We start from the raw sequence: 55,419 nt of genomic DNA, 5'->3' as shown, positions 1-55,419 counted from the left end.
TTCGCCAGTGATTTCATTGTTTTTCACCGGTGCCTCGATACTCGGCCGAGCGCGCGTGGGCCGTTAGCCCCTCGCCGCGCGCGAGGGCCGATGCGGTGTCGGCGAGCGCGGCGGCGCCGGCCGCCGAGGCCATGATCAGGCTCGAGCGCTTCTGGAAGTCGTAGACGCCGAGCGGCGATGAGAAGCGCGCGGTGCGCGAGGTCGGCAGCACATGATTCGGCCCGGCGCAATAGTCGCCAAGCGCCTCGGCGGTGTAGCGGCCCATGAAGATGGCGCCGGCATGGCGGATCTTCTCGGCGAGGGCCTCGGGCTCGGCGACCGAGAGTTCCAGATGCTCGGGTGCGATACGGTTGGCAACCGCAGCGGCCTCGTCCTGATCGCGGGCGAGGATCAGGGCGCCGCGTGCGCTCAGGGCCTGCGCGATGATCTCGCAGCGTTCCATCTGCGGCAGTAGCCGCTCGATACTCGCGGTGACCCGGTCCAGATACTCGGCATCCCAGGCGATCAGGATCGATTGGGCGTCCTCGTCGTGCTCGGCCTGCGAGAATAGGTCCATCGCGATCCAGTCCGGGTCGGTCTCGCCATCGCAGAGGATCAGGATCTCGGACGGGCCGGCGACCATGTCGATACCGACCTGGCCGAATACCGCGCGCTTGGCGGTGGCGACATAGATGTTGCCGGGGCCGACGATCTTGTCGCAGGCCGGAACCGTCTCGGTGCCGTAGGCGAGCGCGGCGACCGCTTGCGCACCGCCGACGGCGAAGACGCGATCGACCCCGGCGATGGCGGCTGCGGCCAGCACTAGCTCATTGAGTTCGCCACCAGGCGTTGGTACCACCATCACTAGCTCTGGCACGCCGGCAACCTTGGCTGGAAGGGCGTTCATCAGCACGGAGGAGGGATAGGCCGCCTTGCCGCCAGGGACATAGAGTCCGACCCGATCGAGCGGGGTCACCTTCTGGCCGAGTAGGGTGCCATCGGCCTCGACGAACTGCCAGCTCTGCAGGCGCTGATGCTCGGCATAGGCGCGGATGCGCACGGCGGCGGCTTCCAGTGCCTCGCGTTGAGCGCTCGGGATCGCCTGCAATGCCGCGCTCAAACGTTCCTGGTCCAGCTCGAGCGCCGCTGCGTCCTGCGGTTGCCAATGATCGAAACGCGCGGTGTACTCGATCAGCGCGGCGTCACCGCGCTCGCGGATGTCGGCGATGATCGTTTCGACGGTCTGCTTGACGCCCGCATCCGAGACCGACTCCCAGGCGAGCAGGGCGTCGAGGCGGGCGTCGAAATCCGAATCGGAGGTGCGCAAGCGGGCGATGTTGGGGCGAGCGATCTGGGTCATGGCGATGCGAGACGCTGAGGTGCGAAAACGATGAATGGCAATGCAAAAAGTGCAGCCAGGTCGTGGATGAGCCGAACGCGGGATTGGGCGCGAGTCGGTTGCGCCAATCGGCCAGGTGCGCCAGTTAGAAGCCCCAAGCGGTTGAGCCAACCGGACGCGCCAGTCGATTGAGCCAAAATCGGGTGCGCCAGTCGGTTGCGTTAGGCGCTCGCGACAGCGCCGCGCAGCGCCTCGACCAAGCCGGCGATGCGTTCATGCTTCATCTTCCAGGAGGCCTTGTTGACGATCAAGCGCGAGCTGATGTCGCCGATGTGCTCGAGCGGCACCAGCCCATTGGCCTTGAGCGTGTTGCCGCTCTCGACTAGGTCGACGATCAGATCCGAAAGTCCCACCAGCGGCGCAAGTTCCATCGAGCCATAGAGCTTGATGATCTCGACCTGCTGCCCCTTGGCGGCGAAATGTCGTTCAGCGCTGCGGACGTACTTGGTGGCGATGCGCAGCCGTCCGCGCGCTGGCGGTGGCACCAGCGCGGCATCGGGCCGGCCGGCGACCATCAGGCGGCAACGCGCGATGCGCAGATCGAGCGGCTCATAGAGCCCCTCGCCACCATGCTCGAGCAGCACATCCTTGCCGGCCACGCCGAGATCGGCGGCACCGTACTGGACATAGGTGGGCACGTCGCTGGCGCGGATAATCACCAGCTTCACGCGCGGGTCATTGGTGTCCAGGATCAGCTTTCGGCTGGTCTCCGGGTCCTCGGTCGCTCGGAGTCCGGCGGCCTCGAGCAGCGGCAGCGTCTGCTCGAAGATACGCCCCTTGGAGAGCGCGATGGTGAGCCTTTGATCGTCGGACATAGATGCGGTCGCTCTCGGCAGCAGGACAGGTCAGGAGGGTTCAGGAAGGGGCAGGGCGCAGTGCAGCTCGGGTCAAGGCGAATCAATGCACGCGCCGGATCAGGGCACCGAGCGCGGCCAGCTTTTCCTCGATATTGTCGTAGCCGCGATCGATATGGTAGATGCGATCGATCAGTGTATCGCCTTCGGCGACCAGGCCGGCGAGCACCAAGCTGGCCGAGGCGCGCAGGTCGGTGGCCATCACCGGCGCGGCGGTCAGGCGCTCGACGCCGCGACAGATCGCGACATTGCCCTCAATGCGGATATCGGCGCCCATGCGCTGCATCTCCAGCGCGTGCATGAAGCGGTTCTCGAACACCGTCTCCTTCACCATGGCGCTGCCCTCGGCGATGCTGTTGAGGGCACAGAACTGGGCCTGCATATCGGTCGGGAAAGCCGGATGCGGCGCGGTCTGGATGTCCACCGCGCGTGGCCGCCGGCCTTGCATGTCGAGTTCGATCCAGTCCGCGCCGACCGCGACGCGCGCGCCAGCCTCGCGCAGCTTCATCAGCACCGCTTCGAGCAGATCGGCGCGGGTGCCTTGCACGCGCACGCGCCCGCCGGTCATCGCTGCGGCGACCAGGTAGGTGCCGGTCTCGATGCGATCCGGCAGCACCCTGTAGTCGGTGCCGTGGAGGCGCTTGACGCCCTGGATGTGGATGCTGTCGGTGCCAGCGCCCTGGATGCGTGCGCCCATTTGGGTCAAGAACCGCGCCAGGTCTACCACCTCGGGCTCGCGCGCGGCGTTCTCGAGCACGGTTTCGCCCTCGGCGAGGGCGGCGGCCATCATCAGGTTCTCGGTGCCGGTGACGGTGACCATGTCCATCACATAGCGCGCGCCGCGCAGGCGTTTGGCGCGTGCATGCACATAGCCGTTCTCGACCTGGATCTCGGCGCCCATCGCGCGCAGGCCCTCGAGATGCAGATTCACCGGCCGCGCGCCGATCGCGCAGCCACCGGGGAGCGAGACATTGGCCTCGCCAAAGCGGGCCAGCAGAGGGCCGAGCACCAGGATCGAGGCGCGCATGGTCTTGACCAGTTCGTAGGGGGCCTCGACGCTGGTCACTTGACGCGCGTCGGCCTGGATGCCCATGCGCTCGTCCACCGTCAACTGCACGCCGAGGCGCCCGAGCAGTTCCATAGTGGTGGTGATATCACGCAGATGTGGCACGTTCGAGAGCGTGCAGACCCCATCGGCGAGCAGGGTCGCGGCCATGATCGGCAGAGCGGCGTTCTTGGCGCCCGAGGCGCGGACATCGCCCTCGAGATGCGGTCCGCCGGTGATCAAGAGTTTATCCATACTGACGCTTATCCATGCTGATCCGTCTCGATGCCGAGCAAACCGTCGACGTTAGAGAAGATGGCGATGCGCCTCAGGGCATCCGGCCAGTTCGCAAACCTGAGCCCGAAGCCGGCGTGCTGGGCCTGTGCGACCCAGTCGAGCAAGAGCGCAATCGCGGCACTGCTGCTGCGCTCGACACCGCCAAGGTCGATCTCGAGGTGTTGGGGCTGGCTCGCCCTGTCGTGGCGCAAGCCGTGGCGCAAGCGTTTGAACAGCCGCTGGCCCTGTCGCGCGAGGTCGGGCATTGTGCCGAGGTCAAGAGGGCCTTGGAGCCTGAATTGGCCGGCGCCAAGCTCGAGCAGTTCCGCCGCTTGGTTGGCCGCCGTGCCTTGCTCGGCTGTCGCGCTGTTGGCCGCCGCGCCTGAGCCATTGCGAGCAGGCAAGGGCTCAGGCACCACGCGCGGTCTTGGCCCGCAGTTGCTCGATCAGCCCATCGATCCCCGAACTGGCGATGGTGGAGCGAAATTGACTGCGATAGTTCGAGATCATGCTCACCCCGTCGATGACCACGTCATAGACCTTCCAACTGCTGCCGCGCTCGAGCATGGAGTAGTCGATCGGGATGGCGCTCGAGCCGGATTCGCGCACTTCGGTCGGCACTACGACGGTGCCTGAGCGGGTGCCGGGGCGCGCGGCTTCGTAGACGATGTCCTGGCCCGAGTACTTCATGAGCGACTTGGCGTAGGTGCGCACTAGCAGATTGCGGAAGTGCTCGATGAGGGCCCCCTGCTGCTCGGGGCTCGCGTCCCGCCAGGCGCGGCCGACCGCGAGCCGGGTCATCTGCTCGAAGTCGAAGTGCGGGGCCAGGATGCTGTCGACCAGCTCGTTGATCAGTTGCGGCTTGCGCTCTATTTCGGTGCGCCGGTTCTCCAGCGCGCCAATCATCTTGCTGGCCGTCTGCTCGACCAGCTCGGTTGCCGACTGCTCGGCGCCGATGGCGCCGAATGGACTTGCCAGCAGCAGGATGCCGGCGATCAGGAGTGTTCTCATTCGCCACCTTCCTCCGCTTTACTCAAAAGAAATTGTCCGATCATCTGTTCCAGCACCAAGGCCGACTGGGTGAATTCGATGCGATCGCCATCCGTCAGCATGTCGGGGCTGCCGCCGGGGTCGAGGCCGATGTACTGCTCGCCGAGCAGGCCGGCGGTGAAGATGTTGGCGAAGGTATCGCTGGGGATCTGATCGTAGCGCTCGGCGATGCGCAGCGTCACCACCGCTTGATAGGTCTCTTGATCGAAATCGATGGCCTCGACCCGGCCCAGTCTGACACCGGACATGCTCACCGGCGCGCGCACGCGCAAGCTGCCGATGTTGTCGAAGTGGGCCTTGAGGGTATAGCCCTCGCCGGTCGTCGCCGTGCTCAGGTTGCTGACCCGCATGGCCAGGAAAAACAGCGCGACGAAGCCAAGCGCCATGAAGGCACCGACCAGGATCTCGCTCAGACGGATACGCGCCATGGCTTCAGCCTCCAAACATCAATGCGGTGAGAATGAAATCGACCCCCAGCACCGCCAGCGCCGATTGCACCACGGTGCGGGTGGTGGCACGGCTGACACCGGCCGAGGTCGGCGTGGCATCGTAGCCCTCGTAGAGCGCGATCCAGGTGACGACGAGGCCGAAGACCAGACTTTTGATGACGCCGTTGATGACATCCTCTTCAAAGTCGATCTTGTTCTGCATCTGCCCCCAGAAGGCGCCGTCGTCAACACCGAGTAGGCCAACGCCGACGAACCAGCCGCCGAGGACGCCGACCGCGCTGAACATCGCCGCCAGCAGCGGCATCGAGATCAGCCCGCCGAAAAAACGCGGCGTGAGTACACGCTTGATCGGATCGACGGCCATCATCTCCAGACCAGAGAGCTGCTCGGTGGCCTTCATCAGGCCGATCTCGGCGGTCAATGCCGACCCGGCGCGGCCGGCGAACAGGAGCGCCGTGACCACCGGCCCCAGCTCGCGCACCAGTGAGGCGGCGACCATGACCCCCAGACTCTCGGCGGCGCCGAACTGTGACAGCACATAGTGGCCTTGGAGGCTCAACACCATGCCGACGAACAGGCCGGAGACGACGATGATGAGCAGCGAGAGCACGCCGATGCCATAGAGTTGCGCCAGCAGCAGACGCGGGCGGATCAGCATCGACGGCAAGCCGCCCAGGATGCCCGCCAGCAGTAGGTGAGCGCGGCCGAGGCTGGCCAGTATCGAGAGCCCCGCGCGTCCTAGACTCGCTAATACGTCAAGCACGAGGGGCGCTCAATGGATGGCATCCTGGAGCAGATCCTGCTCCAGCGCCGCAGCCGGGTAATGATAGTGCACGGGCCCATCGGGCTCGCCATCCATGAATTGCCGCACCCAGGCCGACTCGCTGGCCGCCACCTGTTGCGGGGTGCCTTGGGCCATGATCTTGCCATTGGCGATGATGTACAGGTAATCGGCAATGCTGGCGGTATCAGCCACATCGTGACTGACGATGATGCTGGTCATGCCGCTGGCATCGTTCAGTTGCCGGATCAGCGAGACCAGCACGCCCTTGGAAATCGGATCCTGGCCGGTGAAGGGCTCGTCGTACATGATCATCATCGGGTCCAGCGCGATCGCCCGCGCTAGCGCGACCCGGCGCGCCATGCCGCCGGAGAGCTGACTCGGCATCAAGGCTGCAGCCCCACGCAATCCAACCGACTCGAGCTTGATCAGCACCAGTTTGCGCAGCACGGATTCCGGCAGCTTGGCGTGCTCGCGGATGGGGAAGGCCACGTTCTCGAACACGCTCAGGTCGGTGAGCAAGGCACCGCTTTGAAACAGCATGCCCATGCGGGTGCGCAGCCGATAGAGATCGGCGCGACTGAGTGACTGGATCGCGTGTCCATCGACCTCGATCTCGCCGGCGTCTGGCTGCAACTGCCCGCTGATCAGTTTCAGCAGGGTGGTCTTGCCGGTCCCGCTTGGGCCCATGATGGCAGTTACCATTCCGCGCCGGATCTCGAGATCGATGCCGTCGAAGATGCAGTGCTCGGCATGATAAAAGCGCAGACCACGCACGCGCACGAGCGCCTCGCCCGGCGTGGCGTCGGTGGCCATGGCCGCTGCCTTTGGCTCGGCTGCGGGCTTGGACAGAGCTGGTTCCATCGATGGTTGATCCCTGTGCGGGCTGCGATCCAAAGCGGGGCATTCTCGCGACCTCCCCGCACAGCGTCAAGGACGAGGCGGCTTTACTGGCTGACGGGTCTCTGCCTGTCTGATCCAGCGCTGGTTCCATGTCTGGCCGAGAAGCCAGCTCCCAGCTGATCTAGATGAGGGCGGATTAGGCTCAGCGCTGGTTCACCGCTGGCTCAGCCCGAGCAGTTCCAGCAGCTCTTGCCAGGCGCTGAGGCTGTTGCTGGTCGGTTGCGCCAGGATAATCAGGCTCGGTGCGTGGCCATGGTGCTGGATCAGTGCGCTCAGCCAGTGCTTAGCGCCCCGGAGGTCTTGGTGGAGCGCGCTCGGCGCTTGCACGGCATAGCGTTCGCGGGCGGCGTTGGGCTCGCCCGCGTTCGAGCCTGAGCCGGAATCCGGGTCCGCGCCTGCATCCGAGCCAGGGCCAAGGTAGCGAAACCAGGCCTCCACTGCGGGCTTGCCGGCCGCAGGCTCGCCGGCGTCGGCCGGGACGCGTGGCGGAGACGCTACCGGCTCGAGCCAGGCTGCGAGCTTTGGTTCGAGCAACTGCCCGAGGATGGCGGCCTGGAGCGGCGGTTCGGCCTGTGTCGAACGAGCAGGAGCGGTCGATCGAGCAGTCGGATGCGCGGTCAACCGTGCGCGCGGCTGCTCGGCGACGAAGCGGAATCCCGCTGGCACCTCATCGCGCCATTGTGCGACCTGCGAGGCATCGCTCAGGCTCCAGACCGAGGATGGCAGCAGGGTGGTACGAAAACAGTTGGCGAAATAGGTCAGCTGCCAATCCTCGGGCAAGTCGTCCGGGTAGAATGTGGCGCGATCGGCCAAATCCCACCAGCCGCGCGCGGTCACCATCGTTGCGTTGCTCATGCGCGTATCATAGGCCGGAGAGTGGGCACGAGGGTACTCGGGGGAGCCAGAAGCACATGACCGACTTCAACACGCGCGCAAGGGCGATCGAACTCGTGATCTTCGATGTCGACGGAGTGATGACCGACGGCAGTCTCTACCTCGGCGATGATGGCCAGGAATACAAGGCGTTCCATTCGCGCGACGGTCATGGCATGACGATGCTGCGCGAGGCCGGTATCGCGATGGCGGTGATCACCGGGCGGCGCTCCGAGGTGGTGCGCATCCGCATGGAGAGCCTCGGCGTGGCGCATGTCTACCAAGGACAGTGCGACAAGGCTCCAGCCTACACGGCGTTGCGCGCCGCCTGCGGGCTTGAGCATGCCCAGATGGCCTATGTCGGCGACGATGTGGTCGATGTGCCGGTGATGCGCCAGGTCGGTCTGGCCGTGGCCGTGGCCGATGCGCATCCGCTGGTCAAGGCGCATTGCCATTGGCAGACGCGCTTGCCTGGCGGACGCGGTGCCGTGCGCGAGGTCTGCGAGGGATTACTGGCCGCGCAAGGCAAGCTCGATGCGCTCTTGCAGCGCTATGCCGCGCGCCCCGATGTTCCTGACCAGGCGTGAACTCAGCCTAGCCGTGCTCTTGCTCGCGCTCGGCAGCGCGGCATTGTGGCTGCAATGGGCAGACGACGCCAGCAAGGCGCCGGGGCGCGATGGTGAGCGCCGTCCAGACTACATCGTCGAAGGGCTCAGCGTGGTGACGCTCGATGCCGAGGGGCTGCCCGATCGGCGTCTCGACGCGGTGCGTCTTCGCCACTACCCTGATGACGACAGCAGCGAGTTGGATGAGCCGGTGCTGAGGCTGTTCGACGCTGCGGCCCTGCGCTGGCACGCCCGCTCGGTGCGAGCATGGATCAATGCGCGCGGTGACGAGGTGCTGCTCGAGCAGGACGTGCGACTGCAGCGAGCGGCAACGGCACAGTCGGCGCCGATCGAGCTTCGCACCAGCGAGCTGTTGGTGTTACCCGAGGTCGACTACGCCGAAACCGCGCGTTATGTCGAGGTTGAACGCGAGCATGACCGGCTGAGCGCAAGCCAGGGTTTGCGGGCCTGGCTTGGTGGCGAGACGCGTATCCAGTTGTTCGGGGCTGTGCGCGCGCGGATGGATGATACGCAGGCGGATGGTGCTCGGATGGATGCTGATCGGATGGGGCGGGGTAACGATGATGATGCTGGTTGAGGTGAACGCGATGAATCAACAGCGCCAACGCGCATCCCGCTTGTTTGCGCTGCTTGAGCTTATGCTGCTCGAGCTTTTGCTGTTCGGGCTGGCGCCGCTCGGCCTGATGCTCTGGGCCGCGACGCCCGCGTGGGCGCTCGAGGACGATCAGTATCAGCCGATGTATATCGAGGCCGATGCCGCCGAGTTTGACGAAAAGCAATTGACCAGCCTGTACATCGGCAACGTCGAGGTCACCCAAGGCAGTCTGCGCATTCAGGCCGACGAGATGCTGGTGCATCACGAGTCTGACCGCCGGATCAAGAAGATCATCGCCATCGGCCAACCGGTCCGCTATCGTCAGCGCTTGGATGATGACCCGGACGAGGTGACCGGGCAGGCCTTGCGGATGGAGTACGAGGCCGAGCGTGAAGAGCTGACCCTGATCGATGAGGCGGTGCTGATCCAAGCGAAAGACCGTTTCGCCAGCGACCGCATCGTCTACAACCGCATCACCGAGCGCGTGACCGCAGGCATGAGCGCCCAAGGCTATGAGCGGGTCAAGATTCGGCTCGAGCCCGAATCCACGCCCGAGCCGGCGCCCGCGCAATGATGCCGACCCTCGAGGCGCGCGCGCTGGCCAAGACCTATCGGCGGCGGGCCGTGGTCAATGGTGTCGACCTCAGTGTCGACGCCGGCGAAGTGGTGGGCCTGCTGGGGCCGAACGGCGCGGGCAAGACCACGAGCTTTTATATGATCGTCGGCCTGGTCAGCGCCGACGCCGGACGCATCCTCCTCGACGGCGAGGACATCACGCATCGGCCCATGCACGCCCGCGCGCAGCGGGGGCTGAGTTATCTGGCCCAGGAACCCTCGGTCTTTCGCAAACTCAAGGCGCGCGATAATCTGATGGCGGTGTTGGAGATGCGCGCCGAGAGCAGTCGCGAGGATCATCGCCAGCGCTGTGACGAGCTGCTCGATGAACTGGGCATCAGCCATGTTGCCGATTCGCTCGCGCTGAGCCTCTCCGGAGGCGAGCGCCGACGCCTCGAGATCGCCCGCGCGCTGGCGCTCGAGCCCAAGATCATGCTGCTCGACGAGCCCTTCGCCGGCGTCGATCCGATCGCGGTGGGCGATATCAAAGGCATCATCGGCCATTTGCGCGATCGGCGCATCGGCGTGCTCATCACCGACCATAACGTCCGCGAGACGCTGGATATTTGCGACCGGGCGTACATCATCAACGCCGGCGAGGTGATTGCCGCCGGCGCTCCCGCCGCGTTGCTGCAGGACCCGCAGGTGCGGGCCGTGTATCTCGGTGAACATTTTCGGCTGTAAAGCACCTTGGCCGTCGAGCAGGCTTTTCGACTAGACTTCAAGGTTCCATCAAGCCTTTCGCACTCGTATCAACGCTCGGCATGAAGCAAAGCATCCAGCTCCGTCTTGGTCAGCAGTTGACCATGACGCCGCAGCTCCAGCAGGCGATCAAGCTGCTGCAGCTCTCCACGCTCGACCTGCAGCGCGAGATCCAGGATGCGCTCGAGTCCAATCTGATGCTGGAGTCGGCAGACGAGGGCGAGACCGAGCGCGAGGGCGCGCCCGCCGAGACCCGCGAGGAGAGCGAACGCCAGCGCCATGAGGCCGATGCTGCGGTTGACGCCGAGGTTCCGGCCGAGTCGAATGCGCTGCCCAATGATCTGCCGCTCGACAGCGATTGGAGCGATACCTACGACAGCGAAGCCAGCGAGCAGTATGCCGGTCCTTCGGCCTCGGCCGGGGTCGGCTCGGGCAATGAGGTCGACCTGTTCGCCCAGCAGTCGCGGCCGCAGACGCTGCACGACCACCTCGAATGGCAGCTCAATCTGGGCCATCTCGGGGCGCGCGACCGACTGATCGCCGAGGCGCTGATCGATGCCATTGATGCCGATGGCTACCTCCGGCTCGATCCCGCCGAGCTTCTGGAGACGCTGGATCTCGAGGATCTCGAACGCGATGAGATCGAAGCGGTCTTGCACGCCGTCCAGGCCCTCGATCCGCCCGGCATCGGCGCCCGCGATCCGCGCGAGTGCCTGTTGCTGCAACTGCGCCAGCTCCCCGCAGAGACCCCGCATCGGGCCGGCGCGCTGATGATCTGCGAGAAACTGTTCGATGCGCTGTCGCGCAACGATCTCGATGAGCTGCGCCGCCATACCAAGCTCTCGGACCTGGAACTTGGACGCGCCCTGGCGCTGATTCGCTCCTTGCAACCAAGGCCCGGGGCCTTGATGAGCGAGCATCGTCCGGACTACGTCATCCCCGATGTGCTGGTGCGCAAGCGCGCCGGCAGTTGGCAGGTCGAACTCAATCCCGACACGCAGCCTAAACTGCGAGTGAACGAGGACTATGTGAAGCTGATTCGACGCGCCGATAATGGCGCCGAGAATACCTGCCTCAAGACGCATCTGCAGGAGGCCCGTTGGTTCATCAAGAGCCTGTTGAGCCGCAACGACACCGTGCTGAGGGTGGCGGCCAAGATCGTCGAGCTGCAGCACGATTTCTTCGAGTACGGCGAAGAGGCGATGCGTCCGCTGATCCTGAGAGACGTTGCGGAGTCGCTTGAACTGCATGAGTCAACCGTCTCGCGCGTGACCACTCAGAAGTATATGCACACCCCACGTGGTACGCTCGAGTTCAAGTACTTCTTTTCCAGCCATGTCGGCACCGCTGCGGGGGGCGAATGCTCGTCCACCGCCATCCGTGCCTTCATCCGCAAACTGGTCGCCGCCGAGGCGGCCAACAAACCACTGAGCGACAGCAAGATCGCCGGCATCCTGTCCGAACAGGGCATCAATGTCGCGCGCCGTACCGTCGCTAAATACCGCGAGGCCATGGGTATCCCACCCTCGAACGAGCGCAAGCGCCTGTAGCGGTCAGCGTCACGTGCCGCTACGGTGCGCTTGCAAACCCAGGAGTGACACTATGCAAATCAACCTGACGGGTCATCATGTCGATATCACCGAGCCGCTGAAGGGCTACGTCGACAGCAAATTCGAGCGCTTGGAACGCCACTTCGATCATGTGATCAAAGTGCATGTGATCCTCAGTGTCGAGAAACTGCGGCAGAAGGCCGAGGCCCGCATCCACATGAATGGGGCCGATGTCTTCGCCGATGCGGTTCACGAGGATATGTACGCAGCCATCGATGGGCTGATCGACAAACTCGATCGCCAGGTCCTGAAGTACAAGGAAAAGCGCCAGAGTCATCGCGGCGCATCGACCAAGACGCAGGCCGAGGGTGAAACCGTCAGCGGCGAGCCTGGCGACGAACTCGACGACGAGCGGGAGCCGCTGCACTAAGCGAGCGCCTGGACGCCGGTGCCGGAGTCCGACGCGCGCTGGTCGGCTCCGGCCTCTTTTTTTATCTGAACGGCAGAGGCGCCTGTCGATGGCGCGCGACTCCGATTCCTTTTGGAGCAACAGTTGATGCTTCCCCTGACGTTAATCACAGAGCCACGTATCCGCTGTCGTGTCGAGGTCACGAGTAAGAAGCGGTTGCTGGAATCCTTGGCCGAACTCTTGGCGCCGGTAGGTCCGCACTGTTCCCCGTCTGCGGTCTTCGACCTGCTCAATGAGCGTGAACGGCTCGGCAGTACGGGGTTGGGCGAGGGGGTCGCGCTACCGCATGCGCGCATCGCCGGTATCGACGATGCCGTGGGCGCCTTCGTCCAGCTCGATCAGGCGGTGGGCTTCGACGCGCCGGATGATCGGCCGGTCGATCTCGCCTTTGGTCTGCTGGTCCCGGAAGCGGCGACCGAGGCCCATCTCAGCCTCTTGGCCGGGTTGGCCGAGCGCTTCAGTGATCCACGCTTGCGCGCGGCCTTGCGCGAGGCGAATGACGCCAGCACCGTGCTGGCCTTGCTGCGGCGCTGAGGTCAGCGCTGAATCCGTTCACGCCGATGCCACCCGTCGATACGCTCCAAGGGTTGGTCGCGCAGCTTGGACCGCGCCTGCGCCTGCGTTGGCTGACCCCCATGCCCACGCAGCCACTGGCGCTGGTCAGCGACGATCTGCCAGGCGGCGCCGCGCAGAGTCTCGTCGGCTCGCTGAACTGCATCCATCCAAACCGCCTGCAGGTGCTGGGGCTCGCCGAGATGCACCATCTCGAGGATCTGAGTCAGGCGTCCGCGCGCGAGACGATTGAGCGCCTGTTTGCCGCGCGCCCGGCGGCGGTAATCTTCGCTCAGGACATCGAGCCTCCGGCGCATTTTCTGGCGCACGCTAAGCGCTCGGGTACGCCGCTCTTGGCGTCGCCGACCTCCGAGGAGGAGATCGTCGATCGGCTCCAGTATTTCCTGACCTATGCCCTGGCCGAGCGCACCACCTTGCACGGGGTCTTCCTCGAGGTGCTGGGCATGGGGGTGCTGTTGGTGGGCGACCCCGGTGTCGGCAAGAGCGAACTCGCGCTCGAGATGGTGGTGCGCGGGGGGCATCGGCTGATCGCGGACGACGCGCCGGAGATGGCGCGCATCGGCCCGGAGACCTTGCAGGGCAGTTGTCCCGAGCTGTTGCGCGATTTCCTCGAGGTGCGCGGACTCGGCGTGCTCAATGTGCGGGCGATGTTTGGCGAGGGGGCGGTTCAGCAAGCCGAGCAGTTGAGCTTGATCGTCAACATGCGCTCCCTCGATGGCGAGGCGCTGGCACGCATGGACCGGCTGCACGGCAGTCTCACCTCGCGCACCATCCTCGGGGTTGCGATCCCCGAGATCACGCTTCCCGTCGCCCCGGGGCGCAATCTTGCTGTCTTGTTGGAGACCGCTGTTCGTCATCAGATCCTGCGCCTGCGCGGGTATGATGCCAGCGCTGATCTGATCGAGCGACAAGCCCGTTCCATTGATGAGGCCACCCCATGCACGACGCCAAACCCATCCGCCGAATAGCGCGTCCGACGCGGTCGCCGCCGGCTTCCGCGAGGGTGTTATGGAGCTGATTATCGTTAGTGGTCTCTCGGGGGCCGGCAAGAGCGTCGCGCTGCGTACGCTCGAGGATATCGGCTATGTCTGCATCGACAATCTGCCGCTGTTTCTGCTGCATGATCTCGCGCTCGGGCTCAAGGAGACCCGCCCCGAGGGCGGCGATGGCCGCGGCGGTACCGCGATTGGCATCGATGCGCGCAGTGGTCCCGAATTGCTTGAGCAGGTTCCTGGCGTGGTCAAGGCACTCGAGGCGAAGGGGATCAGGATTCGGGTCATCTTTCTCGATGCCGATACGCCGACCCTGGTCACGCGTTTCAGTGAGACCCGGCGCAAGCATCCGCTCACCGATGCCGAGCGTCCGCTTGCCGAGGCGATCGAGCTTGAGCGGCGCCTGCTCGAGCCGCTGCGCCGCACGGCGACGACCCAGATCGATACCTCCTACACCAATGTGCATGAGCTGCGCGAGCTGATCCGCGAGAACCTCAATCGCAAGGGTCGAGTGCGGGCGCCGCTGTTGCTGCAGTCGTTCGGGTTCAAGAATGGCATCCCGGCGGCGGTGGATTTCGTCTTCGACGTGCGTTGCCTGCCGAATCCGCATTGGCAGCCCGAGTTGCGACCGCTGACGGGCCTGGACCCGGAGGTGGCGGACTTCCTCGAAGGCTCGCCCGAGGCGATTCGGATGCGCGAGGATCTCATCGATTTCCTCGATCGCTGGGTGCCGAGCTTTGAGAACGATGGCCGGAGTTATTTGACCATCGGCGTCGGCTGCACCGGGGGGCGGCATCGTTCGGTGTTCATGGTGAACGCCTTACAGCGGCACTTCGAAGGGCAAGGCCATCAGGTCTTGGTCCGCCATCGGGAGCTCGGATGAGCGTTGCTGTCTTGCTCATCACGCATAACCGGATCGGTGCGGAATTGCTGGAGACCGCAACCCGCATGTTCGGACGCTGCCCGCTGGCGGCGCTTGCGATTGACGTCCATGAACAGGATGATCCAGACCAGTTGCGCCTCCAGATCCGGCAATGCGCCGAGCGCCTGGATGATGGCGGCGGGCTGCTTGTGTTGACGGATTTGTATGGTTCGACGCCGGCGAATGTGACCGATGCGCTGCGCCGCCGTCGCGATGTGCGCGTGCTGAGCGGGGTCAACCTGCCGATGTTGGTGCGTGTGCTCAACTATGGCGACCTCGAGCTGTCGGCACTTGCCGACAAGGCCTTGAGCGGGGGGCGCGACGGTGTGCTCGGCTGTACCCAGGAATCCAATGATGGTCCGTAGAGAACTCGATATCATCAATCGCCTTGGCCTGCATGCGCGCGCGGCGGCCAAGTTCGTGACCTGCGCGAGCGCGTTTCAAAGCCAAGTCCAGGTCGAACGCCAGGGCCGGCGGGTGAACGGTAAGAGCATCATGGGCGTGATGATGTTGGCCGCCGCCTGCGGCACGCGCATCACGGTCGAGCTGGACGGGCCGGATGCCGAGCAGGCCGCCGATGCGCTGGAGGCCCTGGTGGCCGATTGCTTTGGAGAAGGGGAATGACCACGGCCTTGCTCGGGGTCGGTGTCAGTGGCTCGCGGCCGGTCGCGATCGGCCGTGCCTACCTGTTCGGACGCGAGCCGACCGTGGTCACCGAAGAGATCGAGCGCGATCGGATCGACGCCGAGGTGCGGCGACTCGACGATGCGCTGGAATGCGCACAACAGCATCTCGAGTCGGTGCGCCGCCAGATCCCCGACTCGACGCCGGTGCATATTGCCGAGTTCATCGATGCCCATCTGATGATGCTCACGGACTCGGCCCTGGTGGATGCGACCAAGGCGCTGATTCGCGAGCGCAGCATCAACGCGAGCTGGGCCCTGCAGATTCAGCGCGACACCCTGATCGAGGTGTTCGATGCCATGGGCGATGCCTATTTGCGCACCAGGCGGGATGACGTCGACCATGTGGTGCGCCAGATTCAGATGTTTCTCAGTGGCGAGCCGCCGGCTCAGTCGCTCTCGGCGAGTGACCTCAAGGATCGAGTCATCGTCGCCGATGATCTGACGCCAGCGGACACCATCCTGCTGCGCCATCGCGGGATTGGCGCCTTCGTCATCGAGCACGGCGGGCCGATGTCGCACACCGCGATCCTCGCGCGCAGTCTTGATATCCCGGCCATCATGGGGGTGCATAACGCCACCCATCTATTGCGCCAGGATGAGCTGTTGGTGGTCAATGCCGAGAGTGGCACCGTGCTGGCTGGCGCCGACGAGGGCATCCTTGCCCATTATCGTCAGCGTCTGATCAGTGCCGATCAGCGTCGGCATCGGCTGCGCGAGCTGGTGCGCGAGCCCTCGACGAGCCGCGACGGGGTGCCGGTGGTGTTATTGGCCAACCTGGAGCTGCCTGAGGACGTGGACACGGTCCGCTCCAGCGGTGCCTCCGGGGTCGGTCTCTACCGCACCGAATTCCTCTACATGAATCGCATTGGGTTGCCGGATGAAGAAGAACACCTGGCCACCTATCTCGATGTGGTGCGGGGACTGGATGGCATCCCGCTCACCATTCGCACCCTCGATCTGGGCATGGACAAGCAGGTCGATGGACTCACCGGGGCGGCCACCAACCTCACCAATCCAGCGCTCGGGCTGCGGGCGATCCGGCTCTGCCTGCGTGAACCGTCGCTGTTCGTGCCCCAGCTGCGCGCCATCCTGCGCGCCTCGGCGCATGGCCCGGTGCGCCTGATGCTGCCGATGATCTCGTCGATCGCCGAGGTCGAGACGGTGCTCGGGATGATCGCCGAGACCCGGCGCACCCTGCGTCGCCAAGGCCTGCCGTTCGATCCCTTGATGCCGGTTGGCGCGATGATCGAGGTGCCGGCCGCCGCGCTCTGTGCCGGTGGCATCGCGAAACGGGTTGACTTCCTCTCCATCGGCACCAATGACCTGATCCAGTACACACTGGCCATCGATCGTGTCGACGATACCGTCAACTATCTCTACGAGCCCCTGCATCCAGCCGTGCTGCGGCTGATTCGCATCACCCTGATGCGCGCCGCCGAGTCGCGTACCCGGGTCAGCATGTGCGGTGAGATGGCCGGCGATCCGCACTACACCTCGGTGTTGCTCGGTCTCGGTCTGCGTGAGATGAGCATGCAGCCGGCCTCGCTGCTCGAGGTCAAGGAGATGGTGCGCAACTGCGATGTCGGTCGCGTCAGCACGCGCATGGAGCAGCTCCTCGACCGGCTCGACGATCTGACCCCCGCGCAGATCCTGGAGGCCGTCAACGAGGTCGTGAACGACTAGGCCATCGGGCTCTGCCCGCATCGCGGCTCGCGGCGCGACCCCTTTCCTGGCTACACTGGCAAGCTGACTGCGGCGCTGATGCCGCATTCCTTCAGCGAGGCCGGAGGCCATTTTCGCCATGACCGAGCTTGCCGACACCACCGCCGAGGCGGATCGCATCGACCTGCTGCATCAGGTGCTCGAGAGCGGTTCCGTGCGCAAGGCGACGCGCATGCTCAATGCGTTGCATCCGGCCGAGATCGCGCACGTCCTGCAGTCGCTGCCACCCCCGCAGCGCAGGATCGTCTGGCGCATGGTCGAGGACGCGACCGGGGGCGAGGTGCTCCTGTATCTGAACGATGACGTCCGCGACGAGATCCTGCGCGGCATGGACGCGACCGAGATCCTCGCCGCCGCCGAAGGCCTCGATGTCGACGATCTCGCCGACTTGGTGCAGGATCTTCCGGCCAAGGTCAGCGCCGAGGTCTTGAGTTCGCTCGACGAGCAGCGCCGGGAGCGTCTGGAGACCGCGCTGAGTTACCCGGAAGACAGCGCCGGCGGACTCATGAATCCGGACATGGTCACGGTGCGCCCCGAGGTGACGCTCGACGTGGTGCTGCGCTATCTGCGCCGGCGCAAGGATAGACGGCCGGAACTCGCCGACAATCTGATCGTGGTCAGCCGCCAAGGTCGCTACCTCGGTGTGCTCTATCTCACCGACCTGCTCACCAACGACCCCGATGACTCGGTGGCCGAGGTGATGACCCTCGACGTGCAGCCGATTCCCGCCGACGCCAAGGCGCGCGATGTCGCCAACCGCTTCGAGCAGCTCGACCTGGTCTCGGCGCCGGTGATCGACCCCGAGGGCCGCGTGCTCGGCCGGATTACCGTCGACGACGTGATGGACGTGATCAGGGAAGAGGCCGACCATCAGTTTCTCGGTCACGCCGGCCTCAGCGAAGGCGAAGACATGTTCGCGCCGGTACTGCTCAGCGCGCGTCGGCGCGCGGTCTGGCTCGGCATCAATCTGATGACGGCCTTCCTCGCCGCCTGGGTCATCGGCCAGTTCGAGGCGACCATCGAGAAGGTGGTTGCGCTAGCGGTGCTGATGCCGGTGGTCGCCAGCATGGGCGGCATCGCTGGCACCCAGACCCTCACGCTCGCCATCCGTGGCATCGCGCTCGGGCAGCTCTCGGCGAAGAACATCCGCTGGCTGGTCTCGAAAGAGATGGCGGTTGCCGCGCTCAACGGTCTGCTCTGGGCGTTGGTGGTCGCTGGCGTCGCCTGGCTCTGGTTCGGCAGCAGCGGCATCGCGTTGATCATCGCCGCCGCCATCATCCTCAACGTGCTTGCTGCCGCCCTCTCTGGCGCCTTGTTGCCGCTGTTGCTCGATCGTCTCGGCATCGATCCCGCCCTCGCTGGCGGGGTCATCCTCACTACCGTGACCGATGTCGTCGGCTTCCTCAGCTTCCTTGGCCTAGCGACCTTCTTTCTCCTCTGAGGCGAGCCAAATGAAAGACGAGTGCCCGCCCAGATGAGCTATCGCTCCATCGCTGGAGCCGGTGAAAGATTCTGGCCAATCCGCTACACTGAACGTCTTTTTTCCTGCCTGGCACGATGCTGGCTGAATGCTCGATGCCGCTAACTGGAGGCTCCCCATGGCCGCAGCAGAAGACCTGATCGCCCCGTCCATCCTCTCCGCCGACTTCGCGCGCCTTGGCGAAGAGGTCGATAACGTGCTCGCCGCTGGCGCCGACATCGTCCACTTCGACGTCATGGACAACCATTATGTGCCGAATCTGACCATCGGCCCGCTGATCTGCGAGGCGCTGCGCAAGCACGGTGTCACCGCGCCGATCGACGTGCACCTGATGGTCAAGCCGGTCGACCGGATCATCCCGGACTTCGCCCAGGCCGGGGCCAGCTACATCACCTTCCATCCCGAAGCCAGCGAGCACGTCGACCGCACTCTGCAGCTGATCAAGGCCGAGGGCTGCAAGGCCGGTCTGGTGTTCAATCCGGCCACCTCGCTGGACTATCTGAAGTACGAACTCGACAAGATCGATATGGTACTGCTGATGTCGGTGAATCCGGGCTTTGGCGGCCAGAGCTTCATCCCGTCCGCGCTCGATAAGCTGCGCGAGGCGCGGGCGATGATCGATGCCAGCGGCCGCGATATCCGCCTCGAGATCGATGGCGGGGTGAAGGTCGATAACATCGCCGAGATCAAGGCCGCTGGCGCCGATACCTTCGTCTCCGGCTCGGGCATCTTTGGCAAGGGCCAGGACAGTGATCCGCACCGCTACGACGGGATCATCCGCCAGATGCGCGAGGCGCTGGCTGGGGTGAACCGCTAAGTAAGGGTTCAGAGTCCCGATGCAGTTCCCTTTCCTTCCCGGCATGGTCTTGATCGATCTTGATGGCACGCTGGTCGATAGCGTGCCGGATCTGAGCGATTGCGTCGATACAATGATGGCTCGGCTTGGGCGTCCGGCGCGCGGTGAGGCTGCGGTACGCCAATGGGTCGGCAACGGGGTCGAGCGTTTGGTGGCGCGTGCCCTGATCGGCGCGCTCGATGGCGAGCCGGATGCCGCCGACCTCGAGCGCGCATTGCCGATCTTCCTCGATCTCTATGCCGAGCAGGTCTCGGCGCGCTCAGTGCTCTATCCCGGTGTGCGCGAGGGCTTGGACCTCTTGTGTGGGCGCGGCTATCGCCTGGGCTGCGTGACCAACAAAGCGGCCCGCTTTACCGGGCCGTTGCTCGAGGCCGTCGGTATCCGCAAGGCGTTCGAGCTGGTGATCAGTGGCGATACGCTGCCCGAGAAGAAACCGAGCCCGATGCCGCTGCTGCATGCTGCAGAGCACTTCGGCGTCGAGCCGGCCGCGTCGCTGATGCTGGGTGATTCGGTGAGTGATGTGAAGGCTGCCCGGGCGGCGGGATTCGGTATCATCTGCGTCAGCTATGGCTACAATCATGGCCACGACATCCGCTGCGCCGAGCCCGATGCCGTGATCGATGCCTTCCCCGAGCTTGGCGAGCTGCTGGCCTAAGTTTCGCCTCCCAGCGCTTGCATCCAAGCATCGCATCCCGGCATTGAATCCAAGCTTACGGCACCGATCGCCATGTTGACCGCGACCCATCAAAATCAGGCTCCAGAGCCCAGTGCCTGCCCACTGAGTCTCCAGCACTGCCTCCATCGCAGGCGATGGCGCCGCTCGATCACCGACTTCGAGCCCGCCCTTGGTTTCCGTATCGTCTGGAGTCCGCCCGATGACCCCCGAGAATCTCCACGCCCTCGCCGCGCAGGGCCATAATCGCATCCCGCTGATCTGCGAGGTCCTCGCCGATCTCGATACCCCGCTCAGCTGCTATCTGAAGCTGGCCGACGCCCCCTACAGCTATCTGTTCGAGTCCGTGCAGGGCGGCGAAAAATGGGGCCGCTACTCGATCATCGGCCTGCCTTGCCGAACCGTGCTAAAGGTCTTTGGTCACCGTATCCGGATCGAGCGCGATGGTGCTCTCATCGAGGAGGCTGAGGCCGCCGATCCGCTGGCCTGGATCGAGGCCTTTCAGCAGCGCTTCAAGGTTGCCGAGCATCTCGGCATGCCGCGCTTCGCCGGCGGGCTGGTCGGCTACTTCGGCTACGACACGGTACGCTACATCGAGCTGCGGCTGGATCCTTGCCCGAATCCCGACGCGATGGAAACACCAGACATTTTGCTGATGGTGTCGGAAGAGGTCGTGGTCTTCGACAACCTGCAGGGGCGGATGTACATCATCGTGCATCTGGACCCGGCCGCAGGCGACACCCTGGACGCTGGCCAGTGCCGGATCGATGAGCTGGTGCATCGGATGCAGCGCGGTGCCCCGCGCGATCCAGCCGCCGGTGGTCGTCACATCGACGAGACCGATTTCGTCTCCGGCTTTACCGAGGCTGGCTACAAGCAGGCTGTCGAGCGCATCAAGGACTACATCCTCGAGGGCGATTGCATGCAGGTGGTGCTCTCACAGCGGCTCTCGATCCCCTATCAGGCGCGTCCGCTCGATCTCTACCGCGCGTTGCGCGGGCTCAATCCCTCGCCCTACATGTACTTCTTGAACCTCGGTGAGTTCCAGATCGTCGGCTCCTCTCCCGAGATCCTGACCCGGCTCGAGGATGGCGTGGTCACCGTGCGCCCGATCGCTGGCACCCGTCGCCGTGGCTACACAGAGGACGAGGATCAGGCGCTCGAGCAGGAGCTTCTCGCCGATCCGAAGGAGCTGGCAGAGCATCTGATGCTGATCGATCTGGGCCGCAACGACTGCGGTCGCGTCGCCGAGATCGGTAGCGTCAAGCTGACCGACCGGATGATCGTCGAGCGCTACTCGCATGTGATGCACATCGTCAGCAACGTCACCGGTCAGCTCAAGCAAGGCATGAGTGCGATGGACGTGCTGCGCGCCACCTTCCCGGCTGGCACCGTCTCCGGCGCGCCGAAGATCCGTGCGATGGAGATCATCGACGAACTCGAGCCGATCAAGCGCGGCATCTACTCCGGGGCGGTCGGTTATCTGGCCTTCAACGGCAACATGGACACCGCGATCGCGATCCGCACCGCCGTGATCAAGGATGGCCAGCTGCATATCCAAGCGGGGGCGGGCGTGGTGGCCGATTCGCTGCCGGATCTGGAATGGAAGGAGACCATGAACAAAGGCCGCGCCATCTTTCGCGCCGTGGCCATGGCCGAGGCCGGTATCGAGCGCCAGCCCTGTGTCGCGGGTGCCGCCGCAGCAGCTGAAGAACCAGAGCCGGGACGTCGTGATGGCCTTTAACCGTCGGTTGGACTCCACATGCTACTGATGATCGATAACTATGACTCCTTCACCTACAACCTGGTGCAGTACCTGGGTGAGTTGGGGGTAGAGGTGCGGGTGGTGCGTAACGATGAGCTGTCGGTGGCGGATGCACTGGCGCTGCGACCGGAGCGGATCGTGATCTCGCCGGGGCCCTGTACGCCAAGCCAGGCGGGGATCTCGGTGCAGCTCATTCAGGCTGCGGCCGGCAAGGTGCCGCTGCTTGGAGTCTGCTTGGGGCATCAATCGATCGGCCAGGCCTTCGGCGGCAAGGTGATCAAGGCGCGTGCGGTGATGCACGGCAAGACCTCGCCGATCCATCATGAGAACCTGGGTGTCTTCCAGGGCCTATCGCAGCCGTTCGAGGCCACGCGCTATCACTCATTGGTGGTCGAGGAGGTATCGCTGCCGGCCGAACTCGAGATCACGGCCTGGACCGAGACGGCCGACGGCGAGCGCGATGAGATCATGGGCATGCGTCATCGCGAGCTACCAATCGAAGGCGTGCAGTTTCATCCCGAGTCGATCCTGACCCGGCACGGGCACGATCTGCTGCGTAACTTCTTGGCAACCGACGTGCGGTGAATGGTGGGCCGGTGGTCAGTCCTGACTCAGGCTTAGCGCCCTAAGGTCAGGAAGGGCACCAGCACCAGATAGAGCACGGCGGCAGCGCCCGCGAGGTAGAACAGGGTGCGCAGCGGCTGGCGGATGGCGCGCTGTAGCGTGGTCTCGGCTTGGCCCGCGCGACAGCGGGCAGCGTACTCGGCCGCGAGCCGCACCGAACGCTCTTCTTGATAGCGGTCAATGAACGCGCGGGCCGCTGCCTTCTCGCTGCTATTCAGCAGCCAAAGCCCGGCGATGCCAACGCCGAGAAAGCCGCCGCTGGTCTCGTGGTAGGCGAAACCTTGCTCATCGAGCAGGCGCCGCACATCGGCCGCTTCATCGTCATCGACGCCGTTGAGTCGGAAGATCAGTACGGACATGGTAGCTGTTCTCGCCGGGTCGTCATGGGCTCAGCGTCGTCTGGGTCGTGCCTGGCTCGTTCAGTGCCGAGGCGGCGCGAGAGCGTACTGCTCCGCGCGCAGGCGGATCAACGCCAGCCGGTTTCGAGCCTGGCCGAGGTCGATGCCGTGCTGATCGAGCGCCTCAAGTCGCTTCGCGCCACGTTCGAGTAGTTCGGCCAGCTCGCGACCATCGAATAGCTCGCAAGCGGCCTCAATCTCAGCCTCGGTAGCCGAGAGCAGCGTCGGTGCCAACTCTTCGGGGCCGATACAGCTATCGGGGTGGAGGAGATCGGCCACCAGCGGCTGCTTGATCAGTCGAAAATGGATGGCACGGGCAGTCTCCTCGTCGCTCAGCTCTTGGTGTGCGACGGGATCGGACCCGGTATGACGCCAGAGCGTCTTCATGGTCAGCTCGATGAGTCGCTTGAGTGCCGTGCGTTCCTCGCCATGACTCTCCGGTAAGGCATAGCTCTGCTCATAATGGGATTCGAGCGTCTCTTTGAGGCTCAGTACGGCATCACTGCCGGCGTCAGGGGGCAGGTCGACCGCGCGCTGGATGAGTTCCCGGAAGCGCTCGCCGAAGGCCAGCATGTCCTCATGATCGGCCTTCTGCGCGGCAAGGAGATCCTCGGGCAGCACCTCTTGCGGCGGCCAAGCGAACAGGGGGTTCTCGTGCCGACGTCGCAGATGGCGCTCGCGGCGGCCCGGCCTGTGGGTGAAGGGCAGCTCCATCGGATGCTAGCGAGCTTCGACCAGGGCTTCGTAGAGGGCCGAGTAATCCAGATCCCCAAGTCCCTGCTCAACGGCGCGCTCGAGGATGGTCTCGAGTGCCCCCAGTGGCGCGGTGTCCATGGTCGACTGCTCGGCGACGCCGCAGAACAGGCCCAGATCCTTGCGCAGGTGCTTGAGCGGGAAGTTGGCCTGGCCGTAGTCATGGCTCAGGTACTTCTCGAGCTTCTTATCGAAGGTCGGTGCATAGAGCGCGCTCTGGCGTAGCAGCCCCATGAATTGCTCAACATCGACGCCCTCGTCTCGCACCAGCCCCAGGCTGTAGGAGAAGGTGGTGGTCAGGCCGATGATGAGCTGGTTCATTGCCAGTTTGAGCGCGGCGCCTTGGCCGATCTCGCCGATGCGCTGTGGTTGTTCGGACAGCGCCTCGAAGATCGGCAGACAGCGCTCGTAGAGGCTAAGCTCGCCACCGGCCATGATGATGAGCCGGCCATCGCGCGCCTCGGGCAGGCTGCCGAGCACCGGTGCCTCCAGGTACTGGCCGCCGGCACGCTCGACATCGCGGCTGAGGGTGCGGCTCTCGTTTGGCGCGATGGTACCCATCTGGATGAGGATGCGATCGGCCAGCCCCGGCTGCTCGGATCCGTCCCTAGGCCAAAGCACGGCGCGGATGGCCTCGGCATCGCTGAGCAACAGCAGCGCGGCCTCGCTGTTGGTGAGCGCCTCGGCAACGCTTGCGCAGGGCGTGATGCCGACCGTGGCGAGGGCATTGGCCTTGTCTGGCGAGCGATTCCAGGCACTGACCGCGAAGTGGCGATCTTGCAGCCGGATCGCGATCTCGCTACCGAGCAGTCCGGTGCCGATGACGGCGAGCTTCATGATTGGCCTCTATTTGAGCGGTTGTTTGGCTCGAGTTCTGTAATTCACATGCGGCGCCCCTTGCCGGTATCAACCGCCGCGCAAACGGGCGATGACTGGCGCCGTTCGCGGACGCACACCGCGCCATAGCCAGAAGGATTCCGCCGCCTGCTCGACCAGCATGCCAAGCCCATCCAGCACGCGCGCAGCGCCGCCGGCCTGGCCCCAGCGGCAGAATGGCGTCGGCTCGTCGGCATAGAGCAGGTCGTAGACCCAGCCGCCCTCGGCGAGGCTGTCGTCGGGGATCGCCGGCACCTGGTCGTCGAGCCCGGACGAAGTGGCATTAATGATCAGATCGAAGCGCTGCCCGGCGACGCCGTCGAGACCGCAGCCTGCCACCGCGACCGAGGTTGCTTGGGAGGCCCTTGGACTTTGATCAGGGCGCTCGCCTGACTCGATCGACAACGCGGCTGCGGACTGCGATTTGGGTTCGCGATACTCGTCGCGGCGCGCGCTGTCGGGCGCGGAGGAGGTGGCCGCACTGGCGTCGAGGTGGCCGAACTGAGCGGCGAGCGCTTCGGCCTTGCTCGCGGTGCGGTTGGCGATCAGCAACTCAGTCGGGCCAGCCTCGAGCAACGGGCGCAGCACGCCGCACGCGGCACCGCCGGCGCCGAGCAGCAGCACTCGCTTGCCAGCCAGCGTGAGGCCGTGGTTCTCGGTCAGGTCGCGTAGCAGGCCGATGCCGTCGGTGTTGTCGCCACGCAGCAGGCCGCCATCGCGCACGATCAGGGTGTTGACCGCGCCTGCTGCTTGCGCCTGCTCGCTCAGATCATCGAGCAGCTCAAAGGCGGCGGTCTTGAACGGCACCGTGACATTGAGCCCACGACCACCCTCGGCAACGAAGCGGCGCACATCGCCGGCAAAGTCATCCGGATCGCCGAGGATGCGCCCGTACTCGATCGGTTCGCCGGTCTGCGCGGCAAAGGCGGCGTGGATCACGGGCGATTTGCTGTGTGCGATCGGGTTGCCGATCACGGCATATCGGTCAGTCATCGCTCGTCACCGTTCAGGCGCCCATCCATTGCGCGGCCTGCTTGGCGTAGTAGGTCAAGATGCCATCACCGCCGGCGCGCTTGACACCGATCAGCGCCTCGAGCACCACGTCGCGCTCCTCGAGCCAGCCGTTCTGGGCGGCGGCCTTGAGCATCGCGTACTCGCCACTGACCTGGTAGACGAAGGTCGGCGCACCGAAGCGATCCTTGACCCGACGGACGATGTCCAGATAGGGCATGCCGGGCTTGACCATCACCATGTCGGCACCCTCGGCCAGGTCGAGCCCGACCTCGTGCAGGGCCTCGTCGGAGTTGGCCGGGTCCATCTGATAGGTGTATTTGTTGCCGCCGCCGAGATTGGTCGCAGAGCCGACCGCGTCGCGGAATGGACCATAGAAGCTGGAGGCGTATTTGGCCGAATAGGCCATGATGCGGGTGTGAATGTGGCCGTCGGCTTCGAGCGCCTCGCGCACCGCGCCGATACGCCCGTCCATCATGTCGGACGGCGCGACGATGTCGGCACCAGCTGCGGCATGGGAGACCGCTTGTTTGACCAGCACCTCGACGGTGGCATCGTTCATCACATAGCCAGTCTCGTCGATCAGCCCATCTTGTCCATGGGTGGTGAAGGGGTCGAGGGCGACATCGGTCATCACGCCCAGCTCCGGCACCGCATCCTTGAGCGCACGTACCGCGCGCTGCGCGAGCCCGTCTGGGTTGAAGGCCTCGCGCGCGTCCTCGGACTTGACCGACATCGGCGTGACTGGGAACAGCGCCATCGCCGGGATGCCGAGCTTGGCAATGGCCTGTGCCTCCTCGACCAGCAGGTCGATACTCATGCGCTCGATGCCGGGCATCGAGGGTACGGCCTCGCGTTCGCCTTGGCCTTCGAGCACAAAGACCGGGTAGATGAAGTCGTCGGGCGTCAGCGTCGTCTCGCGCATCAGCCGGCGTGAGAAGTCATCGCGGCGCATCCGGCGCATGCGGGTGGTGGGATAGGGGGCGCGATTGGGGTGCAGGTCGGACATCGGTGGCTTTTCTCTGAGAACGAGGTGGTACAGGCGATTCGGTGTACGCGACGGCCATTTCATCGGCTCACGCATGGGCCGCTAACCATAGCGCACCCGGTCGATCGGCGGCCAGTGTCACGACAGGAAACTTGGGTTGAAGCGCTTGCGGTTCGCTGATGTGGATGTTGAAGTGGCGATCTTGCCCAGCTTCGGTGGTTCGCATGCGCTGGCGGCTGAGTTGCTTGACGGTCATCCCGGGTATGGGATTCATAAAGAGTCGTAGTGGCCGCCTATGGCAAAGAGATAGATGCGAGTGTCGTCAAATTTATACACAAGCCGATCCTTCTGGCTAAGTCGCCTCGACCAAAAACCGGAAAGATGATGCCGAAGGGCTTCGGGTTTCCCCAGGCCTGCGCTGGGATCGCCGCGCAACATTTCTTTCAAAATTGCGCAAAGATGCTTGTGCATTCGTTTGTCGCGCTGCCGTAGATCCTCGTACACCTCCCATGTTCTCCCCTCAAAGACCAGTGATCTCATCTAACTGCTCTTTGGTTGGGGCATATCCGGTACCGGCGTTATGGGTAGCACTGGAATGGGCGATCTGGCGCATAAGGCTAGTATTTTGGAGCACGTACAAAGTTTCTTGGTCACGCTCCCAATCCTCGGCACTTATCACTACAAAATCCGAGCCGGTGCGCCGTGTCACGCGAAGCGGCACGTGTTGACTAACCACATGTTCAACAAAGCTTTTTAGGCTGTCTCTAAATTTGTTTACGGTTGTGGTTTCCATTGTCGGGCACCTCATTACTGTACGGTAATTCCGTACATTTTAAGAGAAAAGCCCTAACAATGCCATGCGTTCGGACCCTTCACTCGCTATGCTCGCTCTGGGCCGATGATGGCTGGCGTTAGCGAGAAAATCGGCGGGACCGGACCGTCACGCTCGTTCGCCGCCGTCACCCAAACGTCACCCAAACGTCACTCTGATCGGAGCTACAACCGGGCTGAAACTGCCGCCAAAGCCGCCGGGGCTCGGCATCTAGAGCAGGTCCGGCGATCACGAACGGCTGTAGGTCTATCGGCGTCGATAGGCCCCCCCAGGGATGAAACAACCAGCATGATGCTGACTCGCTGGCTTCAGAAGCGCTAACCGCGTAGATACGCGACACCACCGCCAGGAATCGAAGGTCGCGACCCCGATCGACTCTACAGGCATGACTGAGATCAATGATGAATCGGCTCGAAGGGGTCAAACGTCCGCCTATCGACGCGATTGCGTAGATGCGCGCTAAACTCTGGAGTGGCCACCTCCCGCGCCTTCTACGAATCGCACGAGACACCTATGCTATCGGTCCGCGCTGCGGCTCACCGCCTCCGACACCACGGTACCCCGTCGCTCCTGCCCTCCGAAACCCAACCCTGCTGAGTCATGACCTCTTTCGACCGCTTAACCGACGAGGATGGTGATGAGGACGAAGAGGAAGATGGAACTGCACCAATGGCCCAAGCGATTGAGCTTGAGAGTATTCTCACGTTGTGTGAGGCTCGGGGTCTGCGGCGTCTCATGCTCGAGTGGCACTATCGCTCCCGTGATCCTTCCTTGATCACTGTCTCGAATGCCGAGTTCTATGAAAATCGTCTCATACTGCCGCCGACGCCAACTCAGCACGATGACAACGTTGGTCTACAGTTGACTCGCGTTCCAGGCGTCTATAGCAGCAAGAGCCGGGGTGGCGGGCGGCCCGGGACTAACCGCATCGAAGCTGAGGCCATCGTCACGGCACTTTCCAGGCATGCGAGGCATAATGCTGAACTCTCTGTAGGCGTTGTCACCTTTTCCAAGTCACAAAGTGACATGGTCACGGAACTACTGGAGCTTAGGCGCCGTGACGACTCGCTCCTCGATGCTCTGCTACGTGAGGGGCGAAACGAAGATGTCTTCGTAAAAAACATCGAGAATGTCCAGGGGGACGAACGTGACGTCATCATGATCAGCGTCGGTTACGGTCCTCATGAGCCTAATGGGCGGCTTTCCAGCATGAACTTTGGTCCGGTCAATACGGACGGTGGTGAACGGAGGCTGAATGTCTTGTTCAGCCGGGCTCGAATCCGCTGCCAGGTGTTTTCATCATTTGCACCGGAAGAGATAGATTTGTCAAGAACGACAAAGGAAGGTCCGCGTGTACTTAAACGTTTCCTGAAATTTGCCGAGACAGGTGAGCTTGAACAAGCTTTGCCAACGGGTGCTGATCCCGATAGTCCGTTTGAAGAAGATGTTGCCGCTGTAATCCAAATGTTGGGCTATCCATGTGATGCGCAAGTAGGCAGCGCAGGATTCCGTATTGACTTGGGTGTTCGCAATCCTGATCGTCTCGGGCAATATATATTGGCGGTTGAGTGTGATGGAGCAACTTATCACCGCGCGTTGTGGGCACGTGAACGCGACCGACTCCGGCAGCAAGTCCTGGAAGGTTTGGGCTGGCGTTTTTACCGTATCTGGAGTACGGATTGGTTTTATCGGCGTGACCAAGAAATCGAGCGACTTAAGAAAGCCTTGCAAGATGCCCAGCTTGCTGCGGATTCATGGTCTATCGAGGGGGCTAATCAGTCGGCCTTTGGGCAATTTGGGCAAAAGGATATCTTCGAAGGTCTACCGGACAATGGTGAGACTCATCAGTCTAAACTGGCTGCGGTAGACGATTCATCTTCAGCCGAACAGAATCTGACGGTGCCAATACTGCCCCAGGCGGTCCCCTACCAACGAGTGATTCCCCAGATCGGAGCACAGGTTGAGCCCCATGAAATAGCGATCGAAATCTTGGCCGAGCATGCTGTAAAAGTAGTGGAGGGCGAGGGGCCAATTCATGTCGCAGAGGTTGCCCGTCGTATTGCCGTTGGTTGCGGTAAGACACGCACGGGCACTCGGATTCAAGATGCGACTCGGACCGCACTTATCCATGCACAAAAGCAGGGTCGCCTCTACGAGAACGAAGAATTTTGGTTCACTTCATCGCAGCGTGATGACCCACCTGTACGTGATCGCTCCCAAGAAGGTTTGCCGACAAATAAGGCAATCTATCTCTCGAATATTGAGATCCAAGCAGCAGGAGCGATCGTCCAACGCGAGAATGGTCGCGTTAATCCGGAAGAGCAAATTCAAGCGGTAGCCCGTTTGTTGGGGTTCCAGCGTACTGGTCCTGATTTGCGAGAGAAGATTCAGCAGGCACTAAGGGAATGACCAAAGTACTCAGTTTTCCGTCCTGTAGGCTGCTGTTCAAGCATTTGGCCAGTAGTCTTCGTCGAGGATGTCGGCGATGTTGTAGGCACAGTTCTCTGGGAAAGGCGACTTGAGAAAGCCAGTTTCCTCCATCGCTGCTCGGGTTGCGTTGCGATAACTGCGCGGCAGTAGCTCTGGCAGGCGCTGTCGCAGGCTGGGGCTGTCTTCCAGTAATAGGGCGAGTTGGCGCCGCTGCTCATTGATGGTCAGACGCCAGCTGGTGCTGCGACGCTCGGGTTGATACTCCCATTTGAGCAGGTGCGCCAGCAATACAGCGAGACGGTTGATCAGCTCGCGTCGTTCGCGTGCACTCATGCTCTCCAACTCCTCGATCAAGTGCGTGATATCCAGCTGCGCGAAGCGGCCGGAGCGCAGCAGGTCCGATTGCTCTTCGATCCACTGATGGAAGTCGGTTTCATAACTGCTCATCAAGGGTGCCTATGGATGATCGCTGACAGTGACGGGGGCAGGCTGATGATTCGCTGATGTTAGCAGTCCGCTGATGCGGAGACCCAAACTGGCTGTTTTGCTTTGGCTGTGGTGCGATAGGCTCCCGGCAATGATGGAGAAGACTCGATGCGCTTACCCTCCGACCAACCGCCTTGCGCCGATTGCTTCGATGTCGACCACGACGGGTTCGAGCAGGCCGTGATCGAGGCCTCGCGCGCACGACCGATTCTGGTCGATTTTTGGGCCGAGTGGTGCGCGCCCTGCCATCAGCTGGCGCCGCATCTCTTCCGCGTGATCGATGAGCTTCAGGGCGCGGTCGGGCTCGCCAAGGTCGAGGTCGATGAAGGTGAGAACATGAAGCTCGCCGGCCACTACCGGCTGCGCGGTTTTCCGACCGTGCTCCTGTTCCAGCAGGGCGAGGAGTACGGGCGCTTCAGCGGCTCGCGCTCGAGCGTGCAGATCCGCGCCTGGCTCGATGAGCATCTCGAGCCGCCTTCAGCGCGGCGTGCGGAAACCTGATCACCGCTCAAGCCACCTTCCGCGCCTCGGCGCGAGCGTCCATGATCATGCCTCGATTCAGCGCCGAGATCACCGCCTTGAGCGAGGCACTGACAGTATCGCGATCGATCGCCACGCCGGCGACCGGCTGGCCATCGATCGCGAGCTGCACATAGGCCGCAGCCTCGGCATCGGTGCCGGCGCCGATCGCATGCTCGCGGTAGTCGCGCACGTCGATGGTCTGGCCAAAGGCCTGGCTCCAAGCATCGGCGAAGGCGGCGATCACGCCATCACCTTCGCCGCAGATGCGTTGCTCCTGTGCATGCTGCACAGTCTGTTCATCCGGCACATTTTGAGCCTCTCGCGCAGTCTGCGTGCTGTGCCTGTCTTTCACATCTTGACCATTCACCGCTTCAACATCTCGCCAAACGCTGACGATGGTCGCCTCGATCTGATCATGGCCATTGCGGCTGATGCGATAGCCGGCAAGGCGGTTCGGCGCTTGATCCTGGATGAACTGCGCCTCGAATAGTTGCCGGATGCGTGCCGAGTCGATGATGCCACCTTGTTCTTCGCTCGCGCGCTGAACCACCGGCGCCAGCTCCAGCTGGGCCCAACGCGGCAGTTGCAGCCCATAGTCACGTTCGAGGACGAAGGCGATGCCACCCTTGCCGGACTGGCTGTTGACGCGGATGACGGCCTCGTAGCTGCGCCCGAGATCCTGCGGGTCGATCGGTAGATAGGCCACCTGCCAGGGCAGGTCGCGATGTTGCGCCGCGCGCTGATGATGCAGCGATTTGTTGATCGCGTCCTGATGGCTGCCGGAGAAGGCCGTGTAGACCAGCTCGCCGATCCAAGGATGGCGCGGATGGCAAGCAATACCGGTGCAGGTCTCAACGGTCTCGATGATCCGGTCCGGATCACTAAGATCGAGGCGCGGGTCGATGCCCTGACTGTAGAGGTTCATCGCCAGCGTGACCAGATCGCAGTTGCCGGTGCGCTCACCATTGCCAAGCAGGGTGCCCTCGATGCGATCGGCGCCCGCCAGCAGGCCCAACTCCGCCGCTGCCGCCGCGCCGCCGCGATCGTTGTGCGTGTGCAAGGAGACGACCACGCAGTCGCGCCGTTCGATGTGGCGGCAGAACCACTCGACCTGATCGGCAAACACGTTCGGGCTGGCTGATTCGACCGTCGCCGGCAGATTCAGGATGCAGGGGCGTTCTGACGTCGGCTGCCAGGCCTCCACCACCGCATTGCAGACCTCGACGGCGTAGTCCGGTTCGGTCTGTGAGAAGCTTTCAGGCGAATACTGAAAGGTCCAGTCGGTGCCCGGATACTTGGCCGCCTCATCGCGGACCCATTCGGCGCCCTGGACCGCGATGGCCTTGATCCGGTCGCGATCGGCGCCGAACACCCATTCCCGCTGCACCGGCGAGGTCGAGTTGTAGACGTGGACGATGGCCCGATGCGCCCCATCCAAGGCTGCGAAGGTGCGCTCGATCAGATCAGCGCGCGCCTGCACTAGCACCTGGATGGTCACATCCGCCGGGATTTGCCGCGCCTCGATCAGCCAGCGCACGAAGTCGTAATCCGGCTGGCTGGCCGAGGGGAAGCCGACCTCGATCTCCTTCACGCCGATGTCGACGAGCAAGGTCCAGAGCTGCTGCTTTTGCGTCACGCTCATCGGCGCACGCAGGGCCTGGTTGCCGTCGCGCAGGTCGACGCTGGCCCAGCGCGGAGCTTGCTCGATGTGGCGATCGGGCCAGGTGCGATCAGCGATCGGGATCGGCTGGCTTGGGCGGTATTTGTGGTGTTGGGCGGGCATGATGCGAACTCCTTGTGGCAGTGGGCGAGCGGCAAGCTGCTCGGTCTTTGGTCGGATCGAGCGACTGCGTGATCGGACGTGTCACCGACTGGACGCTGCCGCCGGTGATCCTGATCGGGGTTTGACCTTGTGGGTCTTACCCTGGCTGCCGGCTTGTGGCCGACGGTTGATAGGATGCGCTAACCTGCTTGGTGGATGCTTGCGATCTTGCAGGCTAAATATTGATAAACAGCAATAATCTGTCGTTCAGGCGTTTTTTTTCGCAATCGGTGCGCAAGCCTCGTTAAACGGAATTCAAGCGACCTGGGTGCGTCACGGATGCTATTCTCACGCCGAGCCTGGGAACGCAGCGCAAGCGCCGGGTGTTCTCGCCCGGATGCTGTCGTCAGAAGGAAAGCGCCATGAGTACGCCTCTGCCAAAGCTTGCCCCCCTAGCCGGCCTGGACCCAGACCTCCAGCGTTCGCTGCTGGCCCAGGTGCGGGATCTCTGGATCCATGGCTCCACGGCGCTGGAAGGCAACACCCTGACCCTCGGCGAGACCAAATTCGTCCTCGAGGAGGGGCTCACGGTCTCCGGCAAGCCGCTGAAGGATCACGAAGAGGTGGTTGGCCACGCTCGCGCCATCGAACTGCTGTACGGACTGCTCAATGAGTGGCCGGCGCGGCCGGTGACGCCAGCGCAGCTCTTCGAGCTGCATCGCGCGGTGCAGACGCGCGTCGTCACCGACATCTACAAGCCCATCGGTGCCTGGAAGGTCGAGCCGAACGGAACCTACGCAGCGCCGGCTGACGTACCGGTGTTGATGGACGCTTGGCTCGCGGAGCTAAATCGCCTGGGGGCGGAGCCGCTGAACGAAGATGCGGCGCTGATCGCTTACGCAAGGCTGCATCTGGGCTTCGTGCACATCCATCCGTTCTGGGACGCCAACGGACGCATGGCGCGGTTGCTCGCCAACTTGCCTGTATTGCAGGTCGGACATCTACCGGTGGTAATCGATGTGCGCGAGCGCAAGCGGTATATCGACACCCTGGCCGGTTATCAGCTCGCCGTCGGGCTGCTGACTCCGGGTACTGGTGTCTGGCCAAGGCCGGAGCTTGAAACGGCCTTCATCGCGCTCTGCCGGGAGGCCTACGCGACCACGCAGGCACTGATCAACGGCGCCCAGGAGCAACAGGCCGCGCGGAGGGCGCGAGCGGGCTCCAGCGGGGATACATGACACTCGACCGCTACGATCGCCATATCCTCGAGATCCTGCAAGCCGATGGCCGCATCAGTAATCAGGAGTTGGCCGACCGCATCGGGCTATCGCCCTCGCCCTGCCTGCGGCGGGTGCGGGCGCTGGAGGAGGCCGGCATCATCGCCGGCTATCGGGCGATGGTCGATGCGAAGAGGCTCGGGCTGAGTCTGATCGCCTTCGTCAGCATCTCGATGGATCGGCATACGCCGGAGCGCTTCGCCAACTTCGATGCGACCGTCTCGGCGCTGCCGGAGGTGCTGGAATGCTCGCTGATCACCGGTCGCGATGCCGATTATCAGCTCAAGGTGATCGTGCGTGACATGGAGGCCTATCAGGAGCTGCTGCTGCACAAGATCACCCGTATCGACGGCGTCTCTGGGGTGCATTCGAGCTTCGTGCTGCGTCAGGTGCTGGAGCGCACCGCGCTGCCGCTCGGCTAAAACCAACGCCGACCTGCGCTTTTTGGTCCTACTCAGGCCCCAGGATGCGCGAAGCGCCGCGCGAGCCGGGCGGCGTGGTCGATGAGTTCGCCGAGTTCGCTGACCCGCGCGCCCGCTTGCTCGGTGTATTCCTGGACCTGCTGCGCCAACCGATCGATGTTGTTGATGTTGAGGTTGATCTCCTCGGTGGTGGCGCTCTGCTGCTCGGTGGCGCTGGCGATCTGCAGGCTCATCTCGCGCATCGAGGCGACGGCGGCGCGAATCGCCTCCAGGGCGCTATGCGACTCGTCAGCCAGGGTCAGGCTATGCGCCGCGCGCTCGCTGCTCTCGTCCATGGCGGCGACGGCGCGATGCGTGCCTTCCTGCAGCGATTGCGTGATGGTTTTGATCTCGCCGGTGGCAGCGGAGGTGCGGTCGGCGAGCACGCGTACTTCCTCGGCGACGACCGAGAAGCCGCGGCCGGCCTCGCCGGCGCGTGCCGCCTCGATGGTGGCATTGAGGGCGAGTAGGTGGGTCTGCTCGGTGATCTCTTGGATGAGGTCGAGGGCGGCGCCGATGCGCTTGGCTTCCTCGGCGACCTGGTGGGTGACCTGCGAGGAGTCACTGATGCGTGTGACCAGCGTGCGTACGGCCTCGGTGCTCTGCTGAACGGCCTCCATGCCCTGGTCGGCCTGTTCGCGCACCTGCTCGCTGATCTCTGCCCCCATCGAGGCGTTGCGCGCGATCTCTTGCACGCTCTGCGCCATTTCCTCCATGGCGGAGGCGACCTGAAGCGTCTCCGCCGTCTGGCGCTGGACCTGGGTGCGCGTCTCGGCCACGGCCTTGCCGGCCTCGGCGCCAACCCGCTGTAAGTGATCGGTGACGTTGGCAAGCCGCTTGGGCACCGCCGACATCTCGGTGCGCAGTTTCAGTATGGCCAGCCGCAGGTGCCCGATGTCATCGCCGCGATTGATGTAGATGTGTTCGGCCAGCGGATCATTGATCAGTTGTTGCGACGCGGTGACCGTGGCGTCGAGCCCTCGCCATAGACGCAGCAGTCCGTAAGCGCTCAGAGCCGCAGCGATAATACTGAGCGCCGCCAGCACGAGGGGCGGAAGACCGACCAGCGCGGCGAGGCTGGCAACCAACGGGGCCGGCATCAGCAGTACCAGAAACCGCTCGCGGAGACCGAAAGAGGCGCGTGAGGCTGGGGAGATTGGCGGGAGTTCGCCTTGGTTCGGTTCGGTCGCGCGCAGCTGAGCGTAGACGGCCTCGGCGTGCTGTACGACCGTCTCGCTGGGCGGGGCCTGGCGTACCGACTGGATCTCGACGATGTCGCCCTGCTCGTCGAGGATCGGGGTCGCGTAGGCATGCACCCAGTAATAGTCGCCGTTCTTACAGCGATTCTTGACCATGCCCATCCACGAGCGACCCGCGAGCAGGCATGACCACATCTGCTGATAAGCCGCACGCGGCATATCAGGATGGCGCATGATGTTGTGCGGTTGGCCGAGCAGTTCAGCGCGGTTGTAGCCACTGATGTGCTCGAATTCCTCGTTGATGTAGGTGATCCGCCCTTTGGGATCGGTGGTCGAGAGGATGGTCGCATCCGCCGCGACGGGGACACGTTGCTGAGTGACTGGCTCGTTGATGCGCATGGAGACTCCCCGGTTGATTCCGGCCCCCCTGCCGCATCCGTCACCGGACGTCCCTGGTGCGTCACATTAGAGTAATTGGCGCGGCAGCGCCAATTCTTATAAAGCGAGAGGTTTTGAGCGGTCCCGCCAGCGCGGGTGCGGCGCCCTCATTTGCATGAGGCGGATGTCCAGACGCCGGGCCGATGCTGCACCGCCTAGCGCCAGCACGGGCAGCGACGGTGCGTTCGGAGCAGAAGTGCCGTCGGTCTCAGCGTGCGTTCAACCACTCGCCAATTGCCGGGGTGACCTCTTTCTGCGCCTTGCCGCTGACATAGATGCCGATGTGGCCGCCGGGGAAGGCGAGTTCGGTGTAGTCCTCGCTGCCGGTCATGCCGTTGAGCGCCTTGGAGGCATCCGGCGGCACCAGATGATCCTGCAGCGCGTAGATGTTGAGTACCGGGCAGCGGATCTGTTTGAGGTCGACCGGGCGCTCACCGACACGCGCGGTGCCGTTGATGAAGGCGTTCTGCTGGTAGAAGTCCTTGATGAACTGGCGGAAGGTCTCGCCGGCCTGATCGGGGCTGTCGAAGATCCATTGCTCCATGCGCAGGAAGTTCTTGGCCTTTTCGGGCTTGTCGAGCATGTCGACCATGTTGACGTATTTCTGGCCGGTGAGACTGAACGGCTTCAGCGACAGGAAGGACCAGTTCAGCAGCTCGCCAGGGATATTGCCCATGGTGTCGACGGCGAGGTCGACATCGACGTTCTGCACCCAGTTCGAGAGCATGTTGTCGGGGGTCTTGAAGTCGACTGGGGTGACCATGGTGACCAGATTACGCACCTTGTCCGGATGCAGCGCGCTGTACATCAGGCTGAAGCTGCCGCCCTGGCAGATGCCGAGGATGTTGACCTTGTCGACGCCATGGGTGTGGCGGATGTGGTCGACGCAGCGGTCGATATAGCCGTTGATGTAATCGTCGAGGGTCAGCGAGCGGTCGGCCTGATCCGGGTAGCCCCAGTCGATCAGATAGACGTCCTGGCCGGTGGCGAGCAAACCCTTGATGGTCGAGCGATCTTCCTGGATGTCGGTCATGTAGGGGCGGTTGACCAGCGCGTAGACCACCAGCAGTGGCACCGCGTGCTGGGCCACCTCGGCCGGGCGCTGATAGCGGTAGAGCACCAGCTTGTCCTCGCGGTAGACGGCATCCTTGGCGCTGACGCCGCTGTCGATGTCGCCGGCATCGAGCAGGTTCTGCATGCCCTGACCGAGCTTGCGGCTGTAGTCGAGCATTTCCTCGCCGAGCTTGTCGGGGCGGATATCGATGGGAAACATGCGGCGGCGCTCCTGTGTCGATGGCTGGTGCGGACCCGTCTTGGTGGTGTCCGTGGTGTGCTTGGGGATTGAATCGGTGGCGGTGCGTTGGCGACTGTGGGCTGATGCATCGTTGATGGCGTTCACGGGCTTGGCGACCGTCTCGTGCGTCCTGCTGGTCGCCGTTTCAGCCGGTGCGAGGCGGCGCAGCGCGTTACGGGCCGATCCATCGACCGAACCACTGGCCGACCCACAGGGGTTTGCCGTGGCGTGCTGGCTGGTCGGCCGACGCTGCATCAGCCTTCGCTGGACTTGGTGCTCGACTTGGCGGCGGTTTTCTTGCGGGCGCTGGTCTTCTTCGCCGCACCAGTCGTGGTCGAGCCGGTGGGCGTCGCTGCGGTGGTCTTAGCGCCCGAGCTTGATCCGCTCGTGCTCGTCCTGTTGTCGCTGCTGGCAGGCGCGCCCGCTGGCAAGGTCGCGAGCCGACGCTGGATCTGATCGAGTTCTTGGCGCAACCGCTTGTTCTCGCGTCGCGTCTCCTGCAGACGATCCTGCAGGGTACGTAGTTCGCCACGGGTGGGCATGTTCATCGCGCCGAGCGATTCGTCGACCATCACCGAGAGTCGCTTCTTGAGCGCCATCTGGGCGTTGATCAGGCGGCCGTGCACGCGCGAATAGTCAGGCGTGATGACCTCATCGGCGTAGACCGCTTCGCAGCAGCCGACCCAGGTGTCGTAGAGGCTGCGGGCGGAGTTGATGGTCTCGCCGGTCTCGGACTTCTGATGCAGCTCATCGCGCAGTCGGTGCAGGGCCTTGACGCCGAGCTGATTGAAGAAGCCGCTGTAGTCCTGAAAGGCGCGCTGGTAGTCGATACCGGCGCGCATCAGGTCTTGATACTGGGCCTGCTCCTCGCGCGAATAGCCGAGGCCAGGCGCTGAGAGCATCTGCTCCAGGCCCTCTTGCATCGGGCCGCGCATCATCCCGTTTGGCATGTTGCGCAACAGGTCGCCGGGCATCATCGGCGAGAGCGACGACATCATCCGCTGCCAGTTGTCGAGCGGCATCTCCCAGAAACCGAGCATCCGGCGCAGGCTCTCGTCTTGGTCAGTGCCGATCCCGCTGAAGCCCTTCTGCATCTGCTCGATGGTCTGATTCAGCCAGTCCCAGGCGCGGGTGGCGTCGGCACCCTGGCCGAGGCCAGTATCGCCAAGCCCCTTGGTGAATTGCTCGGCGAGTCCGAAATAGGCTTGGCCCTGGTCCATCAGGCGCTGCATGAAGTCGCGCGCCGGGTCGCTGGCGGCGGGGGCGAGGGCCTTTCGCCACTGCTCCATTGCCGCTAGCCAAGGCGCCGATGCGGAGCTGCCGCTCTGGGCTCGGCCGCTGTCTAGGCCCATCGCCTGCTGGCCCATCTTGGCCAGTCCATCCCAATAGTCGCGTTGCAGCTTGAGCCAGCTGTCATCGAAGAATGCGTTTTGAGTCATGGTGCTTACCCCTGCCAGGGCCTCCTCGTATCGTGTGCGAACGAAGCTAGCACGGAAATTTGTGCACTGCAACAAAAGGCCGTAGACTCATTTACCGTGCGCCGCTAAGCACTCACCCGAGTCAGTTCACGCGTGCGCGACCCATATGCATCACTAACAAACTCTTTATGATCCTTGGCTCGTGTCAGGGGCTTGCCTCATGAGCCTGATCTTTTATTGAGTCTTATCCTGAGGAGGATATCCCATGCCAGAGAATGTCGTGATCGTCGCCGCCGTGCGCACCCCAGTCGGAAACTTCGGCGGTAGCCTTGCCTCGCTGCCGGCAACAGCGCTTGGCGCTACTGTGATCAAGGCGCTGCTGGACAAGACCGGGCTCGACCCGGAGCAGGTCGACGAGGTGATCCTCGGGCAGGTGCTGGCGGCCGGTGTCGGCCAAAATCCGGCGCGCCAGACCACGCTCAACGCCGGTCTGCCGCATAAGGTGCCGGCGATGACCATCAATAAGGTCTGCGGCAGTGGACTGAAAGCGGTGCATCTGGCGATGCAGGCGGTGGCGCTGGGCGACGCCGAGGTGGTGATCGCCGGCGGTCAGGAAAGCATGAGCCAGTCGGCGCATGTGGTCCCCGGTTCGCGTCAGGGCCAGCGCATGGGCGACTGGAAGATGGTCGATACCATGCTCAGCGATGGCCTGATGGACGCCTTCAATCAGTGCCACATGGGCGTGACGGCCGAGAACATCGCCAAACACTACGGTTTCTCGCGCGATCTGCAGGATCAGTTCGCCGCCGCTTCACAGCAGAAGACCGAGCAAGCACAGGCCGCCAATCGCTTCGCCGATGAGATCGTGCCGGTCACGGTGCCGCAGCGCAAGGGCGATCCGGTGATCTTCGAGCGCGATGAGTTCCCGCGCGCGGGCACCAGTGCCGAGACCCTAGGCAAATTGCGCCCGGCCTTCGATAAGGAAGGCACGGTGACCGCTGGTAACGCCTCCGGCGTCAACGATGGCGCCGCTGCGGTCATGGTGATGAGCGAATCCAAGGCCAAGGCGCTGGGCCTAACCCCGCTGGCGCGGGTGGTCGCCTTCGCCAGCGCTGGGGTCGACCCGGCGATCATGGGCACCGGCCCGATCCCGGCCTCGACCAAGTGCTTGGAGAAGGCCGGTTGGACGGTCGCCGATCTGGACCTGATCGAAGCCAACGAGGCGTTTGCCGCGCAGGCGCTCTCAGTCAACCAGGAGATGGGCTGGGATGAGGACAAGGTCAACGTCAACGGTGGCGCGATCTCGATCGGCCATCCGATCGGCGCCTCTGGGGCCCGCGTGCTGGTGACCCTGCTGCACGAGATGCAGCGGCGTGATGCGAAGAAGGGGCTGGCCACACTCTGCATCGGCGGTGGTCAAGGCGTGGCCTTGGCGGTCGCACGCGACTGAGCTGCACTCGATCGCTGAACTGCCCAGCGAGCCGGCTTGGACCGCTTGGGAGCCGGCTCCGGCTGGTGGGCTGTTTCAGCGTACCGTTCCAGCCGGGTCCGGCCCCAGCGTCTCAGCAATGGCGGTTGGGATGGGCGCGCCGGCATTGTCTGTGTCTGTCGGGTGCCGTGCGTTGATCCCACACAGTTTGCGCGTCTTCGCGCTGGGCTACACTGGATCGATGTAGTCAGTGACCCAGCAGGTTCATGCGATGACCGCCGAGCGCATCATCAAGAAATATCCGAATCGGCGGCTCTACGACACCGAGTTGAGCCGCTACATCACGCTAGCGGACGTGCGCGCACTGGTGATGCAGGGAACCCCATTCCGGGTCTTGGATACCGCCAACGAAGCGGACCTCACGCGCTCGATTCTCCTGCAGATCATGCTCGAGGAGGAGACCGGCGGTGAGCCGCTGTTCAGCGCTAACATGCTGGCGCAAATCATCCGCTTCTATGGCGGCACCATGCAGGGGATGTTTGCGCATTATCTCGAGCAATCGCTCGAGGCCTTTGCGCGCCAGCAGCAGCATCTTGCCGAGGATCTCGGCACCAAACCCTTTGAACTCATCGGCCGCATGACCGAGCGCAACCTCGAACTCTGGGCCAATGCGCAGAAGGAATTCCTCCGTGCTGCTGGCTTGGACCACGGCGACCCTGGGCCGACTCCAGATTCTGACGCTGAGTAGAGCGGGCTCTCTCTCTGGGCAAGCCCTGAGTGCTTCCACAGCACCGATACCCATGCACGCTGTCAGGCCACTGCCGGTGGCGACGTTCGCTCGAATCAGCAACGCGTGCTTGTCGATTGCTGCACTGCAACATTTTTTCTCGATGAGCCTTGACAGTGCTTCTGGTGGCGACTATTGTGCACTGCAACAAATGCTGCACTGCACAAACCGGAGCACTGCGATGAACCTGAATGACAACATGAAGACCCTGAACGACCTCACCAACAACAGCGTTGAGCGGATGACCGCGCTGGGCGAGCTGAACATGAAGGTCGCCGAGCGCATGGCGACCCGTCAGATGGATCTGTTCGGCCGTTGGATGGAGCAGGGCACCAAGCTAATGCGCGCGGCTACCGAGGCGCGCGGCTACAGCGATCTGTACAAGACCCAGGTCGACATGACCAAGGAGACCAGCGAGCAGATGATGGCTGAGTCGAAGACCAGCCTGCAGTTCGCGACCGAGACCCGTGACGAGTACCGCGCCTGGTTCGAGGCCACCATGGCCGAGATGCGCAAGGGCGGCAGCCTGGTCGAGGCGACGGCCAAGGCCTGAAGGGCGAGCGTCGGGAGTGAGCCCTGGGTGCTGGGCGGGTCGTCGGGCTCCCCCACTCCCGCCGCAGCCCCATCATCGCTCGTTGCAGACTCGGGATTGACGACTATGACTGACTCAAACAAACCGGCTGGCCGGGTGGCCTTGGTCACCGGCGGCATTGGCGGCATTGGCACCGCCATCTGCCAACGCTTGGCGCAAGACGGCTGGCGCGTGGTGGCGAATCATCACCCGTCCGAGCAAGAGGCCGCGCAGGCTTGGCGCAACGATCTGGCCGGCGAAGGCCTGAGCGTCGACACCATCGCTGCCGACGTCTCCAATTTCGAGGATTGCGGGCGGATGATCGCCGCCATCAAGGCCGATCAGGGGCCTGTCTCGGCGCTGATCAACTGCGCCGGCATCACCCGCGACAAGACCTTCAAGAAGATGGACGAGGCGCAGTGGCGCGCGGTCATCGACGTGAACCTCAACAGCGTCTTCAACGTTACCCGTCAGGTGTGGGAAGACATGCTCGAGGCCGGCTTCGGTCGCGTGGTCAACATCTCCTCGGTGAACGGGCAACGCGGCCAATTTGGCCAGGCCAACTATGCTGCGGCCAAGGCCGGCATGCACGGCATCACCATGACGCTGGCGCAAGAAGGCGCGGCGAAGGGCGTCACCGTGAACACGGTCTCGCCAGGCTACGTCGAAACACCGATGACCTTGGCGATGCGTGATGACGTGCGCGAGGCCATCGTCGCCAGCGTGCCGATGCGCCGCATGGGTCGTCCGGAAGAGATCGCGAGCGCGGTCGCATTCTTGCTCGATGAGGCCAACGGTTATGTCACCGGCGTCAATCTGCCGGTCAATGGTGGCCTCTTCATGCACTGACGCCGTCAGGCGCTCACTGTGGCAAATCCTGATCGGCTGCATGGGCAGCCGGTCAGCTCAGTGTCCTCCTCGTCTCTCTCCCAAGAGACAGTTCGGCCCGGCATTCCCCCTGCCGGGCCTTTTTTGTGTACGCATCACCAAGGGATCGGCTCGCCGTGACGGAAGAAGCCACCGCTCGGTCCATCAGCGGGCAGGGTCGCGGCCCAGAGGATGCCTTTGACACCTTCCTCGATGCTCAGGTGTGCATTTGACCCGCCCATCTCGGTGCGGACCCAGCCTGGGCAGACCGAGTTGATCTTGATGCCGCTGTCGGCGCCAAGTTCGTCGGCAAAGATGCGGGTCACCGCGTTCAGCGCGGTCTTCGAGAGTCGATAGGCGGGGCAGAAGCCGTTCATGTCGCTGAGCTGGCCCATCCCGGACGCGATGTTGACGATTCGCCCCTCGCTGTTCATCAGCGGGATCAACAGTTGGCACAGGCGCAGGGCGGCGAGCGTATTGGTCTCGAAGGCGCGCCGAATCGGCTCGAGATCGGCCCGCAGGATGCTCGATTGGGGATCACCAGGCGCTGGGTCGGGAAAGATGCCGGCGTTATTGACCAGCACGTCTAAGCGTCCGAACCTCTGCTGAATGCGATCGCGGAGCGCGAGGCGTGAGGTCTCTTCAGTGACGTCCAACAGATCGAAACTCACAGTCAGCCCCTCCTGGACAAGCGCGTCGACGGCCGCCTGACCTTCTGCTCCGCGTCTTGCGCCGAGCACGACCTGATAGCCTTGCTGAGCGAGCTGGCGGCAGGTCTCATAGCCGAGGCCACGGTAGGCGCCGGTGACGATGGCGACGGGTTGATCGGGCATGGGTCAGTCCTCCGGATAAGGGTGGGTCTTGGCGCTGGCGGTCTTGGTGCCGCGCCCGCGTGCGAGGAGTGCTTGCCGGCACTGCCTGCGACAGTGCAACATATCGTCTTTCCTGTATAGAGCACTGCACGCATCCATCATGAAGAGTTGTCAGATGAAAAGCTATCAAGCCGGTTTTACGTTGATCGAACTGATGATCGTTGTGGCCATTATCGGCATCCTGGCAGCGATTGCGGTCCCTTCTTATCAAGGCATCCAAAAGTCTTCTGCAGAAAAAGCCTGTTTGGCTGAGGCTTCAGCCTACGCGAAATCGCAGCTTGCGAAAGTAACGCTTGATCCGAGTATTACCGATGAAGATGGAGGAGGTTTTGATGCGCCTCCGTCGGATGGTGCATGTGCTTCAATTGATAACCCGGATGATATAGGAGATGATGGTATAATTACTGCAGAACCTAAACCCCCTGGAAAATTAGGTATAACTTGTAACATGGACACGGGTAATTGCTCATTGGATGATGCATGATGACACCAGTGGTGATAATGATATGGATAATCGCGGCGAACGATAATCGTTGAAGATGACAGATTATGCAGCAGGCTTTTTTAAGCCTGAACGTTTATCGCATCACTCTCACGGACTTGCCGGTCGTAAAAAATGCGATCGGCTTTCACTTGCGAGCGATTTTCATCGCCGCTGATTCGTCTCTAATCGCGGCCTCGCTTACCAGCATCAGCCTGAATCGGCCGCGTTTCCGTCTTTGTTGTCGTCTTTGTCTTCACTCAACTGAGCGCTCCCATCATGCCTCTGCAGGGTCGCTTCCGGTGGCAGTCCGGTCTCGCCGCGCTCGCGCAAGTGGAGCGCGGCCTTGGCCATGAGGTGGGCGCTGACCGGGGCGGTGATGAACAGGAAGACGGCGACCAAGACCTCGTGCAATGAGATCCCTGGCATTGTCCAGCTAAAGAAGATCGCCGAGGCGATGAGCAGGCTGCCGACGCCGAGAGTGGTGGCCTTGGTTGGCGTATGCAGCCGCTCATAGAAATCGCGCAGGCGCACGAGGCCGATCGAACCCAAGCAGGTGAAGGCGGCGCCGATGAGAATCAGCACCGCGATCAGCGATTCCATCAACAGATCCATGGGTGACTCCTATTCGATGATGTCGCCACGGGTGAGGAATTTGGCCAGGGCGACAGTGCCGATGAAACCGAACAATGCGATCAGCAGTGCGGCCTCGAAGTAGAGGCTGCTGGCGAGCTTGATATCGAGCAGCACCAGCAACGCGATCGTATTCACATAGAGGGTATCCAGTGCCAGGATGCGGTCCGGCTTATCCGGCCCGATGATCAGCCGCCAGAGCGATAACAACACCGCTGCGGTCACCAGCAGGAAGCCGATTGTGAGCGCCGAGTTCAGAATCAAACCGGTTTCGGTCAAGTCGCTCATCACCTTATCTCCATTGACTCTGGGCTTGCATCACTGGGCTTGCAGCATGCGGCGTGGCGCCTCGATCAAGTCTGATCAACGCTGCTCCAATGCGTCGAGCAAAGGCTGTTCATAGCGCTTGCGGATATCGGCGATGATCGCGTCTGGATCATTGCCCTGTAACGCGTGGATGATAAGTTCACTGCGGTCGGGACTGAGCGAGGCCGAGACGGTGCCGGGCGTCAAGGTAACAATATTCGCCAGCAGGCTGATGCCAACATTACCCTGGAGCCGCAGCGGCATGCGGATGAAGGCTGACTCAATACGCGCCATCGGCCCCACGATGAGCCGCGCGACCGCGATGTTCGCAACGACGATATCGACGAGCACGGTGCCGGCCAGCCGCAGCAGCGACAATGGTCGACGGATGCGCACCTGCGCGGTCCAGAAGCGCGCCGTGTAGAGCGGGATCAGCCAGGCGAGCAGGGCGCCGAGCAGGATCTGACCGGGCGCGACCGAATTGACCAACAGCAGCCAGAGGCCAAGCAGCATCAACGACAGGATCGGGTGCGGCAGAAGCGGTTTCATCAGTGTGCGGGCATGGCTTGATCTGTCGGCTGATGGACCTTGGTTCGCCGTGGCTCGGCCATTTCGGCCATTTCTGCTGGCTCGGCGTCGGCTTCGGTGTCAGTGGGCTCGGCGCTCAGCACCGCCTCGATATATCCACCGGGGTTGACCAATTGCGTGGCCGCAGCCTGTGCGTAGCCGTGGATCGGACTCGCGAAGACGACGAACAGCAGGCTGATACCGGCGAGCGCGGCGACCGGCACCAGATTGGCCACATTGGGCAAGATCGCTGTCCTGGCATGGGTATCGGTCTTGAAGAACAGCGTGCTGCCGGCACGGGCCAGGGCCATGAGTGTCAACAGGCCAGTGATCAGCACGATCGCCAGGATCCAGGGCATCGCCGCCGAGCCGAGACTCGCCTCGAGGATCAGCACCTTGCCGATGAACCCCGACAGTGGTGGCAGACCGGCGACCGCGAGCGCCAACACTAGGAATAGCCCGCCGAGCAGATTCGCGGCTGGCAGCATGGGCCCGGCGCGCAGCTCATCGCCGAAGGCGCCCCGGGTGCGGGCCACATTCTCGGTGAGCATGAACAGGGCTGCGGCGACCAGGGTTGATTGGAATGTGTAGTAAAGGCCAGCGCTCAGCGCCGCCTCGCCGCCGATGCCGAAGGCGGTCAGGATGCTGCCGGCGGAGACCACCACGAGATGTGAGACCAACAGGGCCAGGCGCTGGCTGGCGAGCGCGCCAAGGGTGCCGACAACGATGGTGATCAGCCCGAGCACCAGCATCCAAGGGTCGACCAGTCCGGCGAGCGGACCGGCGTCGGCGCCAAAGATCAGGCTGTAGACACGCAGGATTGAGTATGCGCCGACCTTGGTCATGATCGCGAACAAGGCGACCGAGGCCGGTCCGGCCGCCGAATAGGCGCCGGGCAGCCACAGATGCAGTGGCGCCAGCGCCGCCTTGAGCGCGAAGACTAGGAACAGCAACAGCGCCGCCGCGCGCACCAGCCCGAGATCATCTGGCTCCAACACCGCGACCCGCTGCGAGAGATCGGCCATGTTCAGGGTGCCGAGCACACCGTAGAGGGTGCCCACCGCGAACAGGAACAGGCTCGAGCCGACCAGGTTGATCACCACGTAATGCAGGCCGGCACGACTGCGCGCGGCGCCACAGCAATGCAGCAGCAGCCCGTAAGAGGCGATCAGCAGGATCTCGAAGAAGACGAAGAGATTGAACAGGTCGCCGGTCAGGAAGGCGCCGTTCAGCCCCATCAGCAGGAATTGGAACAGCACATGGAACTGGCGGCCACGGCGATCGCTGCCCTGGATCGCGTGCATCATCGCGAACAGTGCCAGCACCGAGGTCAGTAGCACCATCCCAGCCGCGAGCCGGTCGGCGACCAGCACGATGCCATAGGGCGCGGCCCAGTTGCCGAGCTGATAGACCAGGATCTCGCCATCGGCGACCTGGAACAAAAGCCAGAGCGACACGCCGAGCAACAACTGAACACCGAGCATGCTGAGGGTGCGCCGCAGGGGCGTAGCGCTTCCGCGCAACAGCACCAGAAGCGTACCGGTCAGCAGTGGCACCAAGATCGGCGCGATCACCACATGGGCGGTGAGTCCGCTCATGGCCCGCGCCCGTCCACATGGTCGTTGCCGAGGTCGGCGCGCGCGCGCAGGGCGAGCACGACGACGAAGGCGGTCATGCCGAAGCCGATCACGATCGCGGTCAGCACTAACGCCTGCGGTAGTGGATCGGCATAGGCCGAGCGGCCCGGTTCGATGATCGCCGGTACCCCGATGCTCAAGCGTCCCATCACGAACAGGAACAGGTTCACCGCATAGGAGAGCAGGGTGATGCCGAGCACGACCGGAAAGGTGCGCGCCCGCAACAGCAGATAGATGCCGCAACCGGCGAGCAGGCCGACGACCAGGGCGATGAGCGCTTCCATCAGGGATTGGGGTCGCTGTTGGAGATTGGTGCCCGACGTTGCATCAGGCCGATGCGGCCGAGCCGGATCAGGATGACCAGGGTGATGCCGATTACGACCAGCATGACGCCGATGTCGAACAGCATCGCCGAGGCCAGCTCAATATCGCCCAAGATCGGCAGATGCAGATGGCCATGGGCCGAGGTCAGGAACGGGGCACCGAAATACCAGCTGCCGAGTCCGGTGGCGGTTGCGATCAGTAGGCCCAGGCCGATCAGCGGATGCAGCTCGCCGGACAGGCGCGTCTGGGTCCAGACGATGCCATTGGCGAGGTACTGCATCACCAGCGCCACCGCGATGATGAGTCCGGCGATGAAGCCGCCACCCGGCAGGTGATGCCCGCGCAGCAGGATGAATACCGCGACCATCAGGGCCAGTGGCAGCAGCAGGCGCGAGAAGGTGGCCAGGATCAGCGGGTGGGCATCGCTGCTCCAGAGACGCCCCTGGGCATCGGTGCGCGGGGCCTTGAGGCGCAGATCGCGCAGCATCATGTAGATGCCGATCGCCGCGATCGCGAGCACCGTGATCTCACCGAGGGTGTCGAAGCCGCGAAAGTCGACCAGGATGACGTTGACGACATTGGTGCCACCGCCACCGGGCACGCTGTTGCGCAGGAGCCAATCGGAGATGCTGTCGTAGGGACGGGTCAGCACCGCCCAGGTCAGCACTGTGGTCAGGCCGCCGCCAAGCAGCGCCAGCAGCAGATCGCGCAGCTTGCGCGGCAGCGAGGACTCGCGTGGCGTCTCGGCCGGCAGGAAGTGCAGCGCCAGCAACAGCAGGATGATGGTCACCATCTCCACCGCGAGCTGAGTGAGCGCTAGGTCCGGCGCCGAAAACTTGACGAAGGCGAGCGCGATGATCAACCCAACCACGCTCAGCATCACCAGCGCGGTCCAGCGCTGTCGGTGCAGGACCACGGTGCCAAGGGCGCCCACCGCGAGACAGAAGGCGGCGGCCGCGCTGACCGGGTCGAGCGGCGTCAGGGGCGCGCTGCCGGTCAGGGGCATGCCCCAGAAGCCCAGCAGCAGCATGCTTGCGGCGGCGATGATCAGCACCGCGAGCATGTCCTGCAGCGAGCTGCGATGGATCAGATGATCGAGCACCCGGCTGCCCCGGAACAGCGCGCGCTCCCAGACCTCGAACAGCCAGCGCGCATCGAGCTGGCCGAGCGTGCGCTCGTGCCAGCGGAACAGCGGCCGTCGAATCGCGTAGATCAGCGCACCGCCGGACAGCGCCAGCATGCTCATGCCGAGTGCTGGTGTGAGCCCGTGCCAGACCTTGAGGCTATAGGTCGGCAGAGGCGCCTGCAGCGTGGCGCCGGCCGCGACCGCGAGCAGCGGCCCGAAGGTCAGGCTCGGAAAGATGCCGACCGCGATGCAGATCACCACCAAGATCTCGACCGGCACGCGCATCCAACGCTCAGGCTCATGCGGGGTGCGCGGCAGGTCGGTCGGGGTGCCGTTGAAGAAGACGTCGTGGATGAAGCGCAGCGAGTAAGCGACCGCGAGCGCGCCGGCGATGGTCGCCAGCACCGGCAGCAACCAGGTGCTCTCCTCGAAGGTGGCCATGTAGACGGTCTTCTCGAAGAACATCTCTTTCGAAAGGAAGCCATTGAGCAGTGGCACGCCCGCCATGGCGGCGGCGGCGATCATTGCCAGCAGACCGGTCTGCGGCATGAACTTCCAGAGACCGGCCAGGCGGCGCATATCACGCGTGCCGGCCTCGTGATCGATGATCCCGGCGGCCATGAACAGCGACGCCTTGAAGGTGGCGTGGTTCATGATGTGGAACAGGCCAGCCACCGCGGCCAGCGGGGTGCCGATGCCGAACAGCAGCGTGATCAGGCCGAGATGACTGATGGTCGAATAGGCCAGCAGCCCCTTGAGGTCATGCTTGAACAGCGCGGTGTAGGCGCCGATCAGCAGCGTGGCCATGCCGGTGGGCGCGACCAGCCAGGTCCAGGCCTCGGAGCCGGAAAGGGCCGGGAATAGGCGCGCGAGCAGGAAGACGCCAGCCTTAACCATGGTCGCCGAGTGCAGATAGGCGCTGACCGGGGTGGGTGCCGCCATGGCATGCGGCAGCCAGAAATGGAACGGGAATTGCGCCGATTTGGTGAAGACGCCGAGCAGGATGAGCACCAACGCCGGTAGGTAGAGCGGGTGCGCGTGGATGATCTCACGCGCGCCCAGCACGGTGCTGAGGTCATAGCTGCCGACGATCTCGCCGAGCAGCAGAATGCCGCCGAGCAGCGCCAGGCCGCCACCGCCGGTGATCGCCAGCGCCATGCGCGCACCACGCCGCGCGTCTTCGCGCTGGCGCCAATAGCTGATCAGCAGGAACGAGCTGATGCTGGTCAGTTCCCAGAACATCAGCAGCTGGATCAGGTTCTCGGACATCACCAGCCCGAGCATCGCGCCCATGAACAACAGCAGATAGGCGTAGAAACGGTCCATGGGATCACGCTCCGCCAAGTACCAGCGCGCGTAGAGGATCACCAACAGGCCGATGCAGAGGATCATCAGCACGAACAGCAGTGCCAGCCCGTCGAGCCGGAAGCCGAGCGACAGCCCCAGCGCTGGCAGCCAGTCCAGTTGCCAGATCAGGGTCTCACCCTGCATCACCGCCCAGGCCGGGGCGACCAGCAACGCCAGTGCCGACACGGCGACGCCGCCGGTGACCCAGGCCGACCACAGCCGCCCGCTGGTGGCCGCCCAGGGCGGCAACAGGGCGCCGATGAACGGGAGCAGGACGATCAGCGGCAGATGGGTCATCGGTTACAGGTGGGCGCGGCTGTCGATCTTGTCGGTCGACAAATCCTCCAGGACGCTGCGGATGATCTCGCGCACGCGCTGTTCCTGCGGGCAGTCCTTGCCCTTGCGGGCGGCGGCGAAGAATTTGGCCAGCGCTTTGTGGTCCTCGCCAGCGAGGGCCTCGGTGAAGCCCTGCTGAACTTTCGCGGTCTGATCGGGCACGCGGTTGGGGGCGCTCTCATCGGCGGCCTGGCGACCATGCGCCCAGTTCATCGCGCGCGCGCAATAGAGGATGCTGCGGTCGAGCAGGATGAACGGGAAGCGCGGGTTGCTGACCGGCCCGAGCGTGAAGCGCTCGACACCGAGCGTGCGCTGGATGTCGAGCTTAGCCAGTTGTGAGGTGCCGAGCACGCCGAGCACGCTGCCGATGCCAGCACCGATCAGGGTGCCGGCGCCGAATGAGAGGCCACCGACGCCGAGGTCGATGGCGCCGCCGGTGGCCGCGCCGGCGGCGGCGCTGGCGAGCACCGTCTGATGGCGATTCAAGCCGAGATGGCGCTCGACCTCATCGGAGAACAGATCCTTGACCAGCAAGGAGCTGGGCGAGACATTCCAGACGCGATGTTTGAAATGGCCCCGGATCTCGGCCTGGGTCTCGTTCTCGAGGTTGCGCAGTCCATCCTGCAGCGTTTCGGTCATGCGCTTGCGCAGCACATCGCGTTCCTGATCGGAGCCGAGTTCATTGGTCTTGACGATCTTCACCACCTTGAAGGTCAGCGCCTTGCGCAGCAGCTCCAGGATGCTGGAGACGCTGTGATCGATGCGCCGCTGCCAGTCGCGCTCGAAGGCGCGCACGGTCTCGTCGAGCATCGGCTCCCAGCGTTGATCGACGGTCTTGAGGGCGTTGAGCAGCGCGATGCGCTCGGCATAGGTGGCGCGATGCGCGTTGAACTCGCGCACCGAGTTGAACGACTTGTTCAACGCATCCTGCCAGGCCGCCATGTGTTTATTGTTGGCCGTCAGGTTATTGAGGATGGCCATGCGCGGCTGGCCGGTGAGGCGCAGCAGCTCCATCTCGGTGCGGTCCTTCTCCTTGATGCGCTTGGAGCCGTCGACCACCAAGATGATGGCCGCGCCATCGGCAATCGGTTGCAGCAGCGCGCAGTCGTGGCTGTAGAGGCGATCGTGACTATGGCTGTCGAGGAAGGCGCGCGCGAGCCCCATCCCGCCCGGATGGCGTTGAAACCACTCGAGGATGTCGGTCGGGTTCTGGAAGCCGGGCGTGTCGATGAACCGCAGCACCGTCTTGCCGTCGATCTCGACCGGATATTGGTCGGAGCGCGTGGTGGTGCCGGCGCGTTTGTCGATGGCGATGCGGTCATTCTCGGTCAAGGTCGCGACCACCGACGACTTGCCAGCATTCGGGTGGCCAACGATGGCGATAGTTGGAACCTGGGCGTCCATTAAGGGGCCTCGTCATCTGCGGGCGCGAGCATGATCAAGCGCAGATAGGGATCGCCCATCTGCTCGATCTTGCGCTGCCAGTCGGCAAAATCGAAATCGCTCAACGGCGGTAGTGGATCATCGACGTCTTCGGGATCGCCGGTCAGTGCCAGCAGCACCTGGGCTTGGTCGCCAGCGGCGGAACGGACGCCGCGCAGGAAGCGGAGATTCTCGGTGATCGGGGGCTGAGAGCCGTCCTGGATGAGCGCGATCCGCGCCGGCGGCGCACTCCAAGTGGCGTGGCTGATCATCTCGATTGCTTGCTCGGTCATCGCCCGTCCGCCGCCATAGGTGGCTGCGGCCGCGATACGCCAGCCAGTCTGATCACGCAGGAGCTGTTGCAGGCGGGCGTGGTCCTGCTCCTCGAGCATGTCGGCGACGTCGATATGCAGCAGCAGGATGCAGGCATCGGCTTCCACCGCGAGGTGTGGCGGTGGTTGCTGCGTGTCGCTCGCCTCGGGGTCCGCGCTCGGCTCGGGCGGCGGGGCGTGCCGCGCCTGGGCCGGCGCGGATGGCGGAGGCTGGGGGGTGGTCGGGGTTTCCCGCAGAGCTTCCGGCGGGGCCTCCGGGGGAAGCTCCTCCGGCGTCGCCGTCGAGTGTGTCGGCGGCTGCGTTGGCGACTCGGCGGGTGGCCCTGGCGAGTTCGCGGGCGCTGCCGCGTCCGCGTCCGGGCGCGCAGGCGCCAAGGAGGCAGGCGCGAGCGGCGCCTTCGGGGGGCGCGGCGCGGCGGTTGGCCGGGTCAGCGGCTTGAGCGGCGCGGGAATCGGCATCTCCGGCCCCGTGCCTGAGTGGATCGTGCGGGTCTCGATGCTCGGCGTGATCATGCGCGCGTAGGGGGCCTGCGCGCTTTGGTGCGTGAACGGCAAGGCGGTGAGGGCACGTCGCTGCTTGAAGGCCGAGAGGCCGAGCAGCGTGACCCGCGGCAGCAGGCCATAGGTAAACACGGCCAACACCAGGAACCACCGCCAAGAGCGCAGCTGGTCGGCATCGAGCACATAAAGCGGATCCTTGAGGCTGATGCGCGTACCGGCGATCTCTTGCAGCGTTGGCACGCCGACGCCCTCGCCGAACAGCCAGCTCCAAGGCAACGCGATCAGGCGCGTGAGATGCTGGACGGTCTCGGCGCTGATGTTCATCGCCGATCCCCAGCCGAAACCGAGATCGGCGAACCAGATCAGGGCGATGGTCATGAAAATGGCGCCGATATTGAAGCCGATGCCGAAGACCTGCGCCGGGACGAGCATCGGGAGATAGCTCGCGGGACCGTAGAGGGCATAGTTGGCTTGCAACAATCCCTGCTTGGCCTTGGCCTGCTCGCGCAGCTCGGGGGCGACATGGGTGATGCGCTGCTTTTGGATCCAGCGCGCCGCGCGCGAGAACAGCGGTCGCAGGATCTGCCCGAGCAAGGAGAGATCCTGGGCCGCGCCCTTGAACAAGCGCGAACGGCGACCGTACCAGAGCGTGAGCGTCGTGCCGACCAGGATCAGTTGCAGCAACACCAGCCAGAATAGGTACCAGGCGACATTGACCGGATGATCGCCCTCATAGTGCAGTAGGGTCGAGGCCACGCCGAGCCCGGCGGCGACGCCCAGCACGCCCATGACGGTGGTCACTAGGCGTTGCGCACGGGCGAAAGCCTGGCCCGGAAGCAGCTCGGCGAGCGCCGGGTCTTCTTGCTCGCGGCGCAGCTCCAGCCACCAGCGCAGCGCGCGATTGCGATGCTTGCTGCTGTGGGCGTCGGCCTCGCCGATGAGCGGCGCGATCTGCTCTTTGTAGAGGTGGCGATCGCGCTCGGCGAGGTGTTTACGTTGTGCCGGATGCTCATGCAGCAGGCGCTCGTCTTCGTCGACGTAGTAGTCGAAGTCGATGAGGTCTGGAACCTGCCAGTGCAGCGCACGAGGCCTGCCACTGCGAGCGCCTTGGATGATTGGCGCTAGACGCCGAAGAGGGGAGTCCATGGGGAGTTAGCTGTGCGACGACTGGTGAGAGTGCCTGCCCGGATGGCTCAAAAAACACAGAGCCTGTTGCTGACTGCAAGGTATACCGCGCATGGTCTCAGGATCAAGGGCTCGCGCTTGGGTTGATATACAGCAAGCCTTGATCATGATGGGGGCATGCTTTGCTGGCACGAAAAAAATTTCGGCTGCTATACTGTCAGGCATGATTGACATCAGCTCGAGTTGACACTTTGACCAGCGATCCACCCCCGGCAGGGACTCTTGCAGCGCACGCGCTGGATGCCGCGAAAAAACCCAAGGCCGTGATCATCGGTAGCGGCTTTGGCGGACTCGCTGCGGCGATTCGCCTCGGGTTCCGCGGCTACCAAGTGACCGTCGTCGAGAAACTCGATGCCCCGGGCGGGCGTGCCTATGTGCACGAGATCGATGGCTTCACCTTCGACGCCGGCCCGACCATCATCACCGCGCCCTTCCTGCTCGATGAACTCTGGGAGATGTGCGGGCGCACCTTCAGGGACGAGATCGATCTGCGCCCGATGGACCCCTTCTATCGCATCCGCTTCGATGACGGCGCGGTCTTCGACACCAATGGCGATGCCGAGGCCATGCGCGCTCAGGTCGAGCGCTTCGCGCCGGACGATGTCGAGGGCTACGAACGCTTCCTCAAGGCCAGCGAGGAGATCTTCCAAGTCGGCTTCGTCGAGCTTGGCCATGTGCCGTTCACGCACTGGCAAGACATGGCGCGTATTGTGCCGAAAATGGTCAAATTGCGCAGCTATCGCAGCGTCTACGCGATGGTTTCGCAGTATGTCAAGGACGAGCGGCTGCGCGTCGCGCTCTCGTTCCATCCGCTGCTGATCGGCGGTAACCCGTTCACGGTCACCTCCATCTACACGCTGATCTCCTACCTCGAGCGGCATTGGGGCGTGCACTCGGCGATCGGTGGCACCGGTGCCATCGTCAACGGCCTGGTCGATCTGATCCAGGGCCAGGGCGGCGAGTTGCGCCTGAACGCCGAGGTGACCGAGATCACCGTCGAGAACGGCAAGGCGACGGGCGTCAAGCTCAAGAATGGCGAGCAGATCGGCGCCGATATCGTCGTCTCCAACGCCGATGTCGCTTGGACCTACAAGCATCTGCTGCCAAGCGTCACTCGCACGCACTGGACCGATCCCAAGCTCGACAAGGCGCGCTACTCCAACGGCCTGTTCGTCTGGTACTTCGGCACCAAGCGCCGCTACGAGGATGTCAAGCATCACAGCATCCTGCTCGGGCCGCGCTATAAAGCGTTGCTGCAAGATATCTTCGATCGCAAGGTGCTCGCGGACGATTTCAGCCTCTATCTGCACCGCCCGACGGCGACCGATCCAGCGCTCGCGCCCGAGGGCTGCGATACCTTCTATGTGCTCGCCCCGGTGCCGCATCTGGACGCGGAGATCGACTGGGCCGAGCGCGCCGAGCCGTATCGACGCGCCATCTCGGCCTATCTCTCCGACACCCTGCTGCCGGATCTCGAGGAGCAGCTCGCGGTGTCGTTGATCACCACGCCCAAGGATTTCGAACAGCGCCTGTGCTCGGTCAAGGGCGCTGGTTTCAGCCTGGAGCCGGTGCTCATGCAGAGCGCCTGGTTCCGCCCGCACAACAAAAGCGAAGAGGTCGAGCACCTCTACATGGTCGGCGCTGGCACCCACCCCGGAGCGGGTGTGCCCGGCGTCATCTCGACAGCACGTGTACTCGATAAGGTGGTCCCTGATGCCTCTGTTTTTGCGTGAAATGAAGACCTCGGATGCGACGGACCTAGCCGCTTGTCGGCAGATGCTGAGCAACGGCTCGAAGTCGTTCTTCGCCGCGTCTTTCTTTTTGCCTAAGGTGATCCGTGATCCGGCCGCAGCGCTCTACGCGTTCTGCCGCGTCGCCGATGATGCGATCGACGAACAACGCGATCAGCAGGCGGCGCTTGCCGAGCTGCGCGAGCGACTCGATCGGGTCTATCAGGGCCGGCCGCAGGAGCTGGCGCCGGATCGCGCCTTCGCGGCGACGGTCGAGCGCTTCGAGGTGCCGCGCGCGCTGCCGGAGGCTCTGCTCGAAGGCTTTGAATGGGATGCCGACGGGCGCGACTACGAGACCATTG

General features: G+C 63.8%; 58 protein-coding genes (1 of these 58 only partly in view). 28 read left to right on the top strand and 30 right to left on the bottom strand.

Translation table 11 applies throughout. The annotated features are described in order from the left end of the window. Positions 1-13: 13 nt before the first annotated feature. The 9 genes from hisD to AC54T3_RS01665 all read right to left on the bottom strand — a co-directional run bounded on the left by hisD (position 14) and on the right by AC54T3_RS01665 (position 7,591). A complete protein-coding gene (gene hisD, locus AC54T3_RS01705) occupies positions 14-1,339 on the bottom strand; it encodes a histidinol dehydrogenase (protein ID WP_496621806.1) in 1,326 nt (441 codons plus the stop codon). Positions 1,340-1,539: 200 nt separating this feature from the next. After that, positions 1,540-2,193 carry an ATP phosphoribosyltransferase gene (hisG, locus tag AC54T3_RS01700; protein WP_496621805.1) on the bottom strand — a complete coding sequence of 218 codons (654 nt, stop codon included), beginning with the start codon at positions 2,191-2,193 and terminating at the stop codon, positions 1,540-1,542. A gap of 82 nt (positions 2,194-2,275) precedes the next feature. After that, positions 2,276-3,532, bottom strand: coding sequence for a UDP-N-acetylglucosamine 1-carboxyvinyltransferase (gene murA / locus AC54T3_RS01695; protein ID WP_496621804.1), 1,257 nt, complete (start codon positions 3,530-3,532; stop codon positions 2,276-2,278). Positions 3,533-3,540: 8 nt separating this feature from the next. Beyond that, positions 3,541-3,819 (bottom strand): STAS domain-containing protein, encoded by a 279-nt coding sequence (locus AC54T3_RS01690; RefSeq protein WP_496621890.1) that lies wholly within the window; start codon positions 3,817-3,819, stop codon positions 3,541-3,543. Between the two features lie 142 nt (positions 3,820-3,961). Further along, complete coding sequence (locus AC54T3_RS01685; RefSeq protein WP_496621803.1) at positions 3,962-4,564, bottom strand: MlaC/ttg2D family ABC transporter substrate-binding protein; 603 nt, start codon at positions 4,562-4,564, stop codon at positions 3,962-3,964. Beyond that, positions 4,561-5,031 carry an outer membrane lipid asymmetry maintenance protein MlaD gene (gene mlaD, locus AC54T3_RS01680; RefSeq protein WP_496621801.1) on the bottom strand — a complete coding sequence of 157 codons (471 nt, stop codon included), beginning with the start codon at positions 5,029-5,031 and terminating at the stop codon, positions 4,561-4,563. The genes AC54T3_RS01685 and mlaD overlap by 4 nt, the downstream gene beginning before the upstream one ends. Before the next feature lie 4 nt (positions 5,032-5,035). Further along, positions 5,036-5,815, bottom strand: a complete 780-nt coding sequence (mlaE, locus tag AC54T3_RS01675) for a lipid asymmetry maintenance ABC transporter permease subunit MlaE (protein WP_496621800.1) — start codon at positions 5,813-5,815, stop codon at positions 5,036-5,038. 9 nt (positions 5,816-5,824) lie between these two features. Further along, positions 5,825-6,697, bottom strand: a complete 873-nt coding sequence (locus AC54T3_RS01670; RefSeq protein ID WP_496621798.1) for an ABC transporter ATP-binding protein — start codon at positions 6,695-6,697, stop codon at positions 5,825-5,827. 192 nt (positions 6,698-6,889) lie between these two features. Further along, the gene (locus tag AC54T3_RS01665; RefSeq protein WP_496621796.1) at positions 6,890-7,591 is read right to left on the bottom strand and encodes a DUF72 domain-containing protein; all 702 of its coding nucleotides are present in this window, start codon (positions 7,589-7,591) and stop codon (positions 6,890-6,892) included. A 56-nt stretch (positions 7,592-7,647) separates the two neighbouring features. On the opposite strand from AC54T3_RS01665, the gene kdsC reads away from it, so the two are divergent. From kdsC to AC54T3_RS01580, 17 genes are all read left to right on the top strand, one after another. Then, complete coding sequence (gene kdsC, locus AC54T3_RS01660; RefSeq protein ID WP_496621794.1) at positions 7,648-8,196, top strand: 3-deoxy-manno-octulosonate-8-phosphatase KdsC; 549 nt, start codon at positions 7,648-7,650, stop codon at positions 8,194-8,196. Beyond that, a complete protein-coding gene (gene lptC, locus AC54T3_RS01655; protein ID WP_496621792.1) occupies positions 8,177-8,812 on the top strand; it encodes an LPS export ABC transporter periplasmic protein LptC in 636 nt (211 codons plus the stop codon). The genes kdsC and lptC overlap by 20 nt, the downstream gene beginning before the upstream one ends. Positions 8,813-8,822: 10 nt before the next feature. Beyond that, positions 8,823-9,404: a lipopolysaccharide transport periplasmic protein LptA gene (gene lptA, locus AC54T3_RS01650; RefSeq protein WP_496621790.1), complete on the top strand. Its 582-nt coding sequence runs from the start codon at positions 8,823-8,825 to the stop codon at positions 9,402-9,404. Further along, positions 9,404-10,129, top strand: coding sequence for an LPS export ABC transporter ATP-binding protein (gene lptB, locus AC54T3_RS01645; RefSeq protein ID WP_496621889.1), 726 nt, complete (start codon positions 9,404-9,406; stop codon positions 10,127-10,129). Before lptA ends, lptB begins: the two co-directional genes overlap by 1 nt. Positions 10,130-10,209: 80 nt before the next feature. After that, complete coding sequence (locus AC54T3_RS01640; protein ID WP_496621789.1) at positions 10,210-11,697, top strand: RNA polymerase factor sigma-54; 1,488 nt, start codon at positions 10,210-10,212, stop codon at positions 11,695-11,697. A gap of 52 nt (positions 11,698-11,749) precedes the next feature. Further along, positions 11,750-12,127 carry a ribosome hibernation-promoting factor, HPF/YfiA family gene (gene hpf / locus AC54T3_RS01635; RefSeq protein ID WP_496621787.1) on the top strand — a complete coding sequence of 126 codons (378 nt, stop codon included), beginning with the start codon at positions 11,750-11,752 and terminating at the stop codon, positions 12,125-12,127. 126 nt (positions 12,128-12,253) lie between these two features. After that, positions 12,254-12,700, top strand: a complete 447-nt coding sequence (locus AC54T3_RS01630; protein ID WP_496621786.1) for a PTS sugar transporter subunit IIA — start codon at positions 12,254-12,256, stop codon at positions 12,698-12,700. A gap of 26 nt (positions 12,701-12,726) precedes the next feature. Then, positions 12,727-13,707, top strand: a complete 981-nt coding sequence (hprK, locus tag AC54T3_RS01625; protein ID WP_496621785.1) for an HPr(Ser) kinase/phosphatase — start codon at positions 12,727-12,729, stop codon at positions 13,705-13,707. Positions 13,708-13,747: 40 nt separating this feature from the next. Beyond that, on the top strand, positions 13,748-14,614 hold the full coding sequence (rapZ, locus tag AC54T3_RS01620) for an RNase adapter RapZ (protein WP_496621784.1): 867 nt from the start codon (positions 13,748-13,750) through the stop codon (positions 14,612-14,614). Beyond that, positions 14,611-15,018, top strand: coding sequence for a PTS sugar transporter subunit IIA (locus tag AC54T3_RS01615; protein WP_496621783.1), 408 nt, complete (start codon positions 14,611-14,613; stop codon positions 15,016-15,018). Before rapZ ends, AC54T3_RS01615 begins: the two co-directional genes overlap by 4 nt. Next, entirely contained in the window at positions 15,008-15,277 is a 270-nt protein-coding gene (locus AC54T3_RS01610; protein ID WP_496621887.1) for an HPr family phosphocarrier protein, read from the top strand. Before AC54T3_RS01615 ends, AC54T3_RS01610 begins: the two co-directional genes overlap by 11 nt. Beyond that, positions 15,274-17,022, top strand: coding sequence for a phosphoenolpyruvate--protein phosphotransferase (ptsP, locus tag AC54T3_RS01605; RefSeq protein ID WP_496621782.1), 1,749 nt, complete (start codon positions 15,274-15,276; stop codon positions 17,020-17,022). The genes AC54T3_RS01610 and ptsP overlap by 4 nt, the downstream gene beginning before the upstream one ends. Positions 17,023-17,140: 118 nt before the next feature. Continuing rightward, complete coding sequence (gene mgtE, locus AC54T3_RS01600; protein WP_496621781.1) at positions 17,141-18,502, top strand: magnesium transporter; 1,362 nt, start codon at positions 17,141-17,143, stop codon at positions 18,500-18,502. 157 nt (positions 18,503-18,659) lie between these two features. Continuing rightward, entirely contained in the window at positions 18,660-19,358 is a 699-nt protein-coding gene (rpe, locus tag AC54T3_RS01595; RefSeq protein WP_496621780.1) for a ribulose-phosphate 3-epimerase, read from the top strand. A 19-nt stretch (positions 19,359-19,377) separates the two neighbouring features. Next, positions 19,378-20,052: a phosphoglycolate phosphatase gene (locus AC54T3_RS01590; protein WP_496621778.1), complete on the top strand. Its 675-nt coding sequence runs from the start codon at positions 19,378-19,380 to the stop codon at positions 20,050-20,052. A 220-nt stretch (positions 20,053-20,272) separates the two neighbouring features. Then, positions 20,273-21,814: an anthranilate synthase component I gene (trpE, locus tag AC54T3_RS01585; protein ID WP_496621776.1), complete on the top strand. Its 1,542-nt coding sequence runs from the start codon at positions 20,273-20,275 to the stop codon at positions 21,812-21,814. Between the two features lie 18 nt (positions 21,815-21,832). Then, entirely contained in the window at positions 21,833-22,420 is a 588-nt protein-coding gene (locus AC54T3_RS01580; protein ID WP_496621774.1) for an anthranilate synthase component II, read from the top strand. A 32-nt stretch (positions 22,421-22,452) separates the two neighbouring features. On the opposite strand, the gene AC54T3_RS01575 is transcribed toward AC54T3_RS01580, so the two are convergent. The 7 genes from AC54T3_RS01575 to AC54T3_RS01545 all read right to left on the bottom strand — a co-directional run bounded on the left by AC54T3_RS01575 (position 22,453) and on the right by AC54T3_RS01545 (position 27,278). After that, positions 22,453-22,818, bottom strand: coding sequence for a DUF6164 family protein (locus AC54T3_RS01575; RefSeq protein WP_496621773.1), 366 nt, complete (start codon positions 22,816-22,818; stop codon positions 22,453-22,455). A gap of 60 nt (positions 22,819-22,878) precedes the next feature. Beyond that, a complete protein-coding gene (locus AC54T3_RS01570) occupies positions 22,879-23,571 on the bottom strand; it encodes a hypothetical protein (RefSeq protein WP_496621771.1) in 693 nt (230 codons plus the stop codon). Between the two features lie 6 nt (positions 23,572-23,577). After that, a complete protein-coding gene (locus AC54T3_RS01565; protein WP_496621770.1) occupies positions 23,578-24,447 on the bottom strand; it encodes an NAD(P)-dependent oxidoreductase in 870 nt (289 codons plus the stop codon). Between the two features lie 69 nt (positions 24,448-24,516). Next, positions 24,517-25,479, bottom strand: a complete 963-nt coding sequence (aroE, locus tag AC54T3_RS01560) for a shikimate dehydrogenase (protein WP_496621768.1) — start codon at positions 25,477-25,479, stop codon at positions 24,517-24,519. 13 nt (positions 25,480-25,492) lie between these two features. Further along, a complete protein-coding gene (hemB, locus tag AC54T3_RS01555; RefSeq protein WP_496621767.1) occupies positions 25,493-26,506 on the bottom strand; it encodes a porphobilinogen synthase in 1,014 nt (337 codons plus the stop codon). Positions 26,507-26,755: 249 nt separating this feature from the next. Continuing rightward, entirely contained in the window at positions 26,756-27,025 is a 270-nt protein-coding gene (locus AC54T3_RS01550) for a Txe/YoeB family addiction module toxin (protein ID WP_496621766.1), read from the bottom strand. Further along, complete coding sequence (locus tag AC54T3_RS01545; protein ID WP_496621765.1) at positions 27,006-27,278, bottom strand: type II toxin-antitoxin system Phd/YefM family antitoxin; 273 nt, start codon at positions 27,276-27,278, stop codon at positions 27,006-27,008. Before AC54T3_RS01545 ends, AC54T3_RS01550 begins: the two co-directional genes overlap by 20 nt. A gap of 639 nt (positions 27,279-27,917) precedes the next feature. Between AC54T3_RS01545 and AC54T3_RS01540 the strand changes: the two genes are divergently transcribed. Beyond that, positions 27,918-29,726 (top strand): DUF3320 domain-containing protein, encoded by a 1,809-nt coding sequence (locus AC54T3_RS01540; RefSeq protein ID WP_496621764.1) that lies wholly within the window; start codon positions 27,918-27,920, stop codon positions 29,724-29,726. A gap of 36 nt (positions 29,727-29,762) precedes the next feature. Here the strand turns inward: AC54T3_RS01540 and AC54T3_RS01535 are convergent, their stop codons facing one another. Further along, complete coding sequence (locus AC54T3_RS01535; RefSeq protein ID WP_496621762.1) at positions 29,763-30,194, bottom strand: DUF29 domain-containing protein; 432 nt, start codon at positions 30,192-30,194, stop codon at positions 29,763-29,765. Between the two features lie 147 nt (positions 30,195-30,341). On the opposite strand from AC54T3_RS01535, the gene AC54T3_RS01530 reads away from it, so the two are divergent. Continuing rightward, on the top strand, positions 30,342-30,734 hold the full coding sequence (locus AC54T3_RS01530) for a thioredoxin family protein (protein WP_496621760.1): 393 nt from the start codon (positions 30,342-30,344) through the stop codon (positions 30,732-30,734). 7 nt (positions 30,735-30,741) lie between these two features. On the opposite strand, the gene leuA is transcribed toward AC54T3_RS01530, so the two are convergent. Then, positions 30,742-32,538 carry a 2-isopropylmalate synthase gene (gene leuA / locus AC54T3_RS01525; protein WP_496621759.1) on the bottom strand — a complete coding sequence of 599 codons (1,797 nt, stop codon included), beginning with the start codon at positions 32,536-32,538 and terminating at the stop codon, positions 30,742-30,744. A gap of 401 nt (positions 32,539-32,939) precedes the next feature. On the opposite strand from leuA, the gene AC54T3_RS01520 reads away from it, so the two are divergent. Beyond that, complete coding sequence (locus AC54T3_RS01520; RefSeq protein ID WP_496621757.1) at positions 32,940-33,755, top strand: Fic family protein; 816 nt, start codon at positions 32,940-32,942, stop codon at positions 33,753-33,755. Continuing rightward, complete coding sequence (locus tag AC54T3_RS01515) at positions 33,752-34,216, top strand: Lrp/AsnC family transcriptional regulator (RefSeq protein ID WP_496621755.1); 465 nt, start codon at positions 33,752-33,754, stop codon at positions 34,214-34,216. Before AC54T3_RS01520 ends, AC54T3_RS01515 begins: the two co-directional genes overlap by 4 nt. A gap of 32 nt (positions 34,217-34,248) precedes the next feature. On the opposite strand, the gene AC54T3_RS01510 is transcribed toward AC54T3_RS01515, so the two are convergent. From AC54T3_RS01510 to phaE, 3 genes are all read right to left on the bottom strand, one after another. After that, positions 34,249-35,853 carry a methyl-accepting chemotaxis protein gene (locus tag AC54T3_RS01510; RefSeq protein WP_496621753.1) on the bottom strand — a complete coding sequence of 535 codons (1,605 nt, stop codon included), beginning with the start codon at positions 35,851-35,853 and terminating at the stop codon, positions 34,249-34,251. A 247-nt stretch (positions 35,854-36,100) separates the two neighbouring features. Next, positions 36,101-37,165 carry a class III poly(R)-hydroxyalkanoic acid synthase subunit PhaC gene (locus tag AC54T3_RS01505; protein ID WP_496621751.1) on the bottom strand — a complete coding sequence of 355 codons (1,065 nt, stop codon included), beginning with the start codon at positions 37,163-37,165 and terminating at the stop codon, positions 36,101-36,103. Between the two features lie 275 nt (positions 37,166-37,440). Continuing rightward, positions 37,441-38,625, bottom strand: a complete 1,185-nt coding sequence (gene phaE / locus AC54T3_RS01500) for a class III poly(R)-hydroxyalkanoic acid synthase subunit PhaE (RefSeq protein WP_496621749.1) — start codon at positions 38,623-38,625, stop codon at positions 37,441-37,443. 244 nt (positions 38,626-38,869) lie between these two features. On the opposite strand from phaE, the gene AC54T3_RS01495 reads away from it, so the two are divergent. The 4 genes from AC54T3_RS01495 (at position 38,870) to phbB (ending at position 42,240) form a co-directional block, all read left to right on the top strand. After that, positions 38,870-40,054 carry an acetyl-CoA C-acetyltransferase gene (locus AC54T3_RS01495; protein WP_496621748.1) on the top strand — a complete coding sequence of 395 codons (1,185 nt, stop codon included), beginning with the start codon at positions 38,870-38,872 and terminating at the stop codon, positions 40,052-40,054. Positions 40,055-40,304: 250 nt separating this feature from the next. Further along, positions 40,305-40,781 carry a polyhydroxyalkanoate synthesis repressor PhaR gene (gene phaR, locus AC54T3_RS01490; protein ID WP_496621885.1) on the top strand — a complete coding sequence of 159 codons (477 nt, stop codon included), beginning with the start codon at positions 40,305-40,307 and terminating at the stop codon, positions 40,779-40,781. A 220-nt stretch (positions 40,782-41,001) separates the two neighbouring features. Next, a complete protein-coding gene (locus AC54T3_RS01485) occupies positions 41,002-41,373 on the top strand; it encodes a phasin family protein (protein WP_496621746.1) in 372 nt (123 codons plus the stop codon). Positions 41,374-41,478: 105 nt separating this feature from the next. Then, positions 41,479-42,240, top strand: coding sequence for an acetoacetyl-CoA reductase (gene phbB, locus AC54T3_RS01480; RefSeq protein WP_496621744.1), 762 nt, complete (start codon positions 41,479-41,481; stop codon positions 42,238-42,240). A gap of 134 nt (positions 42,241-42,374) precedes the next feature. On the opposite strand, the gene AC54T3_RS01475 is transcribed toward phbB, so the two are convergent. Then, complete coding sequence (locus tag AC54T3_RS01475) at positions 42,375-43,091, bottom strand: SDR family oxidoreductase (protein ID WP_496621742.1); 717 nt, start codon at positions 43,089-43,091, stop codon at positions 42,375-42,377. 154 nt (positions 43,092-43,245) lie between these two features. On the opposite strand from AC54T3_RS01475, the gene AC54T3_RS01470 reads away from it, so the two are divergent. Next, positions 43,246-43,614 carry a prepilin-type N-terminal cleavage/methylation domain-containing protein gene (locus AC54T3_RS01470; protein ID WP_496621741.1) on the top strand — a complete coding sequence of 123 codons (369 nt, stop codon included), beginning with the start codon at positions 43,246-43,248 and terminating at the stop codon, positions 43,612-43,614. 207 nt (positions 43,615-43,821) lie between these two features. On the opposite strand, the gene AC54T3_RS01465 is transcribed toward AC54T3_RS01470, so the two are convergent. The 8 genes from AC54T3_RS01465 to AC54T3_RS01430 form a co-directional block, all read right to left on the bottom strand. After that, positions 43,822-44,226 carry a Na+/H+ antiporter subunit G gene (locus AC54T3_RS01465; protein ID WP_496621739.1) on the bottom strand — a complete coding sequence of 135 codons (405 nt, stop codon included), beginning with the start codon at positions 44,224-44,226 and terminating at the stop codon, positions 43,822-43,824. Positions 44,227-44,235: 9 nt separating this feature from the next. After that, positions 44,236-44,532 carry a K+/H+ antiporter subunit F gene (locus tag AC54T3_RS01460; RefSeq protein WP_496621737.1) on the bottom strand — a complete coding sequence of 99 codons (297 nt, stop codon included), beginning with the start codon at positions 44,530-44,532 and terminating at the stop codon, positions 44,236-44,238. A 75-nt stretch (positions 44,533-44,607) separates the two neighbouring features. Continuing rightward, entirely contained in the window at positions 44,608-45,099 is a 492-nt protein-coding gene (locus tag AC54T3_RS01455; protein ID WP_496621736.1) for a Na+/H+ antiporter subunit E, read from the bottom strand. After that, positions 45,099-46,715: a monovalent cation/H+ antiporter subunit D gene (locus tag AC54T3_RS01450; RefSeq protein WP_496621735.1), complete on the bottom strand. Its 1,617-nt coding sequence runs from the start codon at positions 46,713-46,715 to the stop codon at positions 45,099-45,101. The genes AC54T3_RS01455 and AC54T3_RS01450 overlap by 1 nt, the downstream gene beginning before the upstream one ends. Continuing rightward, positions 46,712-47,038 carry a Na+/H+ antiporter subunit C gene (locus AC54T3_RS01445; RefSeq protein WP_496621733.1) on the bottom strand — a complete coding sequence of 109 codons (327 nt, stop codon included), beginning with the start codon at positions 47,036-47,038 and terminating at the stop codon, positions 46,712-46,714. Before AC54T3_RS01445 ends, AC54T3_RS01450 begins: the two co-directional genes overlap by 4 nt. Continuing rightward, positions 47,038-49,848 (bottom strand): monovalent cation/H+ antiporter subunit A, encoded by a 2,811-nt coding sequence (locus tag AC54T3_RS01440; protein ID WP_496621731.1) that lies wholly within the window; start codon positions 49,846-49,848, stop codon positions 47,038-47,040. The genes AC54T3_RS01445 and AC54T3_RS01440 overlap by 1 nt, the downstream gene beginning before the upstream one ends. A 3-nt stretch (positions 49,849-49,851) precedes the next feature. Beyond that, positions 49,852-51,291 carry a GTPase/DUF3482 domain-containing protein gene (locus tag AC54T3_RS01435; protein WP_496621730.1) on the bottom strand — a complete coding sequence of 480 codons (1,440 nt, stop codon included), beginning with the start codon at positions 51,289-51,291 and terminating at the stop codon, positions 49,852-49,854. Continuing rightward, positions 51,291-53,288, bottom strand: coding sequence for a DUF2868 domain-containing protein (locus tag AC54T3_RS01430; RefSeq protein WP_496621729.1), 1,998 nt, complete (start codon positions 53,286-53,288; stop codon positions 51,291-51,293). Before AC54T3_RS01430 ends, AC54T3_RS01435 begins: the two co-directional genes overlap by 1 nt. Before the next feature lie 230 nt (positions 53,289-53,518). On the opposite strand from AC54T3_RS01430, the gene AC54T3_RS01425 reads away from it, so the two are divergent. Continuing rightward, the gene (locus tag AC54T3_RS01425; RefSeq protein ID WP_496621728.1) at positions 53,519-55,060 is read left to right on the top strand and encodes a phytoene desaturase; all 1,542 of its coding nucleotides are present in this window, start codon (positions 53,519-53,521) and stop codon (positions 55,058-55,060) included. Continuing rightward, positions 55,041-55,419, top strand: partial view of a phytoene/squalene synthase family protein gene (locus AC54T3_RS01420; protein ID WP_496621726.1) — the beginning only. 740 nt of this gene lie beyond the right edge of the window; 379 of the gene's 1,119 nt are visible here — the first part of the coding sequence; its start codon is at positions 55,041-55,043; its stop codon lies off the right edge, out of view. Before AC54T3_RS01425 ends, AC54T3_RS01420 begins: the two co-directional genes overlap by 20 nt.

Source organism: Halochromatium sp. NSM3 (assembly GCF_059621085.1).
The sequence above is the reverse complement of the archived record's forward strand: the minus strand, read 5'-3'. Positions and strand labels throughout refer to the sequence as shown.

Coding starts and splice junctions, on each gene's coding strand:
- trpE (WP_496621776.1), top strand. CDS start 20,273: ATGACCCCCGAGAATCTCCACGCCCTCGCCGCGCAGGGCCATAATCGC.
- AC54T3_RS01470 (WP_496621741.1), top strand. CDS start 43,246: ATGAAAAGCTATCAAGCCGGTTTTACGTTGATCGAACTGATGATCGTT.
- AC54T3_RS01570 (WP_496621771.1), bottom strand. CDS start 23,571: ATGGAGCTGCCCTTCACCCACAGGCCGGGCCGCCGCGAGCGCCATCTG.
- hisG (WP_496621805.1), bottom strand. CDS start 2,193: ATGTCCGACGATCAAAGGCTCACCATCGCGCTCTCCAAGGGGCGTATC.
- AC54T3_RS01615 (WP_496621783.1), top strand. CDS start 14,611: ATGAGCGTTGCTGTCTTGCTCATCACGCATAACCGGATCGGTGCGGAA.
- AC54T3_RS01435 (WP_496621730.1), bottom strand. CDS start 51,291: ATGGACGCCCAGGTTCCAACTATCGCCATCGTTGGCCACCCGAATGCT.
- phaR (WP_496621885.1), top strand. CDS start 40,305: ATGACCGCCGAGCGCATCATCAAGAAATATCCGAATCGGCGGCTCTAC.
- kdsC (WP_496621794.1), top strand. CDS start 7,648: ATGACCGACTTCAACACGCGCGCAAGGGCGATCGAACTCGTGATCTTC.
- murA (WP_496621804.1), bottom strand. CDS start 3,532: ATGGATAAACTCTTGATCACCGGCGGACCGCATCTCGAGGGCGATGTC.
- hemB (WP_496621767.1), bottom strand. CDS start 26,506: ATGTCCGACCTGCACCCCAATCGCGCCCCCTATCCCACCACCCGCATG.
- leuA (WP_496621759.1), bottom strand. CDS start 32,538: ATGCCCGCCCAACACCACAAATACCGCCCAAGCCAGCCGATCCCGATC.
- AC54T3_RS01440 (WP_496621731.1), bottom strand. CDS start 49,848: ATGACCCATCTGCCGCTGATCGTCCTGCTCCCGTTCATCGGCGCCCTG.
- AC54T3_RS01610 (WP_496621887.1), top strand. CDS start 15,008: ATGGTCCGTAGAGAACTCGATATCATCAATCGCCTTGGCCTGCATGCG.
- AC54T3_RS01505 (WP_496621751.1), bottom strand. CDS start 37,165: ATGTTTCCCATCGATATCCGCCCCGACAAGCTCGGCGAGGAAATGCTC.
- AC54T3_RS01550 (WP_496621766.1), bottom strand. CDS start 27,025: ATGAGATCACTGGTCTTTGAGGGGAGAACATGGGAGGTGTACGAGGAT.
- AC54T3_RS01455 (WP_496621736.1), bottom strand. CDS start 45,099: ATGAAACCGCTTCTGCCGCACCCGATCCTGTCGTTGATGCTGCTTGGC.
- AC54T3_RS01510 (WP_496621753.1), bottom strand. CDS start 35,853: ATGCGCATCAACGAGCCAGTCACTCAGCAACGTGTCCCCGTCGCGGCG.
- AC54T3_RS01445 (WP_496621733.1), bottom strand. CDS start 47,038: ATGGAAGCGCTCATCGCCCTGGTCGTCGGCCTGCTCGCCGGTTGCGGC.
- AC54T3_RS01450 (WP_496621735.1), bottom strand. CDS start 46,715: ATGAGCGGACTCACCGCCCATGTGGTGATCGCGCCGATCTTGGTGCCA.
- ptsP (WP_496621782.1), top strand. CDS start 15,274: ATGACCACGGCCTTGCTCGGGGTCGGTGTCAGTGGCTCGCGGCCGGTC.
- lptA (WP_496621790.1), top strand. CDS start 8,823: ATGAATCAACAGCGCCAACGCGCATCCCGCTTGTTTGCGCTGCTTGAG.
- rpe (WP_496621780.1), top strand. CDS start 18,660: ATGGCCGCAGCAGAAGACCTGATCGCCCCGTCCATCCTCTCCGCCGAC.
- AC54T3_RS01495 (WP_496621748.1), top strand. CDS start 38,870: ATGCCAGAGAATGTCGTGATCGTCGCCGCCGTGCGCACCCCAGTCGGA.
- AC54T3_RS01475 (WP_496621742.1), bottom strand. CDS start 43,091: ATGCCCGATCAACCCGTCGCCATCGTCACCGGCGCCTACCGTGGCCTC.
- AC54T3_RS01545 (WP_496621765.1), bottom strand. CDS start 27,278: ATGGAAACCACAACCGTAAACAAATTTAGAGACAGCCTAAAAAGCTTT.
- AC54T3_RS01565 (WP_496621770.1), bottom strand. CDS start 24,447: ATGAAGCTCGCCGTCATCGGCACCGGACTGCTCGGTAGCGAGATCGCG.
- aroE (WP_496621768.1), bottom strand. CDS start 25,479: ATGACTGACCGATATGCCGTGATCGGCAACCCGATCGCACACAGCAAA.
- AC54T3_RS01530 (WP_496621760.1), top strand. CDS start 30,342: ATGCGCTTACCCTCCGACCAACCGCCTTGCGCCGATTGCTTCGATGTC.
- lptB (WP_496621889.1), top strand. CDS start 9,404: ATGCCGACCCTCGAGGCGCGCGCGCTGGCCAAGACCTATCGGCGGCGG.
- AC54T3_RS01640 (WP_496621789.1), top strand. CDS start 10,210: ATGAAGCAAAGCATCCAGCTCCGTCTTGGTCAGCAGTTGACCATGACG.
- rapZ (WP_496621784.1), top strand. CDS start 13,748: ATGGAGCTGATTATCGTTAGTGGTCTCTCGGGGGCCGGCAAGAGCGTC.
- lptC (WP_496621792.1), top strand. CDS start 8,177: ATGTTCCTGACCAGGCGTGAACTCAGCCTAGCCGTGCTCTTGCTCGCG.
- hisD (WP_496621806.1), bottom strand. CDS start 1,339: ATGACCCAGATCGCTCGCCCCAACATCGCCCGCTTGCGCACCTCCGAT.
- AC54T3_RS01590 (WP_496621778.1), top strand. CDS start 19,378: ATGCAGTTCCCTTTCCTTCCCGGCATGGTCTTGATCGATCTTGATGGC.
- AC54T3_RS01665 (WP_496621796.1), bottom strand. CDS start 7,591: ATGAGCAACGCAACGATGGTGACCGCGCGCGGCTGGTGGGATTTGGCC.
- phbB (WP_496621744.1), top strand. CDS start 41,479: ATGACTGACTCAAACAAACCGGCTGGCCGGGTGGCCTTGGTCACCGGC.
- hprK (WP_496621785.1), top strand. CDS start 12,727: ATGCCACCCGTCGATACGCTCCAAGGGTTGGTCGCGCAGCTTGGACCG.
- phaE (WP_496621749.1), bottom strand. CDS start 38,625: ATGACTCAAAACGCATTCTTCGATGACAGCTGGCTCAAGCTGCAACGC.
- AC54T3_RS01690 (WP_496621890.1), bottom strand. CDS start 3,819: ATGCCCGACCTCGCGCGACAGGGCCAGCGGCTGTTCAAACGCTTGCGC.
- AC54T3_RS01485 (WP_496621746.1), top strand. CDS start 41,002: ATGAACCTGAATGACAACATGAAGACCCTGAACGACCTCACCAACAAC.
- AC54T3_RS01535 (WP_496621762.1), bottom strand. CDS start 30,194: ATGAGCAGTTATGAAACCGACTTCCATCAGTGGATCGAAGAGCAATCG.
- AC54T3_RS01430 (WP_496621729.1), bottom strand. CDS start 53,288: ATGGACTCCCCTCTTCGGCGTCTAGCGCCAATCATCCAAGGCGCTCGC.
- AC54T3_RS01575 (WP_496621773.1), bottom strand. CDS start 22,818: ATGTCCGTACTGATCTTCCGACTCAACGGCGTCGATGACGATGAAGCG.
- AC54T3_RS01520 (WP_496621757.1), top strand. CDS start 32,940: ATGAGTACGCCTCTGCCAAAGCTTGCCCCCCTAGCCGGCCTGGACCCA.
- hpf (WP_496621787.1), top strand. CDS start 11,750: ATGCAAATCAACCTGACGGGTCATCATGTCGATATCACCGAGCCGCTG.
- AC54T3_RS01580 (WP_496621774.1), top strand. CDS start 21,833: ATGCTACTGATGATCGATAACTATGACTCCTTCACCTACAACCTGGTG.
- AC54T3_RS01630 (WP_496621786.1), top strand. CDS start 12,254: ATGCTTCCCCTGACGTTAATCACAGAGCCACGTATCCGCTGTCGTGTC.
- AC54T3_RS01460 (WP_496621737.1), bottom strand. CDS start 44,532: ATGAGCGACTTGACCGAAACCGGTTTGATTCTGAACTCGGCGCTCACA.
- AC54T3_RS01670 (WP_496621798.1), bottom strand. CDS start 6,697: ATGGAACCAGCTCTGTCCAAGCCCGCAGCCGAGCCAAAGGCAGCGGCC.
- AC54T3_RS01465 (WP_496621739.1), bottom strand. CDS start 44,226: ATGGATCTGTTGATGGAATCGCTGATCGCGGTGCTGATTCTCATCGGC.
- mgtE (WP_496621781.1), top strand. CDS start 17,141: ATGACCGAGCTTGCCGACACCACCGCCGAGGCGGATCGCATCGACCTG.
- AC54T3_RS01685 (WP_496621803.1), bottom strand. CDS start 4,564: ATGAGAACACTCCTGATCGCCGGCATCCTGCTGCTGGCAAGTCCATTC.
- AC54T3_RS01515 (WP_496621755.1), top strand. CDS start 33,752: ATGACACTCGACCGCTACGATCGCCATATCCTCGAGATCCTGCAAGCC.
- mlaD (WP_496621801.1), bottom strand. CDS start 5,031: ATGGCGCGTATCCGTCTGAGCGAGATCCTGGTCGGTGCCTTCATGGCG.
- AC54T3_RS01540 (WP_496621764.1), top strand. CDS start 27,918: ATGACCTCTTTCGACCGCTTAACCGACGAGGATGGTGATGAGGACGAA.